This is a genomic window from Pseudomonas sp. HMSC065H01 (assembly GCF_001815235.1).
GTDB classification, from domain to species: Bacteria; Pseudomonadota; Gammaproteobacteria; order Pseudomonadales; family Pseudomonadaceae; genus Pseudomonas; species Pseudomonas aeruginosa.
The window spans coordinates 205,159-261,096 of the sequence record NZ_KV819899.1; the positions used below are offsets into that span (position 1 = coordinate 205,159).

Here is a 55,938-nt window from a genome sequence, read left to right on the forward strand (position 1 = left end):
ATGAGGAACGACAGGGCGAGCATCTTCAGCGACGGGTGCTTGTCGATGAAGTCGCTGATGGCGCCGGCGCAGAGCATCATCACCAGTACCGCGACGATGATCGCCGCGACCATCACCGGCACGTGGGAGACCATGCCGACGGCGGTGATCACCGAGTCCAGGGAAAAGACGATGTCGATGATCGCGATCTGGATGATGGTGCCGATGAAGCCGCCCGCCGACCCCTTCGGTTCATCGCCGCTTTCTTCCTCGCCTTCCAGGCCCTGGTAGATCTCCGAGCTGCTTTTCCAGAGCAGGAACAGGCCGCCGAAGAACAGGATCAGGTCGCGTCCGGAGATGCCCTGGCCGAACAGGTGGAAGAGGTCGGCGGTCAGGCGCATGACCCAGGTGATCGACAGCAACAGCAGGATCCGCGTCACCATCGCCAGGGCCAGGCCGAAGAAGCGGGTGCGTGGCTGCAGGTGCTTCGGCATGCGCCCGACCAGGATCGAGATCATGATGATGTTGTCGATGCCGAGGACGATCTCCAGGGCGGTCAGGGTGAAGAACGCAATCCAGATTTCCGGGCTGGTCAGCCATTCCATGAAGCGGTCACTCGTCTCGGTCAGTTACTGAACAGGGGGAACAGGCCCAGCAGCAGGGCCATGGCGAGGATTGCCAGGCACACCAGCACGGCCCATTTCAGGGTGAAGCGCTGGTGGTCGCCGAAGTCGATCTTGGCCAGCCCCACCAGCAGGTAGGTGGAGGGCACCAGCGGGCTGAGCAGGTGCACCGGCTGGCCGACGATCGAGGCGCGGGCCATTTCCACCGGGGTGATGCCGTATTCGGCGGCGGCCTGGGTGAGGATCGGCAGGACGCCGTAGTAGAAGGCGTCGTTGGACATGAAGAAGGTGAACGGCATGCTCACCAGCGCGGTGATGGTCGCCAGGTATGGGCCCAGCGCCGGCGGGATCACCGCCAGCAGGCTCTTGGACATGGCGTCGACCATCCCGGTGCCGGAGAGGATGCCGGTGAACACCCCGGCGGCGAAGATCAGCGAGACCACTGCGAGAATGTTCTCGGCGTGTGCGCCGATGCGCTTCTTCTGCTCCTGGATGCACGGGTAGTTGACGATCATGGCGATGCCGAAGGCGATCATGAACAGCACCGGCATCGGCAGCAGGCCGGCGATCAGGGTCGCCATCAGGACCACGGTGAGAATAGCGTTGAACCACAGCAGCTTGGGCCGGCGCGCCTCCGGATACTGCGACACGCTGATCTCCGCCAGGTCCTCATGGTCGGTGGGCAGGTGCAGCTCGCCGAGGCGGGCGCGCTCGCGCTTGCCGTAGATCCAGGCGATGGCGAAGATCGCCAGCAGCCCGGCGATCATCGCCGGGATCATCGGCACGAAGATATCCGCCGGGTCGACGTGCAGGGCACTCGCCGCGCGGGCGGTGGGGCCACCCCAGGGGGTCATGTTGAGCACGCCGCTGGAGAGCATGATCAGGCAGGCCATCACCAGCGGGCTCATGCCCAGGCGGCTGTACAACGGCAGTACGGCGGCCACGCAGATCATGTAGGTGGTCGAGCCGTCGCCGTCGAGGGAGACGATCATCGCCAGCGCCGCGGTGCCCAGCGAGACCTTCAGCGGGTCGCCCTTGACCAGCCGGAGGATCTTGCGCACCGCCGGGTCGAACAGCCCGGAGTCGATCATGATGGCGAAGTAGAGGATCGCGAACATCAGCATCACGCCGGTCGGCGCCAGGGTGCGGATGCCGTCGAGCATCATCGGGCCGAGGCCGGCGGCGAAACCGCCGATCAGGGCGAAGGCGATCGGGACCAGGATCAGCGCGATCAGCGCGGACAGGCGCTTGGTCATGATCAGGAACATGAAGGTCGCCACCATGGCGAAGGCGAGCAGGGTCAGCATGGGTTCACTCCGGGGAAGACGGCGGACGGGCGTGCGGCGTGCGGTCAGCAGGCGGCGGGCGGGTGGCGTCGCGCGGACGGAGTGCGGCTGTAGGCGTGTGCGGAACGGGGCATGGCAATCACCATTGTTGTTTTTGTACGGGTAAGCGGGCGTCTCGTGGGCGCGCCGTCGTGTCCGGTCTTCTGCCGGTGGTGGGCGGATGCTACGGCGGGAAGCTTTCAGGCAGCTTTCGCTGGATAACGGCGGGAAACGTGCGGGTAATTTCGGATATATGGTCGATCAGGGCTGCCGCGCGAGGAGCGCCGCGGCCAGTTGCAGGTCGCTGTACCCGGCGTATTCCGGGGCTTGGCGCAGGACCTGCAAGGCTGCCTGGAGGTACGCGCCACGGATCGCACCGTCGCTGGCGACGAAGCTGGCGGCGTCGTCCCGCGCCTGGACGAGCTTGTCGCCCTCGTCAGCGCTGGACTCCTGTGCGCTGACGGTGCTGCCGATGAACGGGCCGACGGTGGTGACGGCCGCCCAGAAGAAGGTGGCGGCGCCGGGTTCGTCGTCGAATTCGGGAAACACCTTGATGAAACCGAAGGCCGGTTGGCAGAGCAGGCAGAGCGCCGTGAGGGCGGCGGCGACGCGTCCTGTCGTCATGGGCTTCCTTGCAGCACGAGGAGTACGCCGACCAGAGTGGCGCCGGAAAGCAGCGTTTGCAAGGTAATGATGCCCGCCATCAGGTGGCCGTCGCCGCCCAGTTGGCGGGTCAGCACATAGGCGGTGGGCGCCGTCGGCAGGGCGAAGAACAGTACCAGCACGGCGCTTTCCATGCTCGGCAGGCCCAGCCCGCGAGCGATGGCGAAGGCCAGCAGGGGCATCGCCAGCAGCCGCGCCGCGCAGTTCCAGCCAAGGGCCGCGACTTCGCCGCCGAGTTCCTGGGGTTTCAGCGCCGCGCCGACGCACAGCAGGCCCAGCGGCAGGCTGGCCACCGCCAGCAGGTTGAGCAGGCGATCGCTGCCGCCGGGCAGGCCGACGCCGGCCAGGTTGACCAGTGCGCCGGCGAGGCAGGCGAGGATCAGCGGGTTCTTCAGGATCGGCAGCAGCAGCGCGCGCAGGCTGATGCCGCGCTCGGCGGTCAGCGCCCAGACCGACATCACGTTCACCGTCGGCACCATCAGCGCCAGCATCAGCGCGGCCAGGGTCAGGCCCGGCTTGCCGTACAGGCTGCCGACCGCGGCCAGGCCGAGATAGGTGTTGAAGCGCAATACGCCCTGGGCGATGGCGCCGAAGCGCCCGGCGTCCCAGCCGCGCCAGCGCTTGCAGAGCAGCAGGGCGAGCCAGGCGACGCCGAGCCCGAGCAGTACGGCCAGGGCCTGGCGGGCCAGGCCGGGGTCGTCCAGCGGCGCGGTCGCCAGGTTGCTGAACAGCAGCGCGGGAAACAGGATGAAGTAGTTCAGGCGTTCTGCGGCAGGCCAGAAGGCTTCGCCGGGAAAGTCCCAGCGGCGCAGGGCGTAACCGCCGACGATGAGGGCGAACAGCGGCCAGAGGGAGTAGAGCAGAGCGGTCACGGGCACCCCCGGATAGTGGAATCCGCTCATCTTGCGAGGTGGCTGCGGCACAGGGCAAGTCCGGCTTATGCTGGCACTCCCGCGAGGAGGATTCGCCATGCCCGAGACCCATACCGGCGGTTGCCATTGCGGCTATCTGCGCTACGCCGTCGCCGCGCCGCTGGACGATGTCGCTCACTGCCACTGCTCGATCTGCCGGCGCACCACAGGCGGCATCGTCACCACCTGGGCCACGGTGCCGCGCGCGGCGTTCCGCTGGCTGGCGGGCGAACCGGCGGAATATGCCTCGTCGGCCAGCTGCACGCGCTACTTCTGCCCGCGTTGCGGGGCCAACCTGGCGTTGTTCACCCGGCTCAGCGCCGATACCCTGGACTTCACCGTGGCCAGCCTCGACTATCCCGAGCGCGCCCCCGCCAACCGGCACATCTGGGTCGGCAGCCGCCTGCCATGGCTACACCTCGACCCGCAGTTGCCCGAAGAGGACGAGGAGTTCATCGCCGGAGCGGACGACCCGTGAGCGAAGACCGGAGGTGGCACCTGTAGGGCGAATAACGCAGAGCGTTATCCGCCGTCTGCGAGGCGCTGAAAGAGCGCTCGGGACCATGCGTCCTGCAGGCGCCTCCCTCAGGGCAGCATCAGCCCGCCGGCCGCCTTGTGCAGCTCGCGCAGGTGCGCGCCGACCTCCTTGATGTTGGCCTCGTTGGCTTCCAGCTCGGCGCGGCGCTCGGGATCGAGCAGGGCGCGGACCTCGCGGTCGAGGTCGTCGCTGAGCCGGCGCAGGCGCGCCTGGCGTTCGCGGGTCTGCTCTTCCAGGTGCTTCCACTCGGCGGCCTGCGGCAGGCCGTAGCCGCCCTCCAGGAGTTCCGCCGGACGACTGAGGAAGCCGCTGTCGTCGAGGATCTGCTGGAAGGTCTTGCCGGCCACTTCCAGGCGCTGGTCGCCGGCCGGCTTGTCCAGGTGGCCGAGGTACAGGCGCTTCAACTCGTCCTGGGCGAGCAGCAGCTGGCGCCGCAGCGAGGCCTGCTCGAGCAGCAGCAGCGCCGCGCTGGCGCGCAGGTCGGCCTTGGCGAACCAGGGCTGGCGCTCCCTGGCCGGCAGCGCCAGCCAGTCCTCGACCTTGTCCTGGGGAATGTGCAGGCGCTGCTTGAGCACGTCGAACATCGCCTGGTAGCGGTCGCGGAAGGAGTCGAAGCGGTAGCCCAGGCGCAGGGCTTCCTTGGGGTCGTCGAGCACACTGGGATCGGCCAGCTTGCGGTTCTCCAGCATCTCGAGCACGCCGTAGGGGGTGATGCTGTCCAGGCTTTGCAGCGGTCGCCGGGGGATGCCGCTGCGCAGCAGCTTGAGGGTTTCCACCGCGCAATTGTTGGAGATGAAGTAGTACTGGCCGTCGTAGCTCCAGTGACTCTGCGCGGCGCGCTCGACCAGGCTGGCGACCTCCTCGCGGTCCAGCTTCAGCGGCACCGAGGCGAGGCTGCGCAGCTCGACCTTGGTGTATTCCTCGATCACCTGCGACAGCGGCAGGACGAACAGGCGCGACGGATAGGCGCCGGTCAGGCCGTCCCAGCTGGACAATTGCAGGTCGCCGACGAAGGCGCGGTAGGACAGCACCAGATGCTGGTCGAGGTCCAGCCGGCAGTCCGGACCACGCGGCCGGCCGGGGGCGCAGATCACCAGGCGGAGCATGGTGTGGCCCCAGCGGCTGACCAGGTTGTCGTTGGCCTCGGCCAGCAGGTAGTCGACCTCGTAGACCCGCTCGGGGTCGAGCTGGCCCAGCGGCTGCTGGCCGAAGTCGCGGCCGGCGTTGAGGTAGGCGAAGCTCTGCGCACAGGCACTGTGTTCCGGCGCCCAGCCGAAGCGTTGCTGGTAGTAGCGGTAGAGCGCCGGGCGGCGGCAGGCGTAGCTGGGATCGAGGAGGAAGTACTCCATGTTCACCGCGACGAACTCGCGCGGATTGCTCAGCTCGTAGACGTCCGGGCTGCGCAGTACGAAGCCATTGTGCGCCTCGCGCCGCCCGCGCTGGCCGGCGCGCTGCGGCCAGCCGGCGAGATCGAGCAGGCGCGGGTCGTCGGAGAGCGTGAAGCGGCGACCGCTCTGCCCGCGGCAATCGGTGGGCTGGGCGATCCGGCCGAGGGTTTCTTCCTGGCGCGTGCAGCGGCGGATCTCGCGTTTTTCCTCCGCCGACCACAGGCGCGCGCGATCGTAGACGTGGGTCAGCTCGTGCAGCAGGGTCGCCAGCAGCTCGCGCCGCTCGGTGCCGTGCACGCGCCCGGTCTGGCGGCTGGCGGCGCTGCCGTCGGTGAGATCGGCCAGGTACTTGCGGTTCAGCGCGATGCGCTGCGGGCCACGGGCCTGGCCCATGCCGTTGGCGGGCAGGTCGTCGCGCCACTCGACCTCGATCTCGCGGTCCAGGCGTTCGCGGAAGGCCGGCGGCAACTTGTCCGCGGCTTCGTCCAAGAGTTGCTGGCTGGCCTCGCGCTGCGCAGGGTCCAGTTCAGGCGCGTCGAGTTTCAGGCGCAGGGCCGCCGTCGCGTTGCCGGCTCCGCAGAGGGCCAGCGCCAGCAGCCAGGCGCAGGCCTTCCTCACAGGGCGAGAATGGCTTCGGCAAGTACCTGGTCGGAGGCTTCCCGGGCTTCCGGCAGACGGCTGCGCAGGGTCCGCATCGCGGCTTCCAGCTGGGCGCCGCGAATGGCGCCGTCGCTGGCGACGAAACTGGCGGCGTCGTCGCGCGCCTCGGTGACCACTTTCATGTCGCGCACGGAAGTGGTGGTGTCGGAAGTGAAGTCGATGCTGCGGTCGAGGGCGCGGACGATGATATTGCTGGTCGCGACCACCGAGCGTGCTTCCGCGGCCGTGGCGCAGAGCGCCAGCAGCAGGGCGGCGAACAGGGGGCTATGACGCATGGAGCTACGGCGCATGGAGGTTCTCCGGAACGGTGGTGATCGCCTATTGGGCAAGAATTGCTTCGGCCAGTTCCTGATCGCTGGCCGCCAGCTCGGGGTGCGCGACACGCAACCAGCGCAGCGCCGCTTCCAGGCGCGCACCACGGATGCTGCCATCGCTGGCGACGAAGCTGGCCGCATCGCCCCGGGCATCGCGTAACAATTTGTTCTCGAACGGCGTGCTGGTCAGCTTGCTGGTGACGTAAAGGGACTTCGCGGTGAACGCCGTCGTGGTATCGAAGGCGTGCGCAGCGGGCGCCAGCAGGCAACAGAAGAGCAACGAGAACCGGTAACGCATGGGGTTGGGCGGAATAGGACTGGAACAGCCGCCAAGGCTAACGGAATGTGCGGCGCGGAGCCAGTGTGGCCGGTCGGCCAGGTCATCGCCGCAGCCGGGCGGCTGCGGCGGCGGGGCGGGCGACTCAGATGGTCAGGATCGCCTGGGCCAGTTGCATGTCGTTGGCGGCCAGGCTCGGCAGCTTGCCACGGATGTGGCGCAGTGCGGCTTCCAGGTGCGAACCGCGGATGTCGCCCTGGCTGGCGACGAAGCTGGCGGCGTCGTCGCGCGCTTCGAGGACGATCTTGTCGTCGCGGAAGGAATTGGTGATGTCCGAAGTGGCATTGGAGGTCATGCCGGTGGCGCGGACCAGGGTATCCGTGGTGACCACGAAGCTGCTGGCGAACGCGCTGGAGGCGCAGGCGAGCAGGGCAGCGGCACCGATCAGGCGCAGACGTTTCATGTGAGTTGCTCCGAACGAAGTCAGCGTAGACGGCCGCATCCGCGCGGCCGTGTCAACGCTGAGACTAACCAACTGTGCGCCACGTCACCAGCGGCTCAGCGCCAGAAAGGTTTCGAAATCTCTACGTAGCGTTCGCTCGGGCTGATTGCCAGGTCGGCGAGGTCGTGTTCGGACATTTGCGCAAGATGCTTGCGCGATCGAGCGTTTTGTCGCCAGGAATTCAATTTTTCCAGCAGGGCGGCGAGATGTGGATGGGCGGCCGGGAGACCGCTGGAACTCCCGGCGTGCGGGTGCGGGGATGTCCTCATCGTGCGTTCCTTCCCATCCCGGGGATGGGGGCGGGGTGTGGAACCTCATGATGCGCCGGGACCGCTGGCTTGCTCAGGGGCAACCACGCGGGAGTTGGACGGAACAGTTCGGTGGCCCCGGCAACTGTTCCGCCCGGCTGTAGCGGAACTGTTCCGGTGGTTCTACGCCTGGGCGGGCTTGCGCGCGATGATCACCTGGCTCTTGGCGACCACGGCGTCCAGGGCCTGCTTGATGGCCGGGCCGCGCGGCGAGTCGAGCAGCGCCTGCCAGGTCCTGGCCCAGTGTTCGAGGAGGGGATGGTCGGGATTGCCGAAATCGACCTTGGCCTCCCAGAACAGCAGCATCCACAGCGACCAGTAGAAGCCGTAGCGGCTGTGGCTGAGGATTTCCAGGCCGGCTTCGCGCACCAGTGCGGCGAACTGCTCCTCGCCGAGCACGCGGATGTGGTTGGGCTTGCGGAAGTATTCGTCGGCGGCGAAGTCTTTCTGCAGGTCTTCCGACGTGGGATGCGGCACGCTGAGCAGATAGAGTGCGCCGGGCTGGCCGACCCGTACCAGCTCGGCGAGGAACTGCCGCGGATCGTCGACGTGCTCGATGACCTCGGTGGAGACCACCCGGGTGGCCGTGGCGTCAGCCAGGGGCAGCGGGTCGCAGTCGCTGACCAGGCATTCCAGTTCGCGGGCCGGGGTATCGGCCAGGCGCTCGCGGGTCCTGGCGATCTTTTCCGCGTCGATGTCGGCGATGATGATGCGAGCGCCGCGCATGGCGCAGAAATGAACGTTGCCGCCGTCGCCGCACCCCACGTCGAGCACGGTGTCCTCGGCGGAAATCGGAAAGCCGCTGAACAGCTCGTCGGTCTCCTGGTTGAACCAGCCGCTGAGCACCGCGTCGCGCAACCCGAGCATGTACGGGTCGACCGGCGCGGGGGCGGGTGGCGCGGCGACGGGCTCGGTGGCGGGGCTGGGCGGCGAGACGATCTTCTTGAGGAAGTTCAGCATGAGGTGGCTCCGGAAGTGGTGGCGACGCGGCGGGCGGCGCTCAGGCGCTTGACCAGGCGGGAGCCCAGGTCGCGGCAGGGGCTCTCGACGAAGCGGTAGTTGAGCTCGCTGAGTACGACGATCAGGACCAGGCTGGTGCCGAGCAGCGACAGGGGCCGCTCGCCGGCGTCCCAGCCCAGGCGGAAGCAGAGTTCGCGACTGAGATAGAACGCCGGGATGTGGATCAGGTAGATCGCATAGGAGCGCGCGCCGACCCAGACCAGCAAGCGCTTCAGCGGCCCGTTGGAGAGCAGGTAGTCGCGGTCGTAGGAGGCTATCCACACCAGCAGTCCGCACAATAGCGCGATGGCGCCGATCCGCACGGTGACCAGGCTGTACGCTTCGCTGGCCAGCACGCCCAGGGCCGCGGCCACGGCGGCCAGCAGCAACGGCCCGCTCCAGGCGCGGCCCAGCAGGGTGGGGTTCCAGCGGGCATAGCCAGGCTGCAGGGAGGCGAGGGCGAGTAGTACGCCGATGGCCAGGGCGTCGGTGCGCAATACCATCAGCAGCGGCGTGCGCAGGCTGAAGAACTGGACCAGCACCAGCGCCAGGAGGGCCCAGCCTAGGTAGCGACGCAGGCAGAGGATCAGCAGCGGCAGCAGGAGGTAGAACTGTTCCTCCAGGGAAAGGCTCCAGTAGACGAAGCTGGCACCGTATTCGTAGCGGTAGAAACTGTCGGCGAAGCGGAAGTTGGCGACCTGGAGGAAACCGGCGAGGCTCGCCGCGAGGTTGGCCGACAGGCTGCCGAAGGCTCCGGAGCGGTTCAGCAGCAGGCAACAGGCCAGGATCAGCGCCAGCCACAGCCAGGCCGAGGGCAGCAGGCGGAAGGCGCGGCGGATCCAGAAGTACCGCGCCTGTTCCCAGAATGCCTGGCGTGTGGGCGCCTCGCGCAGTTGCGGGATGAGGGTGCGGGCGATGACGAAGCCGGAGATGGCGAAGAACAGGTCCACGCCCCACCAGAACTGGACGCGCTGGTTGATGCCGTCCAGCAGTGCCGGGGAGCCGCTGAACAGGTTGCCGTGCAGATGGTGGAATACCACGCCGAGCACGGCCAGCCCGCGCAACAGTTCGATGTCGAGGATGCGTTTGCCGCTCATGTCCGCGACGATCCGGGGTCGAGCGGCTTGCGCGCGATGATCACCTGGCTCTTGGGCATGAAGCGGTCGAGCAGGTGCTTGATCTCCAGGCCGTCGGGACGGGCCAGGAGGTTTTCCCAGAGCCGTGCCCAGTCTTCCATCAGCGCCGGGTAGGGCGGCTGGATACGGTCGCGGACGGCGCCGCCGAGCTCACGGCCGGCGGCCCGTTCGCTGGCCCAGAAGAAGATCATGCCCATCACCCAGAAGAAGCCGCTGGCCTGGCGGTGCTCGATGACCAGCCCGGCGTCCTGCACCAGGCGCGCGAAGTCGTCACGGGAAAAGATGTGGATGTGGTTGGGCGCCCGGAAGTAGTCGGCCGGGGCGATGCCCTGCTGCAGGTGTTCGCCGACCGGGTCCGGCACGCTCAGCAGGTACTGCGCGCCAGGGCGCCCGAGACGCACGAGTTCGTCCATCACCCGCGCTGGGTTGGCCACGTGTTCGAGCACTTCCATGCACACCAGCTTGTCGGCGCAGGCGTCGCGCAGCGGCAGCGGGTCGCTGTCGCTGACCAGGCCGGTGAAGGGCCGCCGGGCCACCGCCTCGACCTGCTGCGCCAGGCTTCGCACCTTGTCCTCCTCGCTGTCGGTGAAGATCACCGAAGCGCCCTGGCGGGCGGCGAAGAGGGTGGCGACGCCTTCGCCGCAGCCGAGATCGAGCAGGGTGTCCTGGGCGCCGATGGCGAAGCCGGCGAGCAGTTCGCCGGTTTCGCTGCGGAACCAGCCATCCAGCACCGCATCGCGCAGACCGCACATGCGTGGCGACACCGGTTCGCTCGCCGCAGCGGGACGGGAACGCCAGCGTTGGAGCAGGGCGCGGATCATGCCGGGATGCTTTGCAAGGCGGCGGGGTCGCCTTGTGCCGCTTCGTCGAGGAAGCGACGCAGGCGCTCCACGGCCAGCTTGCGGCTGCAGAAGCGTTCGAGGCTGGCGCTGGCATGCGCGGACATGCGTGCGTAGCGCTCCGGCTCCTGGCGAGCGACCTCGAAACTGGCCCGGTAGGCCCGGCACAGCGACTCCCAGTCGGTGATGTAGCGCAGCGTGCGGTAGGCCGCGCGCGGGTCGTGGGGCCAGGCGGTGGCTTCTTCCGAGGAGTCGACGATGAAGGCGTTGTCGGCGTCGATGTAGTCGATCATCGCGGTATTGCGCGGAGCCACGGCCGGCTTGCCGCTGGACATGAATTCCATCAGCGGCAGGCATTGGCCTTCGCCGTAGGAGGTGTTCACCACGTAGCTGGTGGCCTCGACCAGCCGCTCGTAGTCCGGGTCGGCGAGGTAGCCGTGGATCAGCACGATGCGGCAGCGGTAGGACTGGTTCTTGTACAGGTGGTGAAGCATGTCGGCCAGCGCTTCGCCGACGTTGTGGTGGGTCAGTTTCAGCACCAGGGTGGCGTCGGGCTCGTCGCGGAAGGTGGCGCAGAACGCGCTGATCATGTCCTGCCAGTTCTTGCGCCCGTCGTAGGGGTTGAACACCGAGGTGTAGATGACCCCGTCGAGGCTCAGCTCGACCTGTTTCGCCGCGCGGTCCGGCAGGGCCAGGACCTCCGCCGACGGCTCGGGGTCGGCATGGACGGCCAGGTCCAGCTGGCGGCTGTCCACCAGCAGGCCGTCCAGGCGCAGGCGCACATCCCGGGCTTCGGGACGGCCCGCCTGCTGCGAGGCGCGGTTGGCGAAGCGATCCCAGACCGGCGCCGGCACGCTCAGTACCGGGTAGTCGCGACCCATGGCGGCGCGCACCACGTCGACCGTGAAGCTGGAGTGGGTGATGGCCCGTCCGCTGTGGCGCAGCACATGTCGCCAGTCGTGGCGCGGTTCGCCGTGCCAGGTTTCGCTGGGGAGGGTGCTGAACTCCCAGGCGAACACCGGGATGGTCGGGCAGGCATGGTGGATCGGCGTGCGATGGGGCGGCGAGAAGGAGAGGAAGACGCAGGGTTCGCCGCGCTTGCGGCAGTCGTGGTAGAGGCGGTCCACCAGTTCGTCGGGATCGCTGACTTCGACCACCTGGCCGATCTCTTCCAGCAGCGGACGGAATTCCTTGAGGACGAAGTAATAGCTGTACTCCGGGCGCCCGAGGTTCTGCCGGATGGTGGTCTTGTTGGTCTCGGAGTGAATGATGATCAGCATGGAACGTTGCCTGTGGCGGTGGCCGCCAGTTCGACGCCGGGCGCAGGGGTTGCCTTGCGGGCGGAAAGGAAGGGTTCCAGGCGCTGGCGGACCACGTCGCCGGCGCAGTAGCCGCGCATGCGTTGGTTGGCCGCGGCGGACAGTTGCCGATAGCGCTCCGGCTGTTCCCGGGCTACCCGGTAGCTCTCCAGGTAGGCCTCCTTCAGGGACTCCCAGCTCGGCCGGTAGCGCCGGGTGCTGTACAACCGGCGCGAATCCTGCGGCCAGGCCGCGGGCTCCTGGCTGGAGCGGACCACGAAGCCCACCTGGGCGTCCATGTAGTCGGCCATCGCCGAATGGTCCGGAGCGATCGCCGGGGTGCCGCAGGACATGAATTCCATCAGCGGCAGGCACAGGCCCTCGCAGCGCGAGGCGTTCACGTAGTAGCTGGCGGCTCCGTACAGGCGGGCGTACTCCGCGGCATCGAGATAGCCGTGCAGGGCGATGACCCGGCAGGCGAATGGCGACAGTTGGGAAAGCAGGGTGAGCAGTTCGACGTGGTAGGTCGTCAGGTCGCTCTGGGTCATCTTCAGCACCAGCGTGGCATCGCTGGTGTCGCGGAATGCCCAGCAGAAGGCGGTGATCAGGTGATGCCAGTTCTTGCGCCCGTCCAGCGGATTGAACACCGAGACGTAGACCACCCCGTCCACGACGACCTGCTGGTGCTGGTCGACGTCCGGCAGCAGCGCCGGCGGATGCTCGGGCTCGGCGGGCGGTATCGGCTCGATGGCCTGGGGCAATGGCTCCGGCAGCGTTTCCAGCGCCGTTGGCGGGGGCGGCAGCGGCCGGCGCAGGTGACGGAACAGCCAGCGGCGTACCGGTATGGGTAGCAGGTCGCTGACGGCTTCCCGGTACCACAGCAGCAGGTAGTGCTTGCTGATGACCAGTCGGCGCCTCCAGTCGAGAGGAACCGGCTCTGGTTCTGGCTCAGGGACCGGTTCGGGCTCGGGCTCGGCGGGCGTCTCGGGGAGGACCTCGAGAATCTCGTCCTCGGTCTCTTCCCTGATCGGTGCGATGAGGCCGTCGGCGGAAAGGCCCAGCAGGCGGCTGTCGATGACGCAGCCCTTGAGTTGCAGGGTCTCGCCGGACTTGACCGGATTCCGTTCGCCTTGCTGGCGGATCGCGGCGAAGTCCTCCCAGATCGGCGTCGGCAGCGCCAGTACCGGAAAGTCTTCGCCCAGCACCCGGCGAACCGCGCGGGCAGTCTGCTCGGAGAGGGTGATGGCTGCGCCATGGCCGGCCAGGACCTGGCTCCAGTCCTGCGCCGGATCGCCGTCCCACGCCACGTCGGGAATCGACTCGAACTCCCAGGCGACCACGCACAGCATCGGGCATTGCAGGCCCCGCGCCGCCTTGTGCGGCGGGGTGAAGGAGAGGAACAGGCAGTCTTCGCCCTGTTCATGCAGTTGCCGGTAGAGCGGGTCGACTTCGTCCGTGCTCTGTACCAGGTGGACCTGTCCCAGCGATTCGAGGATTGGCCGGTAGGCCTTGAGGACGAAGTAGTAGCTGTATTCGGGGCGACCGAGGTTGTGGCCGATCGAGCGCTCGTTGATATCCGAGTAAAGGATGAAATTCATGGCATCTCGTGATGAAACTGCCCGTTCGACAGCTTGGTGGTGATGAGCGAGGCCAGGCGCTGCTTCGTTGTCCGGAAGCCTTCCCGGCGGACTGGTCGACCCATCGTGTTCTTGTTCTGTTATCGCGACCGCGACCTGTTCGATCAACAGAACAGGAGGCAGTCAAGCACGAAATCGAGAGGCATTCTAAACATACCTTTCGCAAAAACGTGAAGGCTGACGGAGAAAACGTCATGCCGTTCGAATGAGAACCTACCGGTCACGAATAAGCGGTTGAAATCGGCGCATTCTTGGCACAGATTGGAGCGCGATAATCAGAACAACACGCTATCCGGCATGACCTCTGGAACGTCGTATTCCTAGGAAGAGCGTCGCCGAGCGTAGCATCAGATAAAAGGCCCGCTTCCTTGACTCAGCGTCTGTTCGTCACCGGGCTCTCCGGTTTCGTAGGCAAGCATCTTCAAGCTTATCTGGCAGCGGCCCACACGCCGTGGGCGCTCCTTCCCGTACCGCATCGTTACGACCTGCTGGAGCCGGATTCGCTGGGCGACCTCTGGCCGGAGCTGCCGGATGCGGTCATCCACCTGGCCGGGCAGACCTACGTGCCGGAGGCCTTCCGCGATCCTGCGCGGACCCTGCAGATCAACCTCCTTGGCACCCTGAACCTGCTCCAGGCGCTTAAGGCGCGGGGTTTCTCCGGTACCTTCCTGTACATCAGCTCCGGCGACGTCTACGGCCAGGTGGCCGAGGCGGCGTTGCCGATCCACGAGGAACTCATCCCCCACCCGCGCAATCCCTATGCGGTCAGCAAGCTGGCGGCCGAGTCGCTGTGCCTGCAGTGGGGTATCACCGAAGGCTGGCGGGTGCTGGTGGCGCGACCGTTCAACCATATCGGGCCGGGGCAGAAGGACAGCTTCGTGATCGCCAGCGCCGCGCGGCAGATCGCCCGGATGAAGCAGGGCTTGCAGGCCAATCGGCTGGAAGTGGGGGACATCGACGTCAGCCGTGATTTCCTCGATGTCCAGGACGTGCTGTCAGCCTATCTGCGCCTGCTCTCCCACGGCGAGGCGGGCGCCGTCTATAACGTCTGTTCCGGGCAGGAGCAGAAGATTCGCGAGCTGATCGAACTGCTGGCGGACATCGCCCAGGTCGAGCTGGAAATCGTTCAGGACCCTGCCAGGATGCGCCGCGCGGAACAGCGGCGGGTTCGCGGCAGCCATGCGCGACTGCATGACACCACGGGCTGGAAGCCTGAAATAACCATAAAACAGTCCCTGCGGGCGATCCTGTCCGACTGGGAGTCACGGGTACGAGAAGAATGACAAGAAGTGCACTGGTAACTGGGATCACCGGTCAGGACGGAGCGTACCTGGCCAAGCTGCTGCTGGAGAAGGGCTACCGGGTCCACGGCCTGGTGGCGCGGCGCAGCAGCGACACGCGCTGGCGCCTGCGCGAGCTGGGGATCGAAGGCGATATCCAGTACGAGGACGGCGACATGGCCGATGCCTGTTCGGTGCAGCGCGCGGTGATCAAGGCGCAGCCGCAGGAGGTCTACAACCTGGCGGCACAGAGCTTCGTCGGGGCTTCCTGGAACCAGCCGGTGACCACCGGCGTCGTCGACGGCCTGGGCGTGACCCACCTGCTCGAGGCGATCCGCCAGTTCAGCCCGGAAACGCGCTTCTACCAGGCCTCCACCAGCGAGATGTTCGGCCTGATCCAGGCCGAGCGCCAGGACGAGAACACGCCGTTCTACCCGCGCAGCCCCTACGGCGTGGCCAAGCTCTATGGCCACTGGATCACCGTCAACTATCGCGAGAGCTTCGGCCTGCACGCCTCCAGCGGCATCCTGTTCAACCACGAATCGCCGCTGCGCGGCATCGAGTTCGTCACGCGCAAGGTTACCGACGCGGTGGCCCGCATCAAGCTCGGCAAGCAGCAGGAATTGCGCCTGGGCAACGTCGACGCCAAGCGCGACTGGGGCTTTGCCGGGGACTACGTCGAAGCCATGTGGCTGATGTTGCAGCAGGACAAGGCCGACGACTACGTGGTGGCCACCGGTGTCACTACCACCGTGCGCGACATGTGCCAGATCGCTTTCGAGCATGTGGGCCTGGACTACCGCGACTTCCTCAAGATCGACCCGGCGTTCTTCCGGCCCGCCGAGGTCGACGTGCTGCTGGGTAATCCGGCCAAGGCCCAGCGTGTGCTCGGCTGGAAGCCCAGGACCAGCCTGGACGAGCTGATCCGGATGATGGTCGAGGCGGACCTGCGACGCGTTTCCCGGGAGTAAGCCATGCTGATTCCCGTGGTGCTTTCCGGCGGCGCCGGTACCCGCCTTTGGCCGGTGTCGCGTGAAGGACAGCCGAAGCCGTTCATGCGCCTGCCCGATGGCCAGACCCTGCTGGGCAAGACCTACCGACGTGCCGCCGGGCTCCTGGCCGGGCATGGCGAAATCGTCACGGTGACCAACCGCGAGCATTACTTCCAGAGCAAGGACCAGTTCCAGGCGGCCCGCCTGGGGCGGCATCGGGGACATTTCATCCTCGAACCGACCGGACGCAACACCGCTCCGGCGATTGCCGTCGCCGCCCTGGCGCTGCAAGCCGAACATGGCGACGCGGCGGTACTGGTGGTGATGCCGGCGGATCACCTGATCCGCAACGAGGAGGCCTTCCGCCAGGCGGTGGGGCATGCCGCGCGTCTCGCCGTCGCCGGGCACCTGGTTACCTTCGGCGTGGTGCCGGACGCAGCGGAAACCGGTTTCGGCTATATCGAGCTGGGCGACCGGCTGGACGAGCAGGGGGCGGCCAAGGTGCGCCGCTTCGTCGAGAAACCCGATGAGGAAACCGCCCGTCGCTACGTGGAAAGTGGCGGTTTCCTGTGGAACTCCGGGATGTTCTGTTTCACGGCCTCGACCCTGGTCGACGAGCTGGCGCAGCATGCCCCGGCCCTGCTGGAGCAGGCCAGGGCCTGCCTGGCCGCCAGTGCGGCGGTGAAGATGGCCGATGGCATCCAGCATGAGCTGGCGGGCGAAGCCTTCGCCGCGCTGCCGGACATTTCCATCGACTATGCGCTGATGGAGCGCTCCGCGCGGGTCGCCGTGGTGCCGGCGGCCTTCGACTGGAGCGATATCGGTTCCTGGGGCGCGATGAGCGCGCTGCTCGACGCGGACGCAGAGGGCAATCGCGGCAGCGGCGACACCCTGTTCGTCGACACCCGTAACACCTTCGTGCAGAGCGACGGGCGCCTGGTCGCCACGGTCGGGGTCGACGACCTGGTCGTGGTGGATACTTCCGATGCGCTGCTGATCGCCCGCGCCGACCGGGTCCAGGAGGTGCGCAGGGTGGTGCAGCGGCTGAAGGACGAGCGGCACGAGGCCTATCGGCTGCATCGGACCGTCAACCGTCCCTGGGGCAGCTATACCGTCCTCGAGGAGGGGCCGCGCTTCAAGATCAAGCGAATCGTGGTCAGGCCGGGAGAGCGCTTGTCGCTGCAGATGCACCATCACCGCAGCGAGCACTGGATCGTGGTGCAAGGCATGGCCAGGGTCACCAATGGCGATGGCGCGCGGCTGGTCAACAGCAACGAGTCGACCTACATTCCCGCGGGCCACCGGCATCGCCTGGAAAACCCGGGGGTCATCGACCTGGTGATGATCGAGGTGCAGAGCGGCGAATACCTGGGAGAGGACGACATCGTCCGCTTCGAGGACCAGTACGGCAGGGTGGTCTGATGCTTCTTGGCTTGTCTCGTTCCTTGTGGGGCTATCGTGGCTTCGTTCTCGGCAGCGTCAAGCGCGAGTTCCAGTCGCGCTACCGCGGGTCGCTGTTCGGCGCGTTGTGGACGGTGCTCAATCCGCTGTCGATGATCGTCGTCTACACGGTGATCTTCTCCCAGGTGATGCGCGCGCGCCTGCCGGGGGTCGACGACGGCCTGGCCTACAGCGTCTATCTCTGCGCCGGCCTGCTGACCTGGGGCCTGTTCGCGGAAATCACCTCGCGCAGCCAGAGCATGTTCATCGAGAACGCCAACCTGCTGAAGAAGATCAGCTTCCCGCGCATCTGCCTGCCGGTCATCGTACTGCTCAACGCCGGGGTCAATTTCGCCATCATCCTCGCCTTGTTCCTCGGCTTTCTCGCCCTCAGCGGGCGCCTGCCGGGCGCGGCATTGCTCGCGCTGGTGCCGCTGCTGGCGATCCAGGTGCTGTTCGCGGCGGGACTGGGGATGATCCTCGGGGTGCTCAACGTGTTCTTCCGCGACGTCGGCCAGTTGTTCGGCATCTGCCTGCAGTTCTGGTTCTGGCTGACGCCGATCGTCTATCCGATCGGCATCCTGCCCGAGGGTATCCGCTCGCTGATCGAACTCAACCCGATGACCGCGCTGATGCGCAGCTACCAGCAGCTGTTCCTCCACGGGCAATGGCCGGACTGGCCTTCATTGCTGCCGATCACCCTGCTGGCGCTGCTGCTGTGCGCGCTCGGCCTGCGTCTGTTCCGCCAGCGGGTCGGCGAAATGGTGGATGAACTCTGATGGGACAGATACGCGTATCCGGCCTCGGCAAGGCCTACAAGCAGTATCCCAATCGCTGGAGCCGGTTGTTCGAATGGCTGGTGCCTTTCAGCCCTCCGCGCCACCACCTGCACTGGATCCTGCGCGAGGTCGAGTTCACCATCGAGCCGGGCGAAGCGGTCGGCATCGTCGGGGTCAACGGCGCCGGCAAGAGCACCCTGCTGAAGATGATCGCCGGCACCACCCAGCCGACCTGCGGCGAGATCCGCGTGGCCGGCCGGGTCGCCGCGCTGCTCGAGCTGGGCATGGGCTTCCACCCGGACTTCACCGGCCGGCAGAACGTCTTCATGGCCGGGCAACTGCTGGGCATGCAGGTCGAGGAAATCCAGGCGCTGATGCCGGATATCGAGGCCTTCGCCGAAATCGGCGAGGCCATCGAGCAACCGGTGCGCACCTACTCCAGCGGCATGCAGATGCGCCTGGCGTTCAGCGTGGCGACTGCCCGGCGGCCGGACATCCTGATCGTCGACGAGGCCCTGTCGGTCGGCGATGCCTATTTCCAGCACAAGAGCTTCGAGCGCATCCGCAGTTTCCGCAAGGCCGGCACCACCCTGCTGATCGTTTCCCACGACCGCTCGGCGATCCAGTCCATCTGCGACTCCGCGATCCTCCTGGAGCAGGGACGGATGGCCATGCGCGGGCGGCCGGAAGAAGTGATGGACTACTACAACGCCCTGCTCGCCGAGCGCGAGGGGCAGACCGTGCGCCAGGAAATGCTCGCCGACGGCCAGGTGCGGACGATTTCCGGCACCGGCGAGGCAGCGATCCTCGACGTACGGATGGTCGACCAGCGGCAGCGCGCGCTGGAGGTGGTCGAGGTAGGCCAGGCGGTGACGCTGGAAGTCGAGGTCGAGGTTCGCCAGGACATCGAGCGGCTGATCCTCGGCTTCATGATCAAGGACCGCCTCGGCCAGCCGATGTACGGGATCAATACCCACCGCCTGGACAAGGCGCTCACCGACCTGAAGGCCGGCGAGCGCATCACCTACCGCTTCGCCTTCGACATGCGCCTGGGCAAGGGGCACTACTCGGTGGCGCTGAGCCTGTCGCGGCTGGACTCGCACCTGGACCGCAACTTCGAATGGCGCGACTACGGCCTGGTCTTCCATGTCATCAACAACCGCCAGGAAGACTTCGTCGGTTGCTCCTGGCTGGGCGCCGAAACCCATATCAGCCGCTCCGGCGAGGCGGCTCTGGACCCCACTTCCGCGGAGAGCACTCCATGACGCGTCTGTTGGTCGAATGCACCTATGTGTTCGAGCATCCCAAGGTCAATTCCGGTATTCAGCGGGTGGTGCGCAACGTCATCCGCGAGTTGCCGGAAGCCGACGAGACGGTGGAGTGCATCCCGGTGGCAATGCTCGACGGCACCCTGTATCAGGTCCACAGCCTGGCGCCGCTGGACCCGCGGCCGCATTCGCCGCTGGTACGCCTGCGCATCCTGGTGGAGCGAGCCGCCAACTACTTCTGGCTGGGCCAGCGCACCCTGGAAAAGCGCCGCCCGTTCCGTTCCTCGCCGTGGGCCCGGCGCCTTCTCTATGTAGCCTGCCGCCTGTTCGCCTTTGCCTTCCTCAGCATTCCGCTGCGCCTGCTCGACCGCATCCTCGGCAAGCAGCAGCCTGCACCCGTGCGCGCGACCCCGCTCGAACATCGGGCCGGCGACCAACTGGTCTTGCTGGACTCCTCCTGGCACGCCGATTTCTTCCCGCTGGCGGAACGCCTCAAGAGCGAGGGCGTGGGCATCGTCTCGGTGATCTACGACCTGATTCCCCTGACCCATCCGCAATTCTGCGATGCCGGACTGGTCAAGGTGTTCAACCACTGGTTCGACTGGATCGCGGCCACCGCCGACGGCTACGTCGCGATTTCCGAGACCATCCGCGACGAAGTGCGCGCGGAGATGCTGCGGCGCATCGGCCCGGAGAAGGTCGCGCAACGCTGGTTCGATTATTTCCACCTGGGTTCGGAGCTGGACCTGGTGGAGGACGGCGCCTCCGTCGAGCCCGACCTGCTGCGCATGTTCAAGGCCAAGGCGCCGGTATTCCTGATGGTCAGCACCATCGAGCCGCGGAAGAACCACGGTTACCTGCTGGATGCCTTCGAGCGCGCCTGGGCCCAGGGTTCGCAGGTGCGGTTGTGCATCGCCGGACGCATCGGCTGGAAGTGCGAGGCGCTGGTGGAACGGGTGCGGCAGCATCCGGAGCTGAACAAGCGCCTGTTCATGTTCAACGACCTCTCCGACAAGAGCCTGGAGTACGCATACTCCCATGCCGCATCGCTGGTCTTCCCGTCCTATGTGGAAGGTTTCGGCCTGCCGCTGGTGGAGGCCATGCAGCGCGGCCTGCCGGCGATGGGCAGCGACATCCCGGTGTTCCGCGAGATCGGCGGCGAATTCATGGCCTACTTCGACCTCGCCGATCCGCAGACCCTGGCGAACCTGGTCACCCGCTTCGAAGCCACGGGCGAGTTCCCGGCCGAGCGACCGGTCGGCGAATGGCGCTGGATCGGCTGGCACGAAGCGAGTCGGCAACTGATCGCGCGGATCCTGCTCGCCCTCGGCAAGGCCCCGACGCATGGCGAGGCAGTACATGCGGATTGCGGTTAACGCGCGGATTCTCCAGGCGCCGCGGACCGGCATCGGACATTACCTGGTCGAGTTGTTGGGCGCGTTGCAGGCGCATGCGGACTTCGAGTTTTCCCTGTTCCATGGCTGGGGCTGGAGCGGCGACCTGCCGGCGGCGGCGCTGCCCGGCTATTCGCGTCTGTCGCCCTGGCTGCGCAACCTGCCTGGAGCCTACCGGGCACGACGCTGGCTGGAGCAGCGGCGTTTCGATAGCGGTCGGCCGCCGGTCGATCTCTACCATGAGCCCAGTCTCTGGCCGCTGGACTTCGACGGGCCGATGCTGATGACCCTGCACGACCTGACCCACCTGCATTATCCGGCGACGCAACCCGCCGCCCGCTTGCGCGAAATAGAACGCCGGCTGGCGCGCGGGATGGAAAAGGCGCGGTTGATCCTGACCGACTCGCAGGCGATCGCCGACGAGGCGCAGGCGTATTTCGGCCTGCCGCGCGAGCGCTTCGTGGTGGCGCCCCTCGGCCATGCCGCGCGGTTCCGTCCGCGGGACCGGGAGTCCCTGCGCGAGCCCTTGCGCGCGCATGGCCTGGTGCCGCGCGGGTATTTCCTCTGCGTAGGAACCCTCGAACCGCGCAAGAACCTGTCGCTGGCCCTGCGCGCCCATGGGCAACTGCCGGCGGCGGTCCGCCAGCGTTTTCCGCTGATGATCGTCGGCATGCCGGGATGGGAAAGTCGCTCGCTCGACGACGAACTGCGCCAGGCGCTGGCTTCGGGAACGGTGCGGCTGCTCGGCTACCTGCCGGACGAGCGGGTCGCCGAGTTGATGTCGGGCGCTCGGGCGCTGGTCTTCCCCTCGATCTACGAAGGCTTCGGCCTGCCTGTGCTGGAAGCCATGGCCAGCGGCACGCCAGTATTGCTCACGCGACTCTCCGCAATGCCGGAGGTGGCCGGCGAGGCGGGCAGCTATATTGACCCGGATGATGCCAATGGGCTATCTGACATGCTGGTCCGCATGACCGAGGATACCGTCTACTGGGAGTGCTGCCGGGAAGCCGGCCTGCGACGGGCGGAGCAGTTTTCCTGGAAGCGTTGCGCGAATCTCACCGCTGCAGCCTATCGTCGTGCCGTGGAGGGCTGAATGCGGGTACTGCACTTCTACAAGACCTACCTGAGCGAAACGGTAGGCGGGATCGAACAGGTGATCTTCCAGCTTTGCGAGAGCAGCGGGTCGTGGGGGATCGACAACCACGTCCTGACCCTGAGCAGCGACCCGCATCCGCCTGTCGTGCCCTTCGGCGGACATGTGGTGCATCGCGCCAGGCTCGACCTGCAGCTCGCTTCCACCGGGTTTTCCCTGAGCGTGTTCAAGCAGTTCCGCGAGCTGGCGGCGGAGGCGGACGTGGTCAACTACCACTTCCCCTGGCCGTTCATGGACCTGGTGCATTTCCTCACCGGTATGAACAAGCCGAGCGTGGTCACCTACCATTCGGACATCATCCGCCAGCGCGTCCTGTTGAAACTGTACCGGCCGCTGATGGGGCGCTTCCTTCATAGCGTCGATCGGATCGCGGTGGCGTCGCCCAACTACTTCAGCACCAGCGACGTGCTCCGCCAGTACCGGGAAAAGACCCGGGTGATCACCTACGGCCTGGACAAGGCCTGCTACCCGAAGCCTGCGGCACAGCGTCTGGAGCACTGGCGAGAGAAACTCGGGCCGCGGTTCTTCCTGTTCGTCGGGGTGATGCGCTACTACAAGGGCCTGCATATCCTGCTGGATGCGTTGCAGGGCACCGATTACCCGGTGGTGATCGTCGGTGCCGGGCCGTTGCAGGCCGAGCTGTATGCCCAGGCCGCGGCGCTGGGGTTGCGCAACGTGCACTTCCTCGGCCGAGTGGACGACGAGGACAAGGTCGCCCTGCTGCAACTCAGCTACGCCATGGTCTTTCCGTCACACTTGCGTTCCGAGGCGTTCGGTATCTCCCTGCTGGAGGGCGCGATGTACGGCAAGCCGATGATCTCCAGCGAGATCGGCACCGGCACCAGCTACATCAATATCCATGGCGAGACCGGCCTGGTCGTGCCGCCCAGCCAGCCGGCCGCGTTTCGCCAAGCGATGCGCTGGCTCTGGGAGCATCCGCAGCAGGCGGAGGAAATGGGCAGGAACGCGGAGGCCCGCTATCGGCAACTGTTCACCGCCGAAGAGATGGGGCGTCGCTGGAGCGAGCTGTACCGTGAACTGCTGGAGGAAAAGGCTTCTTCCAGATACGTGAAGGCCGCTCGGTAAGGAGCGGCCTACGGTACAGTTCAGGCTGGGCCGAACCGGGACGTTACAGTATCGCTTAGCGCCAGAACGGCTTGTTCAGCTCGGCGTAGCGCTGGGCTTCGCTGATGCCGGCGTCGGCGAGCAGGCGGGAGTCCAGGCGGGCCAGCTGGCGACGGCTCTGGATGCGGCGCTGCCACAGTTTCATGGTGCCCAGCAGGCTGCTGCTGCGGCGGTTGGAGCGAGCGATGTCGAAAGTGTTGGAACCGAGGGTACGTTCCATGATGTGTCGATCCTTCCCACTTGTGGTGGGTAGTCAGGTTGCTAGTGATTAACTGAGCAATATGATCTGACTAACAGGTCAACAAGAATAGGAACAGTTGCGGAGAATTGCGTTGGATCACCGGGGTGTGTTTCCGAACTGTATGGGTTGTTTCGGTGCGTAACTGTACCGCTCTGCACCGTCATGGTGCGTTACCGAAAGAAACAACGAAGTGTTACAGCAGGAAAAGCGGAAGGGCCGGGTCGGCGTGTTGCGATGGCGGCAAGAGAAAAGGCCGCCGAAATATGTTTTTACGTGGTTTTTTCTGCCCTGTCCAGACGCCCGGAAGAATTAATCGTCCGGGCGCTGGGAATAGTTGCGGATGAAACGGTTCAGCCTCAGCCGGCCAGCATGTGTCCGCGTTCTTCCAGGTTCAGGTGCCAGGCCAGCGCCTCGCGCAACAGATGCGGCGTGTGGCCGCCTTTCGCGCAAGCCGCCTCGAAGTAGTCCAGCAGCGGTGCCTGGTAGGACGGGTGGACACAGTTCTCGATGATCACCCGGGCCCGTTCGCGAGGCGCCAGGCCGCGCAGGTCGGCGAGGCCCTGCTCGGTGACGAGGATGTCGACGTCGTGCTCGGTGTGGTCGACGTGGCTGACCATCGGCACCACGCTGGAAATGTTGCCGCCCTTGGCGATCGACTTGGTGACGAAGATCGCCAGGTGCGCGTTGCGGGCGAAGTCGCCGGAGCCGCCGATGCCGTTCATCATCTTGGTGCCGCCGACGTGGGTCGAGTTGACGTTGCCGTAGATGTCGAACTCCAGCGCCGTATTGATGCCGATGATGCCCAGGCGACGGACCACCTCGGGGTGGTTGGAGATTTCCTGCGGGCGCAGCACCAGCTTGTCCTTGTAGCGCTCCAGGTTACCGAACACGTCGGCGTTGCGCCGCGGCGACAGGGTGATCGAGCTGCCCGAGGCGAAGCGCAGCTTGCCGGCGTCGATCAGGTCGAAGGTCGAGTCCTGCAGCACTTCGGAGTACATGGTCAGGTTCTCGAACGGCGACTCGATCAGGCCGCACATCACCGCGTTGGCGATGCTGCCGATACCGGCCTGCAGCGGGCCGAGGCTGTTGCTCATGCGCCCGGCGTCGACCTCGCGCTTGAAGAAATCGATCAGGTGGTTGGCGATGGCCTGGGTCTCGCCGTCCGGCGGCAGCACGGTGGATGGCGAGTCCGGCTGGTCGTTGATGACGATGGCGACGATCTTCTCCGGCGGGATCGGGATCGCCGTGCTGCCGATGCGGTCGTCGACGCGGGTCAGCGGGATCGGCGTGCGGGTCGGCCGGTAGGTCGGGATATAGATGTCGTGCAGGCCTTCCAGGTTGGTGCTGTGGGCCAGGTTGATCTCGACGATGACCTGCTTGGCGAAGATCGCGAAGCTCGCCGAGTTGCCCACCGAGGTGGTCGGCACGATGTGGCCCTGCTCGGTGATCGCGGCGGCTTCGATGACGGCGATGTCCGGCAGCTTCAGTTGGTGGTTGCGCAACTGCTCGACGGTTTCCGAGAGGTGCTGGTCGATGAACATCACTTCGCCGGCGTTGATCGCCTTGCGCAGGGTGCTGTCGACCTGGAACGGCATGCGCCGGGCGAGCACGCCGGCCTCGGTGAGCTGCTTGTCGAGGTCGTTGCCGAGGCTGGCGCCGGTCATCAGGCTGATACGCAGCGGACGTTCCTTGGCGCGCATGGCCAGCGCCTGGGGTACGGCCTTGGCCTCGCCGGCGCGGGTGAAACCGCTCATGCCGACGGTCATGCCGTCCTGGATCAGGTCGGCGGCTTCGGCCGCACTCATCACCTTGTCGAGCAGGGAGGGCAGGCGCACGCGATCACGGTACATGGAACGAACCTCAGACGACGAATTATTAGAGGCCGCCAGTCTAGGGTTTCCGCGATTTTTCGCCTTTATACCAAGGTCGAAGCGCCATTCAGCGGGCTTATGGGCGGATTGCCAGGACCACCACGCCCGCTGTCACCAGGGCTACGCCGAGCCATTGGCGCAGGTCCAGGCGTTCGCCGAGGAAGGCCACGCCGAGCAGTGCCACCAGCACCACGCTGAACTTGTCCAGCGGCGCCACTAGCGACGCCGGGCCGAGCTTGAGGGCGCGGAAATAGCAGATCCAGGAGGCACCGGTGGCCAGCCCGGAGAGCACCAGGAACAGCCAGCTGCGCGGCAGGATGCTTCCCGGGGCCTGGAACTTGCCCAGGACCGCGAGGATGCCGCCGAGGGTGACGAGGATCACCAGGGTGCGGATGAAGGTGGCGAAGTCCGAATCGACCCGGTCGAGGCCGATCTTGGCGAAGATCGCGGTCAGCGCGGCGAACAGCGCCGAAAGCAGTGCCCAGAAGGCCCAGGATGCCAGCATGTCGTCCTCCTCCGGGCCTTCTCCAGCGGCTGCGCCGCTACAGGGCTTCCAGCTTGGCGTAGCCGAGCATCAGCCACTTGCTGCCTTCGCTCTCGAAGTTCACCTGCACCCGGGCCTGGGCGCCGGCGCCTTCGAAGTTGAGGATAGTCCCTTCGCCGAACAGCGCGTGGCGCACCCGCTGGCCGAGGGAGAAGGGCGTCTCCGGCACCCCGGCGCCGCTGAACAGGCTGCCGCCGGCGTTGCGCGAAGTGCCGCCGTAGGGGCGGCTGACGGTATTGGACAGGCGCACTTCCTGGATCAGCGCCGGCGGGATCTCGCGGATGAAGCGCGAAACCTTGTTGTAGGTCTCGCTACCGTAGAGCCGGCGGGTCTCCGCGTAGGTCAGGACCAGTCGCTGCATGGCGCGGGTGACGCCGACGTAGGCCAGGCGGCGTTCCTCTTCCAGGCGGCCGGATTCCTCCAGGCTCATCTTGTGCGGGAACAGCCCTTCCTCCATGCCGACCAGGAACACCAGCGGGAACTCCAGGCCCTTGGCGCTGTGCAGGGTCATCAGCTGGACACTGTCCTCGTGGGCGTCGGCCTGGGTTTCCCCGGCCTCCAGGGATGCGTGGCTGAGGAAGGCCTGCAGCGGGGTGAGGTCTTCCTCTTCCTCGCTGTTCTCGAAGGCGCGGGCGGCGCTGACCAGTTCCTCGAGGTTCTCCACCCGGGCCTGGCCTTTCTCGCCTTTTTCTTCCTTGTGGTAGCTGATCAGTCCGGACTGCTCGATCACCGTCTGGGTCATCAGGTGCAGCGGCATGTCCATGACCTTCGCCGAAAGATTCTCGATCAGCTCGACGAAGCCGGTCAGGGCGCTGGCGGCGCGGCCGGGCAGGACCTTGTTGGCGATCATCAGGCGGATCGCCTCCCACATCGACACATCGTTGCCGCGGGCGAATTCGCGGATGCTCTCCACGGTCTTCTCGCCGATGCCGCGTGCCGGCACGTTGACCACCCGTTCCAGCGCCGCGTCGTTGCCGCGGCCGTCGAGCAGGCGCAGGTAGGCCATGGCGTTCTTGATCTCGGCACGCTCGAAGAAGCGCTGGCCGCCGTAGATGCGGTAGGGAATCTTCTCCCGCAGCAGGGCTTCCTCCAGCACCCGCGACTGGGCGTTGGAGCGGTAGAGGATGGCGATCTCGCTGCGCGCCAGGCCGCCCTTGAGCGCGCTCTCGATCGATTCGACCACGTAGCGCGCCTCGTCGTGCTCGTTGAACGCGGCGTACAGGCTCAGCGACTCGCCGTCCTCGCCGTCGGTCCACAACTCCTTGCCCAGGCGTCCCTGGTTGTTGGCGATCAGGGCGTTGGCGGCCTTGAGGATCGACGCGGTGGAACGGTAGTTCTGCTCCAGGCGGATCACCTCGGCGTCGGCGAAGTCGTCGCTGAACTGCTGGATGTTCTCGATCCGTGCGCCACGCCAGCCGTAGATCGACTGGTCGTCGTCGCCGACCACCATCAGGCTGTCGCCGCCCTTGGCGAGAATCCGTAGCCAGGCGTACTGCACGGCGTTGGTGTCCTGGAACTCGTCCACCAGGATATGGCGGAAGCGCCGCTGGTAGTGCTCGAGCACGCCGGGATGGTCGCGCCAGAGGTCCAGGGCGCGCAGCAGCAGCTCGGAGAAGTCGATCACCCCGGCGCGGGCGCAGGCCGCCTCGTAGGCTTCGTAGATCTTCAGCATGGTGGCGAGGAACAGGTCGCCGCCGGGCTGGATGTGTTGCGGCCGCAGGCCCTCGTCCTTCTGCCCGTTGATGAACCACTGGGCCTGGCGCGCCGGCCAGCGCTGCTCGTCGAGGCCGAGTTCGCGGATCACCCGCTTGACCAGGCGTTGCTGGTCGTCGCTGTCGAGGATCTGGAAGTTCTCGCTCAGCCCGGCCTCGCGCCAGTGCGCGCGCAGCAGGCGATGGGCGAGGCCGTGGAAGGTGCCGACCCACATGCCCGCCGGATTGATCCCGAGCAACTGCTCGATGCGGTGGCGCATCTCCGCCGCCGCCTTGTTGGTGAAGGTCACCGACAGGATGCTGTAGGGCGAGGCGTGCTCGACCTGGATCAGCCAGGCGATCCGGTGCACCAGCACGCGGGTCTTGCCCGAGCCGGCGCCGGCGAGGACCAGTTGGCGGCCCAGCGGCGCGGCCACGGCCTGGCGCTGCGGGTCGTTGAGGGAGTTCAGCAGGAGGGAGAGGTCGTCGTTCATCGCGGCATTCTACCGGGGCGGGGAAAAGCCGGGCAAACCGGGCCGCCATTCGGCGCAGGCCGGCGCAGCGTCGGGCCTGGCTGCGGAAAAATGCTCTATCCCGGCCTTGGGCAGCCTGCCCCTGCTCGGTTATGCTCCGGCCACTTCAAGGCAAACCACTACAAGAACAAGCGCCTATGACCGTCCATGTCGAGCCCTTGGCGCTGCCGGGCGGCAGCACCGATGTACTGCGGCTCTACGCCCGCGAAATCGCCATCGAGCGTACCCGGCTCCTTTATCTCGGCTCGCGCACGCCGACCCTGCTCATGCTGCTCGGCGGCGTGACCAGCGCCTGCCTGGTGTGGGGCAAGGTCAGCAGCTGGCTGCTCGGTGGCTGGCTGGTCTGGCTGGTGTTGCTCGCCGTCCTGCGCCTGCTGCAGGTCGCCGCCTTCCAGCAGGCCGACAGCCGTCGCCAGGCCAGCCGCCACTGGCGGCGGACCTTCCTGTGCGGCGCCGGCGCCTCGGGCCTGACCCTGGCGTTCGCGGTGATCATGCTGGTCCCGGCCGATGCCTTTCTCCAGCAGGTGCTGGTGTTCGGCCTGGTGGCGGCGGCGATCCTCTCCGCCAGCGTCGCCTATGCGGTGAGCCTGCCGGCCTTCCTCACCTTCGCCTTGCCGGGCCTGCTGCCATCCATCGTTTTCCTGCTGTTACAGCCGCATAGCCTGTTGCAGGGCTGGGGCGTGCTCGGCCTGATCCTGCTGGTGGCGCTGCTGGTGGTCGCCGGGCAGATCCACCGGCTGGTGCAGGGCGCGCTGCTGCGACGCTTCCAGACCCAGGCGCTGAACCTGCACCTGGAGCGTGTCAACGCCGAGGCCGAAGCGCTCAATCGCAAGCTCGCCCAGGAGGTCGGCCAGCGACGCCTGGTCGAACGCGAGCTGCGCGCCGCCCGCGATGCCTTGCAGCGCCGGGTGGAGGCGCGCACCGAGGAGCTTGGCGCGACCAGCCAGGCGCTCAGCCAGAGCGAGGCGCGCCTGGCCATGGCCCTGGAGGCCAGCGAACTGGGGTTGTGGGACTGGGACCTGGAGAGCGGCCGGGTCCAGCATTCCTATCTCGAGGCGGTCTTCAGCGACGCCGGGGACGGTCCCGAGGACTATCGCAGGCTGATCGAAAGCATCCACCCCGGCGACCTGCCGCGCATCCGTCGCGCCCTCGCCGAACATCTCAAGGGGCGCAGCGAGCTATACCGGGTGGAGTACCGCGTGCGCGACCGGGAGGGCGGCTGGCGCTGGCTGGAGGATCGTGGCCGGGCCATGGCTCGCGACCCGCGGGGACGGGTGACGCGGATGCTCGGCACGCGCAGCGACATCAGCGCGCGCAAGCGCCTGGAAGAGCAGCAGCAACTGGCCGCGACAGTGTTCGAGGCGGCCAGCGAGAGCATCGTGATCCTCGATCCGGCCTACAACCTGCTGGCGGTCAACCAGGCCTTCAGTCGCATCACCGGCTATCGCCGCGAGGACGTGGTCGGGCGCAACGCCAGCCTGCTGGTGAATACCCCCGAGGCCCAGCGCCACTACCGGCAGATCCGCGCCGAGCTGCGCCAGCACGGGCAGTGGCAGGGCGAACTGGTGGATACGCGGAAGAATGGCGATCCCTATCCCCAATGGCTGCAGCTCAACCTGCTGCGCGACGGCAATGGCGAGGCGACCCACATCGTCGGTTTCTTCACCGATCTCAGTGCCCGCCGCGACGTCGAGGAGCGCCTGCGTCACCTGCTGCACTACGACGAACTGACCGGCCTGGCCAACCGCCGGTTGTTCCGCGAGCGGCTGCACGAGGCGGCCCAGCGGGCGCGCCAGGAGGAGGGCGGGCTGGCCCTGCTGCTGATCGACCTGGACCGCTTCAAGCTGCTCAACGACAGCCTCGGCCACGAGGTCGCCGACCAGTTGCTCAGGGAGATGGCCCAGCGCCTGCGGCGCACCGCGCCGGAAGCCAACACCCTGGCGCGTCTGGCCGGCGACGAGTTCGCCATCCTCCTCGATGGCGGCACCGGCACCGCGGCCCTGTCGCGCCTGGCCGAACGCCTGCTGGTCCAGTTGCGCCAGCCGGTGAGCGTGCTCGGCCACGAGTTGATCCTCGGCGCCTCGCTGGGGATCAGCCTGTTTTCCGAGCAGGCACGGGAAATCTCCGTGCTGATGAGCCAGGCGAACCTGGCGATGCAACATGCCAAGCAACTCGGCGGCAATACCTTCCAGTTCTTCCGCGACAACCTGCAGGACAGCACCCTCGAACGCCTGCGCCTGGAAACCCGGTTGCGCAAGGCGGTCGAGGAGGGCCAGCTGGACGTGCATTACCAGCCCAAGCTGTGCCTGGCCAGCGGCTGCGCGGACTCGGTCGAGGCGCTGGTGCGCTGGCACCATCCGGAGGAGGGCATGATCCCGCCGTCGACCTTCATCGGCCTCGCCGAGGAGTGCGGGTTGATCGGCGAGATCGGTGAATTCGTCCTGCGCCGGGCCTGCCTGCAGGCCGCCGAGTGGAGCCAGCGGGGCCTGAACCTGCGGGTCTCGGTGAACCTCTCGGTCCACCAGTTGCGCCAGGGCGACCTGCTCGACGTAGTGCGCTCGGCGCTGGCCGACAGCGGCCTGCCGGCGGCGCAACTGGAGCTGGAGTTGACCGAAAGCCAGTGGCTGGACGCCCTCGATAGTGTCCTGGCGACCTTCCGCCAGTTGCGCGAGATGGGGGTGAAGCTATCGGTCGACGACTTCGGCACCGGCTATTCCTCGCTCAGCTACCTGAAGCGCCTGCCGCTGGACTACCTGAAGATCGACCAGTCGTTCGTCCGCGACCTGACCCAGAACAGCGAGGATGCGGCGATCATCCGGGCGATCATCGCCATGGCCCACAGCCTCGACCTGAAGGTGGTCGCCGAAGGCGTGGAAACCATCGAACAGCGGGACTTCCTGGTGGCCCAGCGTTGCGACGAGCTGCAGGGCTACCTGATCGGCCGGCCGTTGCCGGCCCATGCCCTGGAGGAAGGTTTGCGCCAGGCTCGTTGAACGCGATCCGGCGGAGTATGCTGTAGCACTTTCGACTCCCACGAATTAAGGACGATTCATGCGCTCGAAGCCGCTTCTTCCCGCCCTCCTGCTGGTGGGCGCCGGTCTCTCCCCGCTGGCCCAGGCCAGCAGCGACGACTCCTGCTATCCCGATTGGTCGCTGGTCGGCGGCGGTGTCTGCGATACCCTGCCGTTCCTCGCCCCGGGCAACGACACCCGCGCCAACCTGCGCCTGCTGCTGGCCGACGCCGGCCACTGGCGGCTGGTGGAGGCGCCGCCGTCGGAGGAAGAGAAGCTCGAAGGCTACGGCCTGGTACCGTTCGGCCTGTTCCGCCTGCTGCCCGGCGACGGCAGCCAGCCGCCCGCGCCGCCTGCGCCAGCGCCCTCGCCGCTCGCCGAACTGGCCCGGCAGATGGGCGCCGAAGCGCTACCGGAAAAGATCGCCGGCGCCGAATTCTTCGAGGGCGAGGGCAGCCGCTGCCGCAGCAACGACCAGGACAGCGCGCTGGCGTTTCTTCGCCAGGTGCGTGACGCCGGGCTGGGCGAGGCGGAGACCAAGGCCCTGGCCAACGGCCGCCTGGACCTGCTCGGTGCCTGCGGCTGGGAACAAGAGGAACTGGGCGGTGTGCTCGCGCAAGGCGTCGAGTCGGCCGCAGGCAAGGCCTTCGCCACGTACCTGGAGGCTGCGGCCAACTTCTACAGCGGTCGCTTCGACGAAGCCGAACAGGGCTTCAAGGCGTTGCAGGACGTGTCGCAGCCCTGGCTGAAGGAAACCGCCCTGTACCTGCAGGCGCGCACCCTGCTCAACGCCGCCCAGCAGAACGCCTTCGACGACATGGGCTTCCCCGAGCTGCAGAATGTCGACAAGGCTCGCCTGGAACAGACCCGCAGCGCCCTCGAGGCCTACCTGCAGGCGTATCCGAAGGGGCTCTACGCCGCCTCGGCCAAGGGCTTGCAACGGCGCGTGCACTGGCTGGCCGGCGACCAGAAGCTGCTGGCCCAGGACTATGCCGCGCAATTCGCCGAAGCCGAGCAAGGGCAGCGCAACATGGCCCTGGAAGACCTGGTCCAGGAGGTCGACAACAAGCTCCTGACCGGTATCCAGCTCGGCGACATCCAGACTCCGCTGCTGCTGGCGGTGGCCGACCTGGTGCAGATGCGCGCCCACGATCCGTCGACCCCGCGCAGCTTCACCTGGGAAACGCTGCAGGCCCAACAGGCCAGCTTCGCCGCGCATCCCGAACTGTTCGCCTACCTGCAGGCGGCCTATCGCTTCTATGTCGACCAGGATCCGGCGAAGACCCTCGAAGCGCTGCCGCAAAAGGTCGGCAGCCTCGACTACGTCGGCTTCAGCCAGCAGACCCTGCGCGGGCTGGCGCTGGAGCAGCAGAAGGACTGGAAAGCCGCCGAGGCGCTCTGGCTGGAACTGTTGCCGCAGGCCGCGCAGCCGTACCAGAAGGGCCAGTTGCAGCTGGCCCTGGCGCTCAACTACGAGCGCAGCGGCCAGTTGGAAAAGGTCTTCGCCGAAGGTTCGCCGGTCCAGGAGCCGCTGCTGCGCAGCATCCTCCTGCGCAACGTCGCCGACGCCGCGCTGTTGCGCCGCCAGGCCAAGCAGGGCGCGACGGCGGAAGAGCGCGATACCGCGCTGTTCACTCTCCTTTACAAGGACCTGCGCCGCAGCCGCTTCGCCGACTTCGGCAAGGACTTCGCGCTGCTCGGCGAAACCCCCTCGCAGACCAAGCTGGGCACCAGCCTCGGCTATGTCTACGGCGCCGGTAACAGCCTGGAGCTGTTCCGCTGGAAGGGCGACAAGGCCGAGTCCGGCTACGTTTGCCCGGCCATCGCCGAGTCGGCCGCGGCGCTGGCCGCCGATGACAAGGACCCGAAGGGCCTGAACTGCCTGGGCGAATTCATCCTGCGCAACGGTCTCGACGGCATGCCGCTGGACAGCCAGCCCGAGGCCAACGAGCTGGGCGGCACCCCGAGCGGCTTCAAGGGCGAGGTGTACTCCCGGCTGGATGGCTATCGCCTGGTCATGGACAACCCCAAGGCTCCGCGCGAAGACAAGGCCTACGCGCTGTTCCGCGCGATCAACTGCTTCGCCCCGGCCGGCTACAACACCTGCGGCCAGCAGGACATCCCGCAGGCCGAGCGCAAGCAATGGTTCCGTACGCTCAAGTCGACCTACGCCGACAGCTCCTGGGCCAAGGAACTGAAGTACTACTGGTGAGGCGCTGGCGAGCCTGGCTGGCGGGCCTGTTGCTGGGCCTGCCGCTGTTGCCGTCCGTCGAGGCCGCGGTGCGCGCCGAGGACTACGGCGCCTTCTGGCTGTGGAGCGGCGTCGCGCCGCAGCCGGTGCTGGCGCGGGCCGAGACGCTGTACATCCTGCAGGGACAGATCAGCCAGTCGCGCCGGCGCCCCGGCGAGGGCGTGCGGCTGATCGCCCAGGGCATCTCGGTGCCACGCCTGGCGCGGGGTGAGGTCTGGGTGGTGTACCGCGCCCATACCCTGCGCTGGACGCCGCAGATCTACCAGGCCGTGCTGAACCAGGTGCAGCGCTGGAAGCGTGCCGGCAACCCGGTGGTCGGCATCCAGATCGACTTCGATGCGCGTACCCGCTACCTCGACGAGTACGTCGATTTCCTCCGCGACCTGCGCCGGCGCCTGCCCCGCGAATACCGCTTGAGCATCACCGGGTTGCTCGACTGGGGCAGCAACGCCGAGCCGGCGGCGATCAACCGGCTCAAGGGCGTGGTCGATGAAGTGGTGGTGCAGACCTACCAGGGGCGCCACAGCATTCCCAACCACGCCGCCTACCTCCCGCGGGTCAGCCGCCTGCAGCTGCCGTACCGGATCGGCCTGGTCCAGGGCGGCGACTGGCAAGCCCCCGACTACCTGGAAAAGAGCCCCTGGTTCAGGGGCTACGTGGTGTTCCTGCTCAACCCTCAGTGAGCGCAGCCGCAAGCGCCCTTGCCGGCACACCCGCCGCTGCGTTCGGCCTGCGGCTGGCGGGTATCCTGGCCGGGCTGGAGATCGCGCATCAGTAGCGCGTAGCACAGGTCCAGGCCTTCCGGCAGCGCCAGGTAGACCACGTGGCCATTGCCCGGCGCCACCTCGATGGCCTCGCCGGCGGCGTTGCGCAGGTCCTCCACGCGCAGGCTCAGGTTGCCTCGCGGAGTCATCAGTTCGACGCTGTCGCCGCGCTGGAAGCGGTTCTTCACCTCCACCTCGGCCAGTCCGTCGCGGCGTTCGCCGGTGAGTTCGCCGACGAACTGCTGGCGCTCGGACAACGAATGGCCGTGCTGGTAGTTCTGGTACTCGTCGTGCACGTGGCGGCGCAGGAAGCCCTCGGTGTAGCCGCGGTGGGCGAGGGACTCCAGGGTGTCCATCAGGCCGCGGTCGAACGGCTTGCCGGCCGCCGCGTCGTCGATCGCCTGGCGGTAGACCTGGGCGGTGCGCGCCACGTAGTAGTGGGATTTGGTGCGGCCCTCGATCTTCAGCGAGTGCACGCCGATCCGCGCCAGCCGCTCGACGTGCTGCACGGCGCGGAGGTCCTTGGAATTCATGATGTAGGTGCCGTGTTCGTCCTCGAAGGCGGCCATCGGTTCGCCGGGACGGTTGCCTTCCTCGAGGAGGAACACCTGCTCGGTCGGCGCGCCGCGTCCCAGGGTCGGCTCCCGCGCCACCACGTTGCCCAGCTCGTCCTCGCGGCCCTCCACCGCCTTGTATTCCCAGCGGCAGGCATTGGTGCAGGTGCCCTGGTTGGGGTCGCGGCGGTTGATGTAGCCGGACAGCAGGCAGCGCCCGGAATAGGCCATGCACAAGGCGCCGTGGACGAACACTTCCAGCTCCATGTCCGGCACCTGCTGGCGGATTTCCTCGATCTCCTCCAGCGACAGCTCGCGGGAAAGGATCACCCGGGTCAGGCCCTGCTGCCGCCAGAATTGCACCGCGGCCCAGTTCACCGCGTTGGCCTGCACCGACAGGTGGATGGGCATCTGCGGGAAATGCTGGCGAACCAGCATGATCAGGCCGGGATCGGACATGATCAGCGCATCCGGACCCATGGCGACCACCGGCTCCAGGTCGCGCAGGAAGGTTTTCAGCTTGGCGTTGTGCGGGGCGATGTTGACCACCACGTAGAAGCGCTTGCCAAGTGCGTGGGCCTCGGCGATGCCTTCGGCCAGTTGGGCGTGGTCGAAATCGTTGTTGCGCACCCGCAGGCTGTAGCGCGGCTGCCCGGCGTAGACGGCATCGGCGCCGTAGGCGAAGGCATAGCGCATGCTTTTCAGGGTGCCGGCGGGGCACAGCAGTTCGGGGCGGAGGGTGGTGGCGGTCATGGTTCGGGCTCGCAACGACGTGGGCGCGCGACTCTAGCCGAGCGCGCGCCGGGCGATCCTGAGCCGGATCAATGTCCGCGTCATTCCAGCCAGCGTCGACCCTGCAGTTCCAGCAGCAGTTGCGCCTGTTCCGGGCCGTTGCTGCCGGCCGGGTAGGGCCGCGGGCTCTGGTAGTGCTCGCGCCAGCCGGCGAGGATCGGGTCGACCCAGCCCCAGGCGGCCTCTACCTCGTCGCGGCGCATGAACAGCGTCGAGTCGCCCTCGATCACGTCCAGCAGCAGGCGCTCGTAGGCGTCCCAGCGCCGCTTGTTGCGGCTGAGGGCCTCGGCCAGGTTGAGGTCCAGCTCCACCGGTTCCAGTTGCATGCCCTTGCCCGGGGTCTTGGCCATCAGTTGCACGCTGATCCGCTCCTCCGGCTGCAACCTTATCCACAGGCGGTTGGCCGGCCCGCCGCCGCCGTCGATCAGGCTGTGCGGCACCGGCTTGAACTGGATGACGATTTCCGAGCACTTGCGCGCCATGCGCTTGCCGGTGCGCAGGTAGAACGGCACCCCGGCCCAGCGCCAGTTCTCGACCTCGGCCTGGAGCGCGACGAAGGTCTCGGTATCGCTGTCGTTGTCGACGTTCTTCTCGAAGTAGTACGCCGGCACCTCCTGGCCGCCGATCCTGCCGGCGGCGTACTGGCCGCGTACCGTCTTGTCCTGCACGTCGAGCCCGGAGATCGGCTTCAGCGCCTGCAGCACCTTGAGCTTCTCGTTGCGCACAGCCTCGGCGTCGAAACGCACCGGCGCCTCCATCGCCACCAGGCAGAGCAACTGGAGCAGATGGTTCTGCACCATGTCGCGCATCGCCCCGGCGTGGTCGTAGTAGCCGCCGCGGTTCTCCACGCCAAGGGTCTCGTTGACGCTGATCTGCACATGGTCGATGTGCGCCGCGCGCCAGACCGGCTCGAACAACGCATTGGCGAAGCGCAGGGCCATCAGGTTCTGCACGGTTTCCTTGCCCAGGTAGTGGTCGATGCGGAACACCCGCGACTCGTCGAACACCCGGCCGATGGACTGGTTGATCGCCCGCGCCGAGTCCAGCGAATGGCCCAGCGGTTTTTCCAGCACGATGCGCGCTTGCGGCCCGGCGAGGCCGGCGATGGAGAGGTTCTGCGCGATCGGCGCGAACAGGCTCGGCGAGGTCGCCAGGTAGTGCACCAGCACCCGGCCCTCGCTGCTCTTCAGGTGCCGCGCGAGACGGCCGAAGTCGGCGCTCTGCGAGGCGTCCATGGCCAGGTAGTCGAGGCGCGCGGCGAAGCCTTTCCATTGTTCGGCGGCGAACTCGCTGCGCGCCACCACCGCGCGGACGTTGCGCTCGGCGAGGGCGAGGAAGGCGGCGTTGTCCAGCGCGCTGCGGGCGAGGGCGAAGATCCGTGTATCGGCCGGCAGGCGGTCCTCCCGGTGCAGGCGATAGAGCGCCGGCAGCAGCTTGTGCAGGGCCAGGTCGCCGGTACCGCCGAAGACCAGGATGTCGCAGGACGTTGGAGTGGCTGGTGTACTCAAGGCAAGCTCCCGACGGCGTTGGCTGGGCGTGGCTGACTGTTTGTAGTATAACTACAAGGTTACTACAGAGAATCGAGCCCAGCCTGTGAACCTGCTGCAGCACATAGCCCAGTCCCGCCAACAGCTCCGCAAGTCGGAACTCAAGGTCGCCGATCACGTTCTCAACGATCCGGCGTCGGTCATGCACAGCTCCATGGCCGAACTGGCCCATGGGGTCGGGGTCAGCGAGCCGACCATCGTGCGTTTCTGCCGCGCCATCGGCTGCAGCGGCTTCCAGGACCTCAAGCTGAAGCTGGCGCAGAGCCTGGCGGCCGGCGCCAGCTTCGGCCAGTTCTCGATCCATGAGAGCGACTCGGTGGCCGACTTCAGCCTGAAGATCTTCGACACCACGCTGCACAGCCTGATGGAAGTCCGCGAGCACCTGGACACCCACGCCCTGGAGCGCGCCATCGCCGCCATCGCCCACGCCCAGCGCGTGGAGTTCTACGGCTTCGGCGCTTCCGGCGCGGTGGCCTCGGATGCCCAGCACAAGTTCTTCCGCCTGCTGCTGTCGGCGGCGGCCTACTCCGACCCGCACATGCAGGCGATGTCGGCGGTGACCCTCAAGCCCAGCGACGTGGCCATCTGCATTTCCCAGTCGGGTCGCTCGAAGGACCTGCTGATCACCGCCAACCTGGTGCGCGAGGCCGGCGCCACGCTGATCACCCTGTGCCCGAGCCAGACCCCGCTGGCCGACCTGGCCACGGTCAACCTGGCGATCGACGTGCACGAGGACACCGACATCTACACCCCGCTGACCTCGCGCATCGCCCACCTGGTGGTGATCGACGTGCTGGCGATGGGCGTGGCCATGGCCCGCGGCCCGGACCTGGTCAACCACCTCAAGAGCGTCAAGCGCAGCCTGCGCAGCCTGCGCCTGTCGCCGAAGGTGATGAAGAACCAGGAAGAGCGCGGCGAGCCGTCCTGAGGCGCCGCCGGGAAGGCATAACGCAGTCTTCACCGGCCTGCCGCCAAACCGTCACATTGCTGCGCGATGCTCGCGACTCCAGCCAGTCGGCCATGGGAGACGCGAGATGCCCCGTCATAGCGATGCCAATGCCCAGCACGTGGATTCGAAAACCCGCCGCAAGCTCGAAGACCAGCGGCGCATGCAATTCCGCCGGGCGATCGAGGACCACTGCGAAGAACTGCGCCTGCGCCAGGAACTGGCCGACTACCCCGAGCTGGTAGCCGCCGCCTACCTCAGCTCGAACCGCCAGGGCCGGCGAAGCGCCCAGCGAGCTGGCTGATCAGCGCCCGCTCCTCGCGGACGAAGGCGACGAACGCCTGGGCCACCGGGCTCAGGCGCTTGCCCTTGGCGTGCACCAGGCACCAGCTGCGATAGAGCGGCAATTCCTCCACCGGTAGTTCGCGCAGCAGGCCGTTGGCCAGTTCCTGGTGCGCCGCATGGCGCGGCAGCAGGGCCAGGCCGAGGCCGGCGATCACCCCTTCGCGCAGGGACTCCAGCGAGGCGATCTCCTGGATCTGCGAGAAGTGCGCGCGGCGTTGCTGGAAGAACTCCTCGCAAGCCTTGCGGGTGCCGGAGCCCGGTTCGCGGACCAGTAGCGGGAAGGGCTCCAGGTCCTTCAGGGCCAGCTTCGCGGCGTTGCACAGCGGATGGTCCGGCGGCGCCACGGCGATGATCGGGTTGTTCAGGAAGGGCAGGAACTCCAGGGCCATGTCCTGCGGTACCAGGGACATGATCACCAGGTCGTCGCGGTTGTCGGCCAGGCGCTTGATCACCTGGGTGCGGTTGACCACCGTCAGGCTCAGGCTGACTTCCGGATGCAGGTTCTGGAACGCCTTGAACAGGTGCGGGGTGATGTACTTGGCGCTGGACTCCACCGCCAGGCGCAACTGGCCCTGCAGCGAGCCCTTCAGGTCCGAGAGCTGCATGTCCAGGCTTTCCAGGCGCTGGAACAGGTCGGTGCTGGTCTTCAGCAGGGCTTCGGCGGCATCGGTCAGGTAGAGCTTCTTGCCGACGTACTCGAACAGCGGCTGGCCGACCAGCTCTTCCAGTTGGCGGATCTGCAGGCTGACCGCCGGCTGGGTCAGGGCCATTTCCTCCGCCGCCCGGCTGTAGGAGCGGCTCTCGCATACGGCACGAAAAACCTGAAGCTGCCGTAATGTCATACGCATCAACGACTTACGCATTCCAGTCACACTCTGACCGAGATCGGTCGGGCGACTATAAAGCTTTTCTAATGGCTATCCCAATAATTATTGATTTTTGTTAATCACCCTCACGGGGGTAGGGTAAAAGCGCGACCGGGAGCTGCCTGCCGGTCATGCAGCGACCGGAATATCCGGATCGACCGTACCAGGTTCCCAACCCCGAAGAGGGAGACCTCCGTGATCAAGAAGATCCTGATCGCCAACCGCGGCGAGATCGCCGTCCGCATCGTGCGCGCCTGCGCCGAGATGGGCATCCGCTCGGTGGCCGTCTACTCCGAGGCCGATCGCCACGCGCTGCACGTCAAGCGCGCCGACGAAGCCCACAGCATCGGCGCGGACCCGCTGGCCGGCTACCTCAACCCGCGCGCCCTGGTGAACCTGGCGGTGGAAAGTGGCTGCGACGCCCTGCACCCCGGCTATGGCTTCCTCTCGGAAAATGCCGAGCTGGCGGAAATCTGCGCCGAGCGCGGTATCAAGTTCATCGGCCCGTCGGCGCAAGTGATCCGCCGCATGGGCGACAAGACCGAAGCCCGCCGCAGCATGATCGCCGCCGGCGTGCCCTGCACCCCCGGCACCGAAGGCAACGTCGCCGATCTCGCCGAGGCCCTGCGCGAAGCCGAGCGGATCGGCTACCCGGTGATGCTCAAGGCCACCTCCGGCGGCGGCGGTCGCGGCATCCGTCGCTGCAACAGCCGCGAGGAGCTGGAACAGGCGTTCCCGCGGGTGATCTCCGAGGCGACCAAGGCCTTCGGCAGCGCCGAGGTATTCCTCGAGAAGTGCATCGTCAATCCCAAGCACATCGAGGCGCAGATCCTCGCCGATTCCTTCGGCAACACCGTGCACCTGTTCGAGCGCGACTGCTCGATCCAGCGCCGCAACCAGAAGCTCATCGAGATCGCCCCGAGCCCGCAGCTCACTCCCGAGCAGCGCGCCTATATCGGCGACCTGGCGGTGCGCGCGGCCAAGGCGGTGGGCTACGAGAACGCCGGCACCGTGGAGTTCCTGCTCGCCGACGGCGAGGTGTACTTCATGGAGATGAACACCCGGGTCCAGGTGGAGCACACCATCACCGAGGAGATCACCGGCATCGACGTGGTCCGCGAGCAGATCCGCATCGCTTCCGGGCTGGAGCTGTCGGTCAAGCAGGACGACATCGTCCATCGCGGCTACGCCCTGCAGTTCCGCATCAACGCCGAGGACCCGAAGAACAACTTCCTGCCCTCGTTCGGCAAGATCACCCGCTACTACGCCCCCGGCGGCCCCGGCGTGCGTACCGACACGGCGATCTACACCGGCTACACCATCCCGCCGTACTACGACTCGATGTGCCTGAAGCTGATCGTCTGGGCGCTGACCTGGGAAGAGGCCCTCGATCGCGGCCTGCGCGCCCTCGACGACATGCGCGTGCAAGGGGTCAAGACCACCGCGCCGTACTACCAGGAAATCCTCCGCAACCCGGAATTCCGCAGCGGCCAGTTCAACACCAGCTTCGTCGAAAGCCACCCGGAACTGACCCAGTACTCGATCAAGCGCAACCCGTCGCACCTGGCCATCGCCATCGCCACCGCCATCGCGGCCCACGCCGGCCTGTAAGGGAAGGAGCAGAACATGAGCAACACCATCCAAGCGAAGAAGACCGGCGTCACCGATACCATCCTGCGCGATGCCCACCAGTCGCTGCTGGCGACCCGCATGCGCACCGAGGACATGCTGCCGATCTGCGACAAGCTCGACCGCGTCGGCTACTGGTCGCTGGAAGTCTGGGGCGGCGCCACCTTCGACGCCTGCGTGCGCTTCCTCAAGGAAGACCCGTGGGAACGCCTGCGCAAGCTCAAGGCGGCGCTGCCCAACACCCGCCTGCAGATGCTCCTGCGCGGGCAGAACCTGCTCGGCTACCGCCACTACAGCGACGATGTGGTGCGCGCCTTCGTGGCCAAGGCGGCGGTCAACGGCATCGACGTGTTCCGCATCTTCGACGCGATGAACGACGTGCGTAACCTGCGCGTCTCCATCGAGGCGGTGAAGGCCGCCGGCAAGCACGCCCAGGGCACGATCTGCTACACCACCAGCCCGGTGCACACCATCGAGGCCTTCGTCGCCCAGGGCAAGGCGATGGCCGACATGGGCGTCGACTCCATCGCCATCAAGGACATGGCCGGCCTGCTCACCCCCTATGCCACCGGCGACCTGGTCAAGGCCCTGAAGGACGCCCTGCCGCTGGACGTGGTGGTGCATTCCCATGACACCGCCGGTGTCGCCAGCATGTGCCAGCTCAAGGCCGTGGAAAACGGCGCCGACCGTATCGACACGGCGATCTCCAGCATGGCCTGGGGCACCAGCCACCCGGGCACCGAGTCGATGGTCGCGGCGCTGCGCGGTACCCCCTACGACACCGGCCTGGACCTGGAGCTGATCCAGGAGATCGGCATGTACTTCCACGCGGTGCGCAAGAAGTACCACCAGTTCGAGAGCGAATTCACCGGCGTGGATACCCGCGTGCAGGTCAACCAGGTGCCGGGCGGGATGATTTCCAACCTGGCCAACCAGCTCAAGGAGCAGGGCGCGCTGAACCGTATGGGCGAGGTGCTCGAGGAAATCCCGCGGGTCCGCGCCGACCTCGGTTTCCCGCCGCTGGTGACGCCGACTTCGCAGATCGTCGGCACCCAGGCGTTCTTCAACGTGCTCGCCGGCGAGCGCTACAAGACCATCACCAACGAAGTGAAGCTGTACCTGCAGGGCCGTTATGGCAAGGCCCCCGGCGAGGTCAACGAGCAACTGCGGCGCCAGGCCATCGGCAGCGAGGAAGTCATCGACGTGCGCCCGGCCGACCTGATCAAGCCGGAGCTGAACAAGCTGCGCAGCGAGATCGGCAACCTGGCCAAGTCCGAGGAAGACGTACTCACCTACGCGATGTTCCCGGACATCGGGCGCAAGTTCCTCGAAGAGCGTGAGGCCGGCACCCTGAAGCCCGAGGAACTGCTGCCGATTCCCACCGGCAAGGGCGTCGCCGCCGCTGGCGCGGAAGGCACCCCGACCGAGTTCGTCATCGACGTGCACGGCGAGACCTACCGCGTCGACATCACCGGGGTCGGCGTGAAGAGCGACAACAAGCGGCACTTCTACCTGTCCATCGACGGCATGCCGGAAGAAGTGGTGTTCGAGCCGCTCAACGAATATGTCGCCGGCTCCGCCAGCGGCCGCAAGCATGCCAGCGAGCCGGGCCACGTCAGCACCACCATGCCGGGCAACATCGTCGACGTGCTGGTGAAGGAAGGCGATAGCGTCAAGGCCGGCCAGGCGGTGTTGATCACCGAGGCGATGAAGATGGAAACCGAGGTCCAGGCCGGCATCGCCGGTACGGTCAAGGCGATCCACGTGGCCAAGGGCGACCGGGTCAACCCGGGCGAGATCCTGATCGAGATTGCGGGCTGACCGCGACAGACGGTTAAAGTCCCTGGGGGAGCATGATGCTCCCCTTTTTTTATCGGCATCGGTTGCCGCGTCGGCCGGCTGTTCGCCCTGCCAGGGTGCGCCCGGCGCGCGCGCCGCCTAGAATGCCGCCTCTGCCCAACGGCGCGTCGCGCCGCAGGCGCTGACTATCGGGAAGTCCAGGTGTCGTCCTCTCCAGCTCAAACGCCCAGCCGCCGGCCCTCGCTGCTCGGCGGTTCGATGATCATCGCCGGCACCGCCGTCGGCGCCGGAATGTTCTCCCTGCCCATCGCCATGTCCGGCATCTGGTTCGGCTGGTCGGTGGCGGTGTTCCTGCTCACCTGGTTCTGCATGCTGCTGTCGGGGATGATGATCCTCGAGGCCAACCTCAACTACCCGGTGGGCTCGAGCTTCTCGACCATCACCCGCGACCTGCTCGGCCAGGGCTGGAATGTGGTCAACGGGCTGAGCATCGCCTTCGTCCTCTATATCCTCACCTATGCCTATATCTCCGGCGGCGGCTCGATCATCGGCTACACCCTGTCCAGCGGCCTCGGCGTGACCCTGCCGGAAAAGCTCGCCGGGCTGCTGTTCGCCCTGGCGGTGGCGCTGGTGGTGTGGTGGAGCACCCGCGCGGTGGACCGCATCACCACGCTGATGCTCGGCGGCATGATCATTACCTTCGGCCTCTCCATCAGCGGCCTGCTCGGGCGCATCCAGCCGGCGATCCTGTTCAACAGCGGCGAGCCGGACGCGGTTTACTGGCCCTACCTGCTGGCGACCCTGCCGTTCTGCCTGACTTCCTTCGGTTACCACGGCAACGTGCCGAGCCTGATGAAGTACTACGGCAAGGACCCGCAGCGGATCAGCCGTTCGTTGTGGATCGGCACCCTGATCGCCCTGGCCATCTACCTGCTGTGGCAGGCCAGCACCCTGGGCACCATCCCGCGCGAGCAGTTCAAGGGCATCATCGCCGGCGGCAGCAACGTCGGCACCCTGGTGGAATACCTGCACCGGATCACCGCGTCGGATTCGCTGAACGCGTTGCTCACCACCTTCTCCAACCTGGCGGTGGCCAGCTCCTTCCTCGGCGTGACCCTCGGCCTGTTCGACTACCTGGCCGACCTGTGCAGGTTCGACGACAGCCACTTCGGGCGCTTCAAGACCGCGTTGCTGACCTTCGTCCCACCGACCATCGGCGGGCTGCTGTTCCCCAACGGCTTCATCTACGCCATCGGTTTCGCCGGGCTGGCCGCGGCGTTCTGGGCGGTGATCGTTCCGGCGCTGATGGCGCGGGCCTCGCGCAAGCGCTTCGGCAGCCCGCTGTTCCGCGCCTGGGGCGGCACGCCGGCGATCGTGCTGGTGCTGCTGTTCGGCGTGGCCAACGCGGTCGCGCACATCCTGGCCAGCCTGCACTGGCTGCCGGAGTACCGTTGAGCGACCGGCAGTCCCTGCCAGGGGCTAGTCGCGCAGCGCCTCCAGCGTCTGCCGCTGGCGGCCTTCGGCGTCGAAGTTGGAAGGATCGAGCCAGCGCTCGAACGCCGCCTGTCGCGCCGGCCATTCGCTGTCGAGCAGGGAGAACCAGGCGGTGTCGCGGTTGCGCTGCTTGACCACCATGTGCTGGCGGAAGGTGCCTTCGTAGGTGAAGCCCAGGCGCTCGGCGGCGCGCAGCGAACGGGCGTTGCCGGCATTGCACTTCCACTCCAGGCGGCGGTAGCCGAGGCGGCCGAGGGCGAGTTCGGCGAGCAGGTAGACCGCCTCGGTAGACCCCGGTGTGCGCTGCATCGGCGCGCCGAAGGCGATATGGCCGATTTCGATGACGCCATCCTTCGGCGTGATCCGCAGGTAGCTGAGCAGGCCGACGGCGCGCTGCGTGCGCCGCTCGCGCACGGCGAAGAACAGCGGGTCGCGGCTGGCCGCCTGGCCGGCCAGCCAGGCGTCGAACGCCGGGCGCTCGGCGAACGGGCCGTAGGCCAGGTATTCCCACAGCAACGGGTCGGCACCAGGCCCTTGCAGGGCGTCCCACAGGTCGTCGCCGTGGCGTTGCGGATCGAGCGGTTCGAGCTTGACGAAGCGGCCGTCGAGCGGGGCGTGGGGTGGAGTGGCGACGGGGCGCCAGTTCAAGGGTTCGCGCATGGTGGGCCTCAGAGAATCCTGCGGTACTGAAGGAAACCGGACTTGTCGGCGATGCGCTCGTACAGCTTCATCGCGTCGCTGTTGCTCTCGTGGGTCAGCCAGTGCACCCGCGAACAGCCAGCGGCGCCGGCCTCGGCGTAGACATGCTCGATCAGCCGGCGCCCTATGCCTTCGCCGCGCAGGCCCTCGGCGACGAACAGGTCCTGCAGGTAGCAGTAGTCGCCGACGGTCCAGCAGGAGCGGTGGTAGATCCAGTGCACCAGGCCCACGGCGCGCTCGTCGAGCCAGGCGAGGGCGGCGTTCATCGGTTCGTCGGCGTCGAGGAAGCGCTGCCAGGTGGCGTCGCTGGTAGCGGCGGCGATCTCGGTCTTGTAGAAGCGCTGGTAGCCCTCCCACAGCGGCAGCCAGGCGGCGTGGTCGCCGGCGCCGACGGGACGAATCTGCAGGGACGTGCTCATGGCTCGGTTCCATGTCCGGGTAAAGGTGCCTCCAGACTAGGCCGGGAAATGGTCCGCTAGAAGATCCATTGCTGGTCAATTCCACAGGTCCAATCCACACTGGCGCTTTCTTCCCTCCGAGACCGCCATGGCCACCGTACTGCCCTTCGACGCCGCCGGCATCCACCTCGACCCCGCCCAGGGCCTGGCCCGCCAGCTCTACGCCGCGCTGCGCGAACGGATCCTCGACGGCCGCCTCGGCAGCCGCACGCGGATGCCCGCCAGCCGCGAGCTGGCCCAGGCCCTGAAGGTCTCGCGCAACACCGTGGTGCGGGCCTATGAACAGTTGCACGCCGAGGGCTATATCGACGGGCGCACAGGCGACGGCACCTACGTTGCCGAGTTGCAGGAAATCCCAGGCAGGGCCCCCGCCGTCGCCCCGAGCGCTCCCGCGCCGCGCGGCCCGGCGGCCCTGGCGCCGCCACCGGAAGGCGCGCCGCGAGCGTTCCGCGTCGGCGTGCCGGCCTTCGACCTGTTCCCCTTCGACACCTGGGCGCGGCTACAGGCGCGCTTCTGGCGCAACCCACCGGCGGACTGCCTGGGCTACGGCGACCCGGCCGGCGAGGCGCGCCTGCGCGAGCTGATCGCCGCCTACCTGCGCAGCGCGCGCGGCCTGCGCTGCGAGGCGGAACAGGTGATCGTCACCCATGGCGCGCAGCAGGCCATCCGCCTGTGCGCCCAGGTGTTGCTCGAGAACGGCGATCCGGTGGCTGTGGAAAACCCTGGCTACCGCGCGGCGCGCCTGGCCTTCGCCGCGACCGGCGCGGTACCGCACGGGATCGACCTCGACGCCGAGGGGCTGCGCAGCGACCGGCTCGCGGGCATTGCCGGCTGCCGCCTGGCCTATGTCACGCCGTCACACCAGTACCCCACCGGCGTCACCCTGTCGCTGGCGCGGCGCCTGGAGCTGCTGGAGTGGGCCGAGCGCGCCGACGGTTGGATCGTCGAGGACGACTACGACGGCGAGTATCGCTACAGCGGTACGCCGCTGGCGCCGCTGGCCGCGCTGGACCGACAGGGCCGGGTGCTCTACGTCGGGACCTTCTGCAAGATCGCCTTCCCGGCGTTGCGCCTGGGCTACCTGGTGGTCCCGCCGGCGCTGGTCGAGCGCTTCCGCCAGCGGCGGGCCATCGAGGTACGCCATTCGGAGGTGGGCACCCAGCGGGTCATGGCCGACTTCATCGCCGAGGGGCATTTCCAGCGCCACGTCCGCCGCATGCGCCGCGCCGCCCGCGCCCGCCGCGACGCCTTGCTGCGGGGCTGGCCAGAGGCGCCGGGTTGCCAGCCGTTGCCGGCGGTGGAGGCGGGGCTGCACCTGTGCGTGCGGGTCGACAGCCTGGCGCGGGAGCGGGCCCTGATCGCCGCGGCGGCAGCCGCCGGGGTGGAAGTCAGCGCCTTGAGCGACTACTGGATGGACGACTCCAGCGTTGCGCCAGACGACCGCGCGGGCCTGGTGCTGGGCTTCGCGGCAGTACCCGAGGTGCGTATCGACGAGGCGCTGCGGGCGTTGCGCAAGGCCTGGCGGCGGGAGGCCCTGGTTGGACCCGTCGTCGCGACTGACTAGAATGCCCCCGGATCACCCTCGCGCCCAGGAGTAGCCATGAGTGTCGCCCTTTCCGCCGCGCCCGAGCGCAAGCTCGCCGCCCCCCTGATCGCCTTCGCCCTGCTGGTGCTCGGCGGGCTGTTCCTGTTCAACGCGGTCAGCGCGCGCCAGGCCATCCTCTTCATCGTCGGCGGCGCCCTGGGCCTGACCCTCTACCACGCCGCCTTCGGCTTCACCTCCGCCTGGCGGGTATTCATCCGCGAACGGCGCGGCGCCGGGCTGCGCGCGCAGATGGTGATGCTGGCCGTGGCGGTGCTGCTGTTCTTCCCGGCGCTGGCGGCGGGCAGCCTGTTCGGCCAGCCGGTGAGCGGTTTCGTCTCGCCGGTTGGCACTTCGGTGATCGTCGGCGCCTTCATTTTCGGCATCGGCATGCAACTGGGCGGCGGCTGCGCCTCCGGCACCCTGTTCACCGTCGGCGGCGGCAACGCGCGGATGCTGGTGACCCTGCTGTTCTTCATCCTCGGCTCGCTGATCGCCACCCAGCATGTCGGCTGGTGGTTCGCCCTGCCGTCGCTGCCGCCGATCTCGCTGGTCGCCGAACTGGGCCTGGCACCGGCGCTGGTGTTGAGCCTGGCGGTGTTCATCGGCATCGCCGGGGTCACGGTACGCATGGAGAAGGCCCGCCACGGCACCCTGGAAACCCCGCCGAGCGCCGAATGGCGGGGTTGGCGGCGCTTCCTCCGCGGCCCCTGGCCGCTGGTCTGGGGCGCGTTGGCGCTGGCGCTGCTCAACTTCCTCACCCTGTACCTCGCCGGACGCCCCTGGGGCATCACATCGGCCTTCGCCCTGTGGGGCGCGAAGATCGCCCAGGGCGTGGGCCTGGACGTCGGCGCCTGGGCCTTCTGGCAGACGCCGGCGAACGCCAAGGCGCTGGCCGCGCCGCTGTGGGAAGACATCACCAGCGTGATGGACATCGGCATCGTCCTCGGCGCGCTGCTCGCCGCCGGCCTGGCCGGACGCTTCGCGCCGAACCTGGACATCCCGCGCCGTTCGCTGGCGGCGGCGGTGATCGGCGGGCTGCTGCTCGGCTACGGCGCGCGCCTGGCCTATGGCTGCAACATCGGCGCGTATTTCAGCGGGATCGCGTCCGGCAGCCTGCATGGCTGGTTGTGGTTGGTGGCGGCGTTTGCCGGCAACAGCGTCGGGGCACGGGTATTGAGGCCCTATTTCTTCCCGGAGGAGCGGCGGGAGCAAGGGTTGACGGGGTGTTGAGAGGGGATATGTCTTCGTAGGACGTATGACGCGGACGTTATCCACAGGTGAGCGCAGCCACACAACACCTCGGCAACGGGGAAGATCTGCGGGCCGTCTTGAGCGGTGAAAAAAAGAAGGGACACCGCAGGTCGCCGTGTCCCTCAGAGTGTAGAGAGGGAAAGTTGGTATCCCTCTCGACCGGTGAGCGTGGCGCCGCGGCTGGGCCGGGGCGCCGGGTATAAAAGAAGGGATGAAGGGTATCCATCCCTAAAGGTCGAGGGGGTAGTACTCCCCCTCTACCGGTGAGCCTTCTTCGATCGGCTGCGCTGCGGCCCGGCTGCGTCGATAGCCGGACCTGGGCGCGCTCGATCTCGTATCGGATCAGGCGCGCAGTGGAATCAGGCGCGGCGCGATCATGTTTTCCGGCAGCAGGATGTCGGCCAGGGTGGCTTCGTCCAGCAGCTTTTCCTCGCGTACCAGTTCCAGGACGCCGCGGCCGCTCTCCAGGGCGGTCTTGGCGATCCGCGTGGAGTTCTCGTAGCCGATGTACGGGTTCAGCGCGGTGACCAGGCCGATGCTGTGCTCGACCAGTTCGTGGCAGCGCTCGACGTTGGCGGTGATGCCGGTGATGCAGTGCTCGCGGAGCATGTCCATGGCGCGTTGCAGCAGGCGGATCGAGTCGAAGATCTTGTAGGCGATCAGCGGCTCCATCACGTTCAGTTGCAACTGGCCGCCTTCGGCCGCCAGGGTCAGGGCGAGGTCGTTGCCGATCACTTCGAAGGCGACCTGGTTGACCGCTTCCGGGATCACCGGGTTGACCTTGCCCGGCATGATCGAACTGCCCGGCTGGCGCGGCGGCAGGTTGATCTCGTTGATGCCGGTGCGCGGGCCGCTGGAGAGCAGGCGCAGGTCGTTGCAGATCTTCGACAGCTTGACCGCGGTGCGCTTGAGCATGCCGGAGAACAGCACGAAGGCGCCCATGTCGGAGGTGGCTTCGATCAGGTCGGCGGCCGGCTTCAGCGGCTGCCCGCTGATGGCGGCCAGGCGCTCGACGGCGAGCTTCTGGTAGCCGGGGTCGGCGTTGATGCCGGTGCCGATGGCGGTGCCACCGAGGTTCACTTCGGTGAGCAGCTCCGGCGCCAGGCGACGCAGGCGGTCGAGGTCTTCGCCGAGGGTGGTGGCGAAAGCGTGGAATTCCTGGCCGAGGGTCATCGGCACGGCGTCCTGCAACTGGGTGCGGCCCATCTTCAGTACGCCGGCGAATTCGACGCCCTTGGCGGCGAAGGCCTGGATCAGGCTGTCGAGGCTGGCCAGCAGGGTGTCGTGGCCGAGCAGCAGGCCCAGGCGGATGGCGGTCGGGTAGGCGTCGTTGGTCGACTGCGCCATGTTCACATCGTTGTTCGGGTGCAGGTACTTGTACTCACCCTTGGTGTGGCCCATGGCTTCCAGCGCGATGTTCGCGATCACTTCGTTCGCGTTCATGTTGGTGGAGGTGCCGGCGCCGCCCTGGATCATGTCCACCACGAACTGCTCGTGGAAATCGCCGCGGATCAGGCGGGCGCAGGCCTCGCTGATGGCGGCGTGCTTGTCTTCCGGGAGATGGCCGAGCTGACGGTTGGCGTCGGCGGCGGCCTGCTTGACCATGGCCAGGGCAACGACCAGCTTCGGGTAGTGCGACAGCGGCACCCCGGAGAGGCGGAAGTTGTTCACGGCGCGCAGGGTCTGGATGCCGTAGTAGGCGTCAGCGGGCACTTCGAGGGTGCCGAGCAGGTCTTTCTCGATACGGGAAGATGCAACGGGGGACATGACGGGATTTGTCTCAGAGGGACACGGCCAGTGCCGCGATGCCCACTAGACTAAGGATGTGACGATTTCGTGGCCAATGCTGTTAAACGCTGCCTCATGCACAAACGGCATAATGTTGGATGTGACGCTGGTATGATGGCGGACGTGTCATCGCATTACCGGAGCCTTTCCCGTCGTGAACCTCGAACTGAAGTGGCTGGAGGATTTCATCGCCCTGGCCGGCACCCGCAGCTTTTCCCAGGCGGCGGAGAAGCGCTTCGTCACCCAGCCGGCCTTCAGCCGGCGCATCCGCAGCCTGGAGGACGCCCTCGGCCTGACCCTGGTGAATCGCCAGCGCACGCCGGTGGAACTGACCGAGGCCGGGCAGCTGTTCCTGGTCACCGCGCGCAGCGTGGTCGAGCAGCTCGGCCAGGTGGTGCGCCACCTGCACCACCTGGAAGGCGGGCAGGGCGAGGTGCTGCAGTTCGCCGCCGCCCACTCGCTGGCGCTGGGCTTCTTCCCGCAGTGGATCGCGCGGCTGCGCAACGAGGGGCTGAACATCGCCAGCCGGCTGATCGCCACCAACGTCGGCGAGGCGGTGCATTCCCTGCGCGAGGGTAGCTGCGACCTGATGCTGGCGTTCTACGACCCTGACGCCGCGTTGCAGATGGACCCGGAGATCTTCCCCTCGCTGCACCTGGGGCGCACCGAGATGCTGCCGGTCTGCGCGGTGAACGCCGAGGGCCAGCCGCTGTTCGACCTGGAGAACGGCCAGAGCGTGCCGCTGCTCGCCTACAGCGCCAGCGCCTTCCTCGGTCGCGGGGTCAACCTGCTGCTGCGCCAGCGCAACCTGCGCTACACCACGGTCTACGAGACGGCGATGGCCGACAGCCTGAAGAGCATGGCGCTGCAAGGCATGGGCGTGGCCTGGGTGCCACGGCTGAGCGTGGTCAACGAACTGGAGCGCGGCGAACTGGCGATCTGTGGCGGGCCGCAATGGTTCGTGCCGCAGGAAATCCGCCTGTACCGCTGCGCGCTGGTGCGCAAGGCGGCGATCCGCCTGCTCTGGCGCAAGCTGGAAGGCGGGCTGGGCAGCGTCGAGTAGACAGGCAAGGGCGGCGCCGGGACGCCGCCCCGCAGGTCACATCTCGAGGACGATGCGCCCCTCGATCTGCCCGGCGCGCATCTGGTCGAGGATCTGGTTGATGTCGTCCAGCTTGCCCGGATGGATGGTCGCCTTGACCAGGCCTTCGCCGGCAAAGTCGAGGGCTTCCTGCAGGTCCGCGCGGGTGCCGACGATGGAGCCGGCGATGTGCAGGCCCTTGAGCACCACGTCGAAGATCGGCGTCGGGAAGTCACCCGGCGGCAGGCCGACCAGGGCAATGGTGCCGCCGCGGCGGGCCATGCCGATGGCCTGGCCGAAGGCGCTGTTGGATACCGCTGTGACCAGCACCCCGTGGGCGCCGCCGATGTCGCGCTGGATCGCCTCCACCGGGTCTTCCTGCCGGGCGTTGACCGTCAGGCTGGCACCGAGCTTGCGCGCCAGTTCCAGCTTGGCGTCGTCGATGTCGATGGCGGCGACGTGCAGGCCCATGGCCCTGGCGTACTGCACGGCGACGTGGCCGAGGCCGCCGATGCCGGAGATCGCCACCCACTGGCCGGGGCGCGCGTTGGTCTGCTTGAGCCCCTTGTAGACGGTGACGCCGGCGCAGAGGATCGGCGCGATTTCAGCGAATTCGACGTTTTTCGGCAGAATTCCGACGTAGTTCGGGTCGGCCAATACGTATTCGGCATAGCCGCCGTTCACCGAGTAGCCGGTGTTCTGCTGGCTTTCGCAGAGGGTCTCCCAGCCGGTCAGGCAGTGCTCGCAGCAGCCGCAGGCGGTGTACAGCCAGGGGATGCCGACCCGGTCGCCTTCCTTCACCCGGGTCACTCCGCTGCCCACCGCGGCGACGTAGCCGACGCCTTCGTGACCGGGAATGAACGGCAACGGCGGCTTCACCGGCCAGTCGCCCTCGGCGGCGTGCAGGTCGGTGTGGCAGACGCCGGAGGCTTCGATCTTCACCAGTACCTGCCCGGGGCCGGGCAGCGGAACCTTGACTTCCTCGATCCGCAGCGGCGCGCCGTAGGCGTGCACGACCGCGGCTTTCATGGTCTGTGGCAGGGTCATGGTCATCTCCTTGGACGGGGCTGAGCGCCTGTCGCGGTGCCTTTGACGGGCACCGCGACAGGCTGCGGAACCGGCGCGGCCGCCGCTCCCTCGGAGCGCGCCGCGACAACCAGTCTGGCCGCTCGTGGCAGGCGCGCATTGAGTTGCGGCAAGTTTCCCGCCATGGCGCGAAAAAACGGGACGGACGGTAGCCCCCGGCGCGCGCCCGGCCTGCCTTTGCGGTATACTGCGCCGCCTTCGAACCGGCACTGCCCGCCGGCTCGGCCCAGTACAAGCCACGCCCCTCGACGAAGCGTGGCTTGTTGGTTTCTGACGCGCCGGACGGCGCATTTGAGAGAGGCACGACGATGAGCGCACTGGTTGGCGTGATCATGGGTTCCAAATCGGACTGGAGCACCCTCAGTCACACCGCGGACATGCTGGACAAGCTGGGCATCCCCTACGAAGTGAAGGTGGTTTCCGCCCACCGCACCCCGGACCTGCTCTTCCAGTACGCCGAGGAAGCCGAAGGCCGCGGCCTCGAAGTGATCATCGCCGGCGCTGGCGGCGCCGCCCACCTGCCGGGCATGTGCGCGGCCAAGACCCACCTGCCGGTACTCGGCGTGCCGGTACAGTCGTCGATGCTGTCGGGTGTCGACTCGCTGCTCTCCATCGTGCAGATGCCCGCCGGCGTACCGGTCGCCACCCTGGCCATCGGCAAGGCCGGCGCGGTCAACGCGGCGCTGCTCTCGGCGAGCATCCTCGGCGCCAAGCACCCGCAGTACCACGAGGCGCTGAAGCAGTTCCGCGCCAACCAGACCGAAACCGTGCTGGACAATCCCGACCCGCGCGATGCGTGAGACAGGCTCTGAGAAGGTAAGGCTCGAACCATGAAAATCGGTGTCATCGGTGGCGGCCAGCTGGGCCGCATGCTGGCCCTGGCGGGAACCCCGCTGGGCATGAACTTCGCTTTCCTCGACCCGGCGCCGGACGCCTGCGCGGCCTCCCTGGGCGAGCACATCCGCGCCGACTACGGCGACCAGGAGCACCTGCGGCAACTGGCCGACGAGGTCGACCTGGTGACCTTCGAGTTCGAGAGCGTGCCGGCGGAAACCGTGGCCTTCCTCTCCCAGTTCGTGCCGGTCTACCCGAACGCCGAGTCGCTGCGCATCGCCCGCGACCGCTGGTTCGAGAAGTCGATGTTCAAGGACCTCGGCATTCCCACTCCGGACTTCGCCGACGTCCAGTCCCAGGCCGACCTCGATGCCGCCGCAGCCGCCATCGGCCTGCCGGCGGTGCTCAAGACCCGCACCCTGGGCTACGACGGCAAGGGCCAGAAGGTCCTGCGCCAGCCGGCCGACGTGCAGGGCGCGTTCGCCGAACTGGGCAGCGTGCCGTGCATCCTCGAGGGCTTCGTGCCGTTCACCGGGGAAGTCTCGCTGGTGGCGGTGCGCGCTCGCGATGGGGAGACGCGTTTCTACCCGCTGGTGCACAACACCCACGACAGCGGCATCCTCAAGCTCTCCGTGGCCAGCAGCGCGCATCCGTTGCAGGCGCTGGCCGAGGACTACGTCGGCCGCGTGCTGGCACGGCTCGACTACGTCGGCGTGCTGGCCTTCGAGTTCTTCGAGGTGGACGGCGGCCTGAAGGCCAACGAGATCGCCCCGCGCGTGCACAACTCCGGGCACTGGACCATCGAAGGCGCCGAGTGCAGCCAGTTCGAGAACCACTTGCGCGCCGTCGCCGGCCTGCCGCTGGGCTCGACCGCCAAGGTCGGCGAGAGCGCGATGCTCAATTTCATCGGCGCGGTCCCCCCGGTGGCTCAGGTGGTCGCCGTCGCCGACTGCCACCTGCATCACTACGGCAAGGCCTTCAAGAACGGCCGCAAGGTCGGCCACGCCACCCTGCGTTGTGTCGACCGGGCGACGCTGCAGGCGCGCATCGCCGAGGTCGAGGCGCTGATCGAGGCGTGAGCGATTGCCGCCCGCCCATCCTTGGGTTGGCGGGCGGCACTGAACCCAAGGCTTTTCTACACTGTCCCATGGCAGGCGCAATACATGCGCATACACCCGTAAGGAGGGACTGTCATGGGATTAATCGGAACCATCATCGTCGGACTGATCGTTGGTCTCGTTGCACGCTTTCTGAAGCCAGGTGACGACAGCATGGGCTGGATCATGACCATCCTGCTCGGCATCGGCGGTTCGCTGCTGGCCACCTACGGCGGCCAGGCGATCGGCTTCTACCAGGCTGGCCAGGCGGCCGGTTTCATCGGCGCGGTGGTCGGCGCCGTCGTACTGCTGGTCATTTACGGCCTGATCAAGAAGAATTGATGGCTCTGGCCGGCCCCCGCGGGGGCCGGCGTTTCCTCACTTCGCCGGTATTCCCGCCATCATGCGCCGCTTCCCGTTCGCCCGCCTGTTGCTGCTCGCCCTGTTGTCCTCACCCCTGGCCCACGCCGAACTGCCCGAGACCGACTGGCTGGAACTGATGCCGCCGGCCGACCGCAAGGCGCTGGAAGAAATGCCCGACATCGTTCACGACACCCCGGAGGCCGCCGGCACCTTCACCAGCAAGGGGGGCCTGAAGCAGTCGGACCGGAAGATGCCGGCGGTGATGTATTCGGCCAAGACCGTCGCCAGCCTGGATGGCAAGGCGATCCGCCTCGGCGGCTACCCGGTGCCGCTGGAGAACGACGCCAAGGGCCGCGTCACCGAATTCTTCCTGGTGCCCTATCCGGGCGCCTGCATCCACGTGCCGCCGCCGCCGCCGAACCAGATCGTCCTGGTGCGTTATCCACAGGGGCTGAAGCTGACCGATATCTACACCCCGCTGTGGGTCAGCGGCACGCTGAAGATCGAGCAGGTGAGCAATGACCTGGCCGATGCCGCCTACGCCATCGACAAGGCGCGGGTGAAGGTGGTGGAGGAAGCGGACCTGTAGGGCCGGCACCTGCGCAACGGTCCATGGCGGACGATGCGAGCCGCGCCGTCCGCTCGCCGACCCGCTCAGGGTCGTTTCAGCGGCTCGCTCCAGATCTGCACGCCAAAGCTTTCGCTGCGCCCGGGGGCGACCACCATGAGGTCGTCCCAGACCCGCCCGGTCTCGATGCAGAGCATCTGCTGCCAGGCGTCGTCGGCGAACTGTGAGAGACGCCGGGACTTGTCCACCCAGGGGTTCCAGACCACCGCCGAGCGCGAGTCGAGGGCGTGCAGGTGGATGCTGCGTTCCCAGCGCGGGTCCTTGATCAGCAGGTCGCGTTCGAGACCGAGGTAGATGCGATCCAGTTCGCCCTTGACCCGTACCGCGCCGTGCTGAGTGCGTTCTTCCCAGTTCTCCAGGGTCTCGATGTAGCGCGCGCCTTCCAGGCCCTCGATGGCGATCTCGCGGCTGTCGCTGACCGCGAAGTAGGTGTGCAGTGCCTGGCTGAGCACCAGCGGCTTGCTGCCGAGGTTCTCGCTGGTGAGTCGCAGGGTCAGGCGCTCGCCGAAGCGGAACAGCATGCGCAGCGCCGCCGGGTGCGGCCAGCCGGGGAGGCCATCGGGGGCGTCGAGGCGGAAGCTGACGCAGAGGTCGCCGTCCTCCTCGGCGATGTCGTCGATTTCCCAGTCGACTGCCCGGACCAGCCCGTGGGCGGGCGCCTTCAGGCCATCTTCCACCTGGCCGCGGACTTCCTGCGGGTTGCGCTCCAGCGGACCGAACCACGGCCAGCACACCGGCACCCCGCCGCGTACCGACTGCCCGCGCCGGTAGCCGGCCTCGTCGCTGAGCCAGACCAGCGGCGGCTGTTCGTGGGGCTGGTAGCTGAGCAGTTGCGCGCCCTGCTGGGCGATCAGCGCCTCGCCATGGGCGGTGTGGATGCGCCAGCAGGCCAGGTCGTCGACCTGTACCTGTTCGACGCGGTTGATCGGGCTATCGGTGTTCATGGCGGTCTCCGGGAGGCGAATGGATGGCAGCAGTATCACCGATCCATTTTATCGCCGGCAGTTCCCCCGGATAGCGCCAACGACGACGCGGCCCGTGGGCCGCGTCGGTTGTTGCCGGAGGTTCAGGCCGCGCGGAACAGGTTGTGTGGGTCGATGACGAATTTCTTCGGCACCCCGGCGTCGAACTCGCCATAGCCTTTCGGCGCATCGTCGAGGGTGATGACTTCCACCCCGACGATGTCGGCGATCTTGATCCGGTCCCACATGATCGCCTGCATCAGCTGGCGGTTGTACTTCATCACCGGGGTCTGGCCGGTATGGAAGCTGTGCGACTTGGCCCAGCCCAGGCCGAAGCGGATGCTCAGGGCGCCGTGCTTGGCGGCCGCGTCCACCGCGCCCGGGTCTTCGGTGACGTAC

Annotated in this window: 51 protein-coding genes (1 of these 51 only partly in view); 24 read left to right on the forward strand and 27 right to left on the reverse strand. The window is 67.3% G+C overall.

Annotated elements, in window-relative coordinates:
• The 4 genes from HMPREF3014_RS19825 to HMPREF3014_RS19840 form a co-directional block, all read right to left on the reverse strand.
• On the reverse strand, positions 1-584 hold a 584-nt coding region (locus HMPREF3014_RS19825), incomplete at its 3' end, for a TerC family protein (protein WP_049289754.1).
• A gap of 20 nt (positions 585-604) precedes the next feature.
• Positions 605-1,909 (reverse strand): CitMHS family transporter, encoded by a 1,305-nt coding sequence (locus tag HMPREF3014_RS19830; protein ID WP_003096918.1) that lies wholly within the window; start codon positions 1,907-1,909, stop codon positions 605-607.
• Positions 1,910-2,188: 279 nt separating this feature from the next.
• Positions 2,189-2,551 (reverse strand): DUF2388 domain-containing protein, encoded by a 363-nt coding sequence (locus HMPREF3014_RS19835; RefSeq protein WP_003102543.1) that lies wholly within the window; start codon positions 2,549-2,551, stop codon positions 2,189-2,191.
• Positions 2,548-3,492, reverse strand: coding sequence for an AEC family transporter (locus tag HMPREF3014_RS19840; RefSeq protein ID WP_003096914.1), 945 nt, complete (start codon positions 3,490-3,492; stop codon positions 2,548-2,550). Before HMPREF3014_RS19840 ends, HMPREF3014_RS19835 begins: the two co-directional genes overlap by 4 nt.
• Positions 3,493-3,559: 67 nt before the next feature.
• Here HMPREF3014_RS19840 and HMPREF3014_RS19845 point away from each other — a divergent pair, with 67 nt between their 5' ends.
• Positions 3,560-3,979: a GFA family protein gene (locus HMPREF3014_RS19845; protein ID WP_023087936.1), complete on the forward strand. Its 420-nt coding sequence runs from the start codon at positions 3,560-3,562 to the stop codon at positions 3,977-3,979.
• A gap of 107 nt (positions 3,980-4,086) precedes the next feature.
• Here HMPREF3014_RS19845 and HMPREF3014_RS19850 read toward each other — a convergent pair whose 3' ends face one another.
• From HMPREF3014_RS19850 to HMPREF3014_RS19895, 10 genes are all read right to left on the reverse strand, one after another.
• A complete protein-coding gene (locus HMPREF3014_RS19850; RefSeq protein ID WP_003102547.1) occupies positions 4,087-6,045 on the reverse strand; it encodes a DUF7844 domain-containing protein in 1,959 nt (652 codons plus the stop codon).
• Positions 6,042-6,362, reverse strand: coding sequence for a DUF2388 domain-containing protein (locus HMPREF3014_RS19855; protein ID WP_003114112.1), 321 nt, complete (start codon positions 6,360-6,362; stop codon positions 6,042-6,044). The genes HMPREF3014_RS19850 and HMPREF3014_RS19855 overlap by 4 nt, the downstream gene beginning before the upstream one ends.
• Positions 6,363-6,405: 43 nt before the next feature.
• Entirely contained in the window at positions 6,406-6,699 is a 294-nt protein-coding gene (locus HMPREF3014_RS19860) for a DUF2388 domain-containing protein (RefSeq protein ID WP_003096909.1), read from the reverse strand.
• Positions 6,700-6,823: 124 nt separating this feature from the next.
• The gene (locus HMPREF3014_RS19865) at positions 6,824-7,141 is read right to left on the reverse strand and encodes a DUF2388 domain-containing protein (RefSeq protein WP_003096907.1); all 318 of its coding nucleotides are present in this window, start codon (positions 7,139-7,141) and stop codon (positions 6,824-6,826) included.
• 95 nt (positions 7,142-7,236) lie between these two features.
• Positions 7,237-7,449 carry a DUF1127 domain-containing protein gene (locus tag HMPREF3014_RS19870; protein WP_003096905.1) on the reverse strand — a complete coding sequence of 71 codons (213 nt, stop codon included), beginning with the start codon at positions 7,447-7,449 and terminating at the stop codon, positions 7,237-7,239.
• A 162-nt stretch (positions 7,450-7,611) separates the two neighbouring features.
• Entirely contained in the window at positions 7,612-8,448 is an 837-nt protein-coding gene (locus tag HMPREF3014_RS19875; RefSeq protein ID WP_003096902.1) for a class I SAM-dependent methyltransferase, read from the reverse strand.
• Positions 8,442-9,584, reverse strand: a complete 1,143-nt coding sequence (locus HMPREF3014_RS19880) for an acyltransferase family protein (RefSeq protein ID WP_003118465.1) — start codon at positions 9,582-9,584, stop codon at positions 8,442-8,444. Before HMPREF3014_RS19880 ends, HMPREF3014_RS19875 begins: the two co-directional genes overlap by 7 nt.
• Entirely contained in the window at positions 9,581-10,444 is an 864-nt protein-coding gene (locus tag HMPREF3014_RS19885; protein WP_023087935.1) for a class I SAM-dependent methyltransferase, read from the reverse strand. The genes HMPREF3014_RS19880 and HMPREF3014_RS19885 overlap by 4 nt, the downstream gene beginning before the upstream one ends.
• On the reverse strand, positions 10,441-11,742 hold the full coding sequence (locus tag HMPREF3014_RS19890; RefSeq protein ID WP_003125903.1) for a glycosyltransferase: 1,302 nt from the start codon (positions 11,740-11,742) through the stop codon (positions 10,441-10,443). The genes HMPREF3014_RS19885 and HMPREF3014_RS19890 overlap by 4 nt, the downstream gene beginning before the upstream one ends.
• Positions 11,736-13,358 carry a glycosyltransferase gene (locus tag HMPREF3014_RS19895; protein ID WP_023087934.1) on the reverse strand — a complete coding sequence of 541 codons (1,623 nt, stop codon included), beginning with the start codon at positions 13,356-13,358 and terminating at the stop codon, positions 11,736-11,738. Before HMPREF3014_RS19895 ends, HMPREF3014_RS19890 begins: the two co-directional genes overlap by 7 nt.
• A 407-nt stretch (positions 13,359-13,765) precedes the next feature.
• On the opposite strand from HMPREF3014_RS19895, the gene rmd reads away from it, so the two are divergent.
• From rmd to wbpZ, 8 genes are read left to right on the forward strand one after another with little or no spacing between them, the layout of a single operon-like run.
• Positions 13,766-14,680 carry a GDP-6-deoxy-D-mannose reductase gene (gene rmd, locus HMPREF3014_RS19900; RefSeq protein WP_003114107.1) on the forward strand — a complete coding sequence of 305 codons (915 nt, stop codon included), beginning with the start codon at positions 13,766-13,768 and terminating at the stop codon, positions 14,678-14,680.
• The gene (gene gmd, locus HMPREF3014_RS19905; protein WP_003096890.1) at positions 14,677-15,648 is read left to right on the forward strand and encodes a GDP-mannose 4,6-dehydratase; all 972 of its coding nucleotides are present in this window, start codon (positions 14,677-14,679) and stop codon (positions 15,646-15,648) included. Before rmd ends, gmd begins: the two co-directional genes overlap by 4 nt.
• Before the next feature lie 3 nt (positions 15,649-15,651).
• Positions 15,652-17,091, forward strand: coding sequence for a mannose-1-phosphate guanylyltransferase/mannose-6-phosphate isomerase (locus HMPREF3014_RS19910; protein ID WP_023087933.1), 1,440 nt, complete (start codon positions 15,652-15,654; stop codon positions 17,089-17,091).
• Positions 17,091-17,888 (forward strand): ABC transporter permease, encoded by a 798-nt coding sequence (locus HMPREF3014_RS19915; RefSeq protein WP_003096887.1) that lies wholly within the window; start codon positions 17,091-17,093, stop codon positions 17,886-17,888. The genes HMPREF3014_RS19910 and HMPREF3014_RS19915 overlap by 1 nt, the downstream gene beginning before the upstream one ends.
• Positions 17,888-19,153, forward strand: a complete 1,266-nt coding sequence (locus HMPREF3014_RS19920) for an ABC transporter ATP-binding protein (RefSeq protein WP_003096884.1) — start codon at positions 17,888-17,890, stop codon at positions 19,151-19,153. Before HMPREF3014_RS19915 ends, HMPREF3014_RS19920 begins: the two co-directional genes overlap by 1 nt.
• Entirely contained in the window at positions 19,150-20,532 is a 1,383-nt protein-coding gene (locus HMPREF3014_RS19925) for a glycosyltransferase family 4 protein (protein WP_003110353.1), read from the forward strand. Before HMPREF3014_RS19920 ends, HMPREF3014_RS19925 begins: the two co-directional genes overlap by 4 nt.
• On the forward strand, positions 20,516-21,643 hold the full coding sequence (locus tag HMPREF3014_RS19930) for a glycosyltransferase family 4 protein (protein WP_003102573.1): 1,128 nt from the start codon (positions 20,516-20,518) through the stop codon (positions 21,641-21,643). Before HMPREF3014_RS19925 ends, HMPREF3014_RS19930 begins: the two co-directional genes overlap by 17 nt.
• Positions 21,644-22,789, forward strand: coding sequence for a D-rhamnosyltransferase WbpZ (gene wbpZ / locus HMPREF3014_RS19935; protein ID WP_010792440.1), 1,146 nt, complete (start codon positions 21,644-21,646; stop codon positions 22,787-22,789).
• A 55-nt stretch (positions 22,790-22,844) separates the two neighbouring features.
• Here the strand turns inward: wbpZ and HMPREF3014_RS19940 are convergent, their stop codons facing one another.
• The 4 genes from HMPREF3014_RS19940 to uvrD form a co-directional block, all read right to left on the reverse strand.
• On the reverse strand, positions 22,845-23,048 hold the full coding sequence (locus HMPREF3014_RS19940) for a DUF1127 domain-containing protein (protein ID WP_003096877.1): 204 nt from the start codon (positions 23,046-23,048) through the stop codon (positions 22,845-22,847).
• A gap of 377 nt (positions 23,049-23,425) precedes the next feature.
• The gene (locus HMPREF3014_RS19945) at positions 23,426-24,919 is read right to left on the reverse strand and encodes an acetyl-CoA hydrolase/transferase family protein (RefSeq protein ID WP_003096875.1); all 1,494 of its coding nucleotides are present in this window, start codon (positions 24,917-24,919) and stop codon (positions 23,426-23,428) included.
• 97 nt (positions 24,920-25,016) lie between these two features.
• A complete protein-coding gene (locus HMPREF3014_RS19950) occupies positions 25,017-25,445 on the reverse strand; it encodes an EamA family transporter (RefSeq protein WP_003114104.1) in 429 nt (142 codons plus the stop codon).
• A gap of 37 nt (positions 25,446-25,482) precedes the next feature.
• Complete coding sequence (gene uvrD / locus HMPREF3014_RS19955) at positions 25,483-27,669, reverse strand: DNA helicase II (protein ID WP_003117615.1); 2,187 nt, start codon at positions 27,667-27,669, stop codon at positions 25,483-25,485.
• Positions 27,670-27,845: 176 nt separating this feature from the next.
• Between uvrD and HMPREF3014_RS19960 the strand changes: the two genes are divergently transcribed.
• From HMPREF3014_RS19960 to HMPREF3014_RS19970, 3 genes are read left to right on the forward strand one after another with little or no spacing between them, the layout of a single operon-like run.
• Positions 27,846-30,701 (forward strand): putative bifunctional diguanylate cyclase/phosphodiesterase, encoded by a 2,856-nt coding sequence (locus HMPREF3014_RS19960; protein ID WP_003458259.1) that lies wholly within the window; start codon positions 27,846-27,848, stop codon positions 30,699-30,701.
• A 58-nt stretch (positions 30,702-30,759) separates the two neighbouring features.
• Positions 30,760-32,931 carry a PA5441 family protein gene (locus tag HMPREF3014_RS19965; RefSeq protein WP_023087932.1) on the forward strand — a complete coding sequence of 724 codons (2,172 nt, stop codon included), beginning with the start codon at positions 30,760-30,762 and terminating at the stop codon, positions 32,929-32,931.
• Positions 32,928-33,653 carry a DUF3142 domain-containing protein gene (locus HMPREF3014_RS19970; RefSeq protein ID WP_003096864.1) on the forward strand — a complete coding sequence of 242 codons (726 nt, stop codon included), beginning with the start codon at positions 32,928-32,930 and terminating at the stop codon, positions 33,651-33,653. Before HMPREF3014_RS19965 ends, HMPREF3014_RS19970 begins: the two co-directional genes overlap by 4 nt.
• Here the strand turns inward: HMPREF3014_RS19970 and yegQ are convergent.
• On the reverse strand, positions 33,647-35,041 hold the full coding sequence (gene yegQ, locus HMPREF3014_RS19975; RefSeq protein WP_003105560.1) for a prephenate-dependent tRNA uridine(34) hydroxylase TrhP: 1,395 nt from the start codon (positions 35,039-35,041) through the stop codon (positions 33,647-33,649). The genes HMPREF3014_RS19970 and yegQ overlap by 7 nt on opposite strands.
• Before the next feature lie 80 nt (positions 35,042-35,121).
• A complete protein-coding gene (gene zwf, locus HMPREF3014_RS19980) occupies positions 35,122-36,588 on the reverse strand; it encodes a glucose-6-phosphate dehydrogenase (RefSeq protein WP_003096859.1) in 1,467 nt (488 codons plus the stop codon).
• Between the two features lie 85 nt (positions 36,589-36,673).
• On the opposite strand from zwf, the gene hexR reads away from it, so the two are divergent.
• Together hexR and HMPREF3014_RS19990 are read left to right on the forward strand one after the other, a co-directional pair.
• Complete coding sequence (gene hexR, locus HMPREF3014_RS19985; RefSeq protein ID WP_003096857.1) at positions 36,674-37,555, forward strand: transcriptional regulator HexR; 882 nt, start codon at positions 36,674-36,676, stop codon at positions 37,553-37,555.
• A 106-nt stretch (positions 37,556-37,661) separates the two neighbouring features.
• Positions 37,662-37,877, forward strand: a complete 216-nt coding sequence (locus tag HMPREF3014_RS19990; RefSeq protein ID WP_003105559.1) for a PA3496 family putative envelope integrity protein — start codon at positions 37,662-37,664, stop codon at positions 37,875-37,877.
• Here HMPREF3014_RS19990 and pycR read toward each other — a convergent pair.
• Positions 37,831-38,766, reverse strand: coding sequence for a LysR family transcriptional regulator PycR (pycR, locus tag HMPREF3014_RS19995; RefSeq protein ID WP_003121355.1), 936 nt, complete (start codon positions 38,764-38,766; stop codon positions 37,831-37,833). The two genes, HMPREF3014_RS19990 and pycR, sit on opposite strands and share 47 nt — an antisense overlap.
• A 213-nt stretch (positions 38,767-38,979) precedes the next feature.
• Between pycR and HMPREF3014_RS20000 the strand changes: the two genes are divergently transcribed.
• The 3 genes from HMPREF3014_RS20000 (at position 38,980) to mtr (ending at position 43,668) form a co-directional block, all read left to right on the forward strand.
• Positions 38,980-40,395, forward strand: coding sequence for an acetyl-CoA carboxylase biotin carboxylase subunit (locus HMPREF3014_RS20000; RefSeq protein ID WP_003096848.1), 1,416 nt, complete (start codon positions 38,980-38,982; stop codon positions 40,393-40,395).
• Positions 40,396-40,410: 15 nt separating this feature from the next.
• A complete protein-coding gene (gene oadA, locus HMPREF3014_RS20005; protein ID WP_003105555.1) occupies positions 40,411-42,234 on the forward strand; it encodes a sodium-extruding oxaloacetate decarboxylase subunit alpha in 1,824 nt (607 codons plus the stop codon).
• A gap of 180 nt (positions 42,235-42,414) precedes the next feature.
• Positions 42,415-43,668, forward strand: coding sequence for a tryptophan permease (gene mtr / locus HMPREF3014_RS20010; protein WP_003096841.1), 1,254 nt, complete (start codon positions 42,415-42,417; stop codon positions 43,666-43,668).
• A gap of 24 nt (positions 43,669-43,692) precedes the next feature.
• On the opposite strand, the gene HMPREF3014_RS20015 is transcribed toward mtr, so the two are convergent.
• Entirely contained in the window at positions 43,693-44,367 is a 675-nt protein-coding gene (locus HMPREF3014_RS20015; protein ID WP_023087931.1) for a GNAT family N-acetyltransferase, read from the reverse strand.
• 8 nt (positions 44,368-44,375) lie between these two features.
• Complete coding sequence (locus tag HMPREF3014_RS20020; protein WP_003096834.1) at positions 44,376-44,825, reverse strand: GNAT family N-acetyltransferase; 450 nt, start codon at positions 44,823-44,825, stop codon at positions 44,376-44,378.
• Positions 44,826-44,952: 127 nt separating this feature from the next.
• On the opposite strand from HMPREF3014_RS20020, the gene HMPREF3014_RS20025 reads away from it, so the two are divergent.
• Positions 44,953-46,428: a MocR-like pyridoxine biosynthesis transcription factor PdxR gene (locus HMPREF3014_RS20025; RefSeq protein ID WP_003121353.1), complete on the forward strand. Its 1,476-nt coding sequence runs from the start codon at positions 44,953-44,955 to the stop codon at positions 46,426-46,428.
• Between the two features lie 36 nt (positions 46,429-46,464).
• The gene (locus tag HMPREF3014_RS20030) at positions 46,465-47,679 is read left to right on the forward strand and encodes a YeeE/YedE family protein (RefSeq protein WP_023087930.1); all 1,215 of its coding nucleotides are present in this window, start codon (positions 46,465-46,467) and stop codon (positions 47,677-47,679) included.
• A 363-nt stretch (positions 47,680-48,042) separates the two neighbouring features.
• Here the strand turns inward: HMPREF3014_RS20030 and aspA are convergent, their stop codons facing one another.
• On the reverse strand, positions 48,043-49,467 hold the full coding sequence (aspA, locus tag HMPREF3014_RS20035; protein WP_003096822.1) for an aspartate ammonia-lyase: 1,425 nt from the start codon (positions 49,465-49,467) through the stop codon (positions 48,043-48,045).
• 175 nt (positions 49,468-49,642) lie between these two features.
• Between aspA and HMPREF3014_RS20040 the strand changes: the two genes are divergently transcribed.
• Positions 49,643-50,551, forward strand: coding sequence for a LysR substrate-binding domain-containing protein (locus tag HMPREF3014_RS20040; protein WP_003096819.1), 909 nt, complete (start codon positions 49,643-49,645; stop codon positions 50,549-50,551).
• A 36-nt stretch (positions 50,552-50,587) separates the two neighbouring features.
• Here HMPREF3014_RS20040 and adhP read toward each other — a convergent pair whose 3' ends face one another.
• The gene (gene adhP / locus HMPREF3014_RS20045) at positions 50,588-51,616 is read right to left on the reverse strand and encodes an alcohol dehydrogenase AdhP (protein ID WP_003111449.1); all 1,029 of its coding nucleotides are present in this window, start codon (positions 51,614-51,616) and stop codon (positions 50,588-50,590) included.
• A 347-nt stretch (positions 51,617-51,963) separates the two neighbouring features.
• On the opposite strand from adhP, the gene purE reads away from it, so the two are divergent.
• From purE to HMPREF3014_RS20065, 4 genes are all read left to right on the forward strand, one after another.
• Positions 51,964-52,455 carry a 5-(carboxyamino)imidazole ribonucleotide mutase gene (gene purE, locus HMPREF3014_RS20050; protein WP_003106314.1) on the forward strand — a complete coding sequence of 164 codons (492 nt, stop codon included), beginning with the start codon at positions 51,964-51,966 and terminating at the stop codon, positions 52,453-52,455.
• A gap of 30 nt (positions 52,456-52,485) precedes the next feature.
• Positions 52,486-53,568, forward strand: a complete 1,083-nt coding sequence (locus HMPREF3014_RS20055) for a 5-(carboxyamino)imidazole ribonucleotide synthase (RefSeq protein ID WP_023082146.1) — start codon at positions 52,486-52,488, stop codon at positions 53,566-53,568.
• Positions 53,569-53,682: 114 nt separating this feature from the next.
• Entirely contained in the window at positions 53,683-53,928 is a 246-nt protein-coding gene (locus HMPREF3014_RS20060) for a GlsB/YeaQ/YmgE family stress response membrane protein (RefSeq protein WP_003096795.1), read from the forward strand.
• 61 nt (positions 53,929-53,989) lie between these two features.
• A complete protein-coding gene (locus tag HMPREF3014_RS20065; RefSeq protein WP_003136384.1) occupies positions 53,990-54,538 on the forward strand; it encodes a DUF3299 domain-containing protein in 549 nt (182 codons plus the stop codon).
• A gap of 65 nt (positions 54,539-54,603) precedes the next feature.
• Here HMPREF3014_RS20065 and HMPREF3014_RS20070 read toward each other — a convergent pair whose 3' ends face one another.
• Both HMPREF3014_RS20070 and fdhA read right to left on the reverse strand, forming a co-directional pair.
• Complete coding sequence (locus HMPREF3014_RS20070; protein ID WP_003122353.1) at positions 54,604-55,560, reverse strand: D-hexose-6-phosphate mutarotase; 957 nt, start codon at positions 55,558-55,560, stop codon at positions 54,604-54,606.
• Positions 55,561-55,643: 83 nt separating this feature from the next.
• Positions 55,644-55,938: the end of a formaldehyde dehydrogenase, glutathione-independent gene (fdhA, locus tag HMPREF3014_RS20075; protein ID WP_003096788.1), read on the reverse strand. 905 nt of this gene lie beyond the right edge of the window; only the last 295 of its 1,200 coding nucleotides appear in the window; its start codon lies off the right edge, out of view — the gene reads right to left on this strand; it ends in the stop codon at positions 55,644-55,646.

What these genes read in the sequence shown, in the direction of transcription:
- HMPREF3014_RS19870 (WP_003096905.1), bottom strand. Translation starts at nt 7,449, where the DNA reads ATGAGGACATCCCCGCACCCGCACGCCGGGAGTTCCAGCGGTCTCCCG.
- HMPREF3014_RS19910 (WP_023087933.1), top strand. Translation starts at nt 15,652, where the DNA reads ATGCTGATTCCCGTGGTGCTTTCCGGCGGCGCCGGTACCCGCCTTTGG.
- HMPREF3014_RS19940 (WP_003096877.1), bottom strand. Translation starts at nt 23,048, where the DNA reads ATGGAACGTACCCTCGGTTCCAACACTTTCGACATCGCTCGCTCCAAC.
- HMPREF3014_RS20020 (WP_003096834.1), bottom strand. Translation starts at nt 44,825, where the DNA reads ATGAGCACGTCCCTGCAGATTCGTCCCGTCGGCGCCGGCGACCACGCC.
- HMPREF3014_RS19960 (WP_003458259.1), top strand. Translation starts at nt 27,846, where the DNA reads ATGACCGTCCATGTCGAGCCCTTGGCGCTGCCGGGCGGCAGCACCGAT.
- HMPREF3014_RS19950 (WP_003114104.1), bottom strand. Translation starts at nt 25,445, where the DNA reads ATGCTGGCATCCTGGGCCTTCTGGGCACTGCTTTCGGCGCTGTTCGCC.
- HMPREF3014_RS19930 (WP_003102573.1), top strand. Translation starts at nt 20,516, where the DNA reads ATGCGGATTGCGGTTAACGCGCGGATTCTCCAGGCGCCGCGGACCGGC.
- HMPREF3014_RS20015 (WP_023087931.1), bottom strand. Translation starts at nt 44,367, where the DNA reads ATGCGCGAACCCTTGAACTGGCGCCCCGTCGCCACTCCACCCCACGCC.
- HMPREF3014_RS19895 (WP_023087934.1), bottom strand. Translation starts at nt 13,358, where the DNA reads ATGAATTTCATCCTTTACTCGGATATCAACGAGCGCTCGATCGGCCAC.
- HMPREF3014_RS19915 (WP_003096887.1), top strand. Translation starts at nt 17,091, where the DNA reads ATGCTTCTTGGCTTGTCTCGTTCCTTGTGGGGCTATCGTGGCTTCGTT.
- HMPREF3014_RS19885 (WP_023087935.1), bottom strand. Translation starts at nt 10,444, where the DNA reads ATGATCCGCGCCCTGCTCCAACGCTGGCGTTCCCGTCCCGCTGCGGCG.
- aspA (WP_003096822.1), bottom strand. Translation starts at nt 49,467, where the DNA reads ATGTCCCCCGTTGCATCTTCCCGTATCGAGAAAGACCTGCTCGGCACC.
- HMPREF3014_RS20060 (WP_003096795.1), top strand. Translation starts at nt 53,683, where the DNA reads ATGGGATTAATCGGAACCATCATCGTCGGACTGATCGTTGGTCTCGTT.
- HMPREF3014_RS20030 (WP_023087930.1), top strand. Translation starts at nt 46,465, where the DNA reads ATGAGTGTCGCCCTTTCCGCCGCGCCCGAGCGCAAGCTCGCCGCCCCC.
- HMPREF3014_RS19835 (WP_003102543.1), bottom strand. Translation starts at nt 2,551, where the DNA reads ATGACGACAGGACGCGTCGCCGCCGCCCTCACGGCGCTCTGCCTGCTC.
- oadA (WP_003105555.1), top strand. Translation starts at nt 40,411, where the DNA reads ATGAGCAACACCATCCAAGCGAAGAAGACCGGCGTCACCGATACCATC.
- HMPREF3014_RS19890 (WP_003125903.1), bottom strand. Translation starts at nt 11,742, where the DNA reads ATGCTGATCATCATTCACTCCGAGACCAACAAGACCACCATCCGGCAG.
- HMPREF3014_RS19840 (WP_003096914.1), bottom strand. Translation starts at nt 3,492, where the DNA reads ATGAGCGGATTCCACTATCCGGGGGTGCCCGTGACCGCTCTGCTCTAC.
- HMPREF3014_RS20055 (WP_023082146.1), top strand. Translation starts at nt 52,486, where the DNA reads ATGAAAATCGGTGTCATCGGTGGCGGCCAGCTGGGCCGCATGCTGGCC.
- HMPREF3014_RS19965 (WP_023087932.1), top strand. Translation starts at nt 30,760, where the DNA reads ATGCGCTCGAAGCCGCTTCTTCCCGCCCTCCTGCTGGTGGGCGCCGGT.
- uvrD (WP_003117615.1), bottom strand. Translation starts at nt 27,669, where the DNA reads ATGAACGACGACCTCTCCCTCCTGCTGAACTCCCTCAACGACCCGCAG.
- HMPREF3014_RS20025 (WP_003121353.1), top strand. Translation starts at nt 44,953, where the DNA reads ATGGCCACCGTACTGCCCTTCGACGCCGCCGGCATCCACCTCGACCCC.
- HMPREF3014_RS19945 (WP_003096875.1), bottom strand. Translation starts at nt 24,919, where the DNA reads ATGTACCGTGATCGCGTGCGCCTGCCCTCCCTGCTCGACAAGGTGATG.
- HMPREF3014_RS19880 (WP_003118465.1), bottom strand. Translation starts at nt 9,584, where the DNA reads ATGAGCGGCAAACGCATCCTCGACATCGAACTGTTGCGCGGGCTGGCC.
- gmd (WP_003096890.1), top strand. Translation starts at nt 14,677, where the DNA reads ATGACAAGAAGTGCACTGGTAACTGGGATCACCGGTCAGGACGGAGCG.
- HMPREF3014_RS19855 (WP_003114112.1), bottom strand. Translation starts at nt 6,362, where the DNA reads ATGCGTCATAGCCCCCTGTTCGCCGCCCTGCTGCTGGCGCTCTGCGCC.
- HMPREF3014_RS19830 (WP_003096918.1), bottom strand. Translation starts at nt 1,909, where the DNA reads ATGCTGACCCTGCTCGCCTTCGCCATGGTGGCGACCTTCATGTTCCTG.
- HMPREF3014_RS19920 (WP_003096884.1), top strand. Translation starts at nt 17,888, where the DNA reads ATGGGACAGATACGCGTATCCGGCCTCGGCAAGGCCTACAAGCAGTAT.
- HMPREF3014_RS19925 (WP_003110353.1), top strand. Translation starts at nt 19,150, where the DNA reads ATGACGCGTCTGTTGGTCGAATGCACCTATGTGTTCGAGCATCCCAAG.
- HMPREF3014_RS19860 (WP_003096909.1), bottom strand. Translation starts at nt 6,699, where the DNA reads ATGCGTTACCGGTTCTCGTTGCTCTTCTGTTGCCTGCTGGCGCCCGCT.
- wbpZ (WP_010792440.1), top strand. Translation starts at nt 21,644, where the DNA reads ATGCGGGTACTGCACTTCTACAAGACCTACCTGAGCGAAACGGTAGGC.
- HMPREF3014_RS19875 (WP_003096902.1), bottom strand. Translation starts at nt 8,448, where the DNA reads ATGCTGAACTTCCTCAAGAAGATCGTCTCGCCGCCCAGCCCCGCCACC.
- pycR (WP_003121355.1), bottom strand. Translation starts at nt 38,766, where the DNA reads ATGCGTATGACATTACGGCAGCTTCAGGTTTTTCGTGCCGTATGCGAG.
- purE (WP_003106314.1), top strand. Translation starts at nt 51,964, where the DNA reads ATGAGCGCACTGGTTGGCGTGATCATGGGTTCCAAATCGGACTGGAGC.
- HMPREF3014_RS19990 (WP_003105559.1), top strand. Translation starts at nt 37,662, where the DNA reads ATGCCCCGTCATAGCGATGCCAATGCCCAGCACGTGGATTCGAAAACC.
- HMPREF3014_RS19845 (WP_023087936.1), top strand. Translation starts at nt 3,560, where the DNA reads ATGCCCGAGACCCATACCGGCGGTTGCCATTGCGGCTATCTGCGCTAC.
- HMPREF3014_RS20065 (WP_003136384.1), top strand. Translation starts at nt 53,990, where the DNA reads ATGCGCCGCTTCCCGTTCGCCCGCCTGTTGCTGCTCGCCCTGTTGTCC.
- yegQ (WP_003105560.1), bottom strand. Translation starts at nt 35,041, where the DNA reads ATGACCGCCACCACCCTCCGCCCCGAACTGCTGTGCCCCGCCGGCACC.
- HMPREF3014_RS19865 (WP_003096907.1), bottom strand. Translation starts at nt 7,141, where the DNA reads ATGAAACGTCTGCGCCTGATCGGTGCCGCTGCCCTGCTCGCCTGCGCC.
- adhP (WP_003111449.1), bottom strand. Translation starts at nt 51,616, where the DNA reads ATGACCCTGCCACAGACCATGAAAGCCGCGGTCGTGCACGCCTACGGC.